The sequence below is a fragment of the Nocardia sp. NPDC127606 genome (genome assembly GCF_042671725.1).
Classification (GTDB): Bacteria; Actinomycetota; Actinomycetes; order Mycobacteriales; family Mycobacteriaceae; genus Nocardia.
In genome coordinates this window covers 170,102-227,772 of record NZ_JBHXWQ010000009.1, presented here as the reverse complement: position 1 = coordinate 227,772, position 57,671 = coordinate 170,102, and the positions used below count along the sequence as shown (strand labels likewise).

Sequence of the window (57,671 nt, the reverse complement as noted above, 5' to 3'; positions counted from 1 at the left end):
CGCGCTTCCGCTGCAAATTTCGCCTTCGGTTTGGAATTGCTCTACTCGTTCGGGTTCTCCCTGGTTTTCGTCGCGATGGTGCTGGAAGGGCTTCGGACCGCGCGGATGCTCGACCGGACGCGGACCGCCACCCTGCGTCAAGCCGAGGTGACCGCAGCGGCGGAAACCCGTGCGGCACAACGCCGTATCCACGACACTGTCATCCACGACTGGGCCATCGCGACGCTACTGGCCGCCGTCCAGCTGCCAGCAAGCGAACGGACACGCGGCGAGGCGCGGTCCACCTTGGCGAAAATGGAGGCGATGCCGCTGGTTTCGTCCGCGGCGCCCATCACCGACGGGGCGATGGTCGAGTCGCTTCGATCGGCAATCGCGGAGGTGGCGCCAGCCATCGAGGTCGAGGCGGTGACGACCGCCGAGCACAGCGAACTGGATGCTGACGCTGTGTATGCCGCAGTTACCGGCGCCGCGGAGGCGGTGCGCAACAGTGTGCGCCACAGCCATACGGGTGTTCGGTGTTCGGTTCATGCTGTCGTCGGAGCGTGCGAATTCCGGGTGACCGTTAGCGATGACGGACCAGGGTTCGACCCATCCGCGACACCCGCGGGCAGGTTCGGCATCCGGGGAACTATCCGACAGCTCGAACATATCGATGGTGGCACCGTCGCGGTGGAGTCGGCGCCGGGCGAAGGTACCCGAGTACAGCTGGCGTGGCGAAGGCCCGTTGCAGCAGACGGTCCAGACATTCGGCAGTTCCTCGGAATACGGACGAGGTCAGCGATTCTGCTCGCAGCAACGTATTTGGTCGGAATCGTCGCGCTCGCAGTGATGAGCACACATGGCGCGCTGGGGATTGCTGCCGTGACCGCGCTGCTGAGCTATTCCGCGATGGCTGCGTGGTTCGTGATGGCGCCGCACGATCCGGTGTCGCGGTGGGTGGGTCTCGGTGCGGCATTCGGTCCGGTGGGAACGGCTGTCGCTGTGTGGGGGTCAGCGGCGCTGCACTCGCCCGAGCAGCTGTGGCCTGCCTCGGCGACCGCTGCGATCTACGCGCTGCTGACCCTGCGTGGCCGCCCCGCGATGGCCTGGTGCGGGCAGATCGGAGTCGTGGCAGTCTGCACGGTCTGGGCCGCGAACGAAGGATTCGACGCGGCGCCGTTGGTGCTGAGCCGTCTCGCTGACTTCGCCCCTCTGGTAGGTGCCACCGCGTTCGCTCGGCTTGTTCGACCGCGGCTGCAGAACATCGTCGAACTGCGCGAGGAGTCCGTGCAGTTGGCGCGCCGCGAATCTGTCGCGCGCGCCGCCATCGCCGAACGCCGGCAACGGCGTCGCGCGTTCGATCTGATCGCCCGGCCGATCCTGACCGAAATCGCGCACAGTGACTCCTTGACCGACCGGGCGCGGCGGGCAAGTGTCCTGCTCGAAGCCCGGCTACGAGACGAGTTGCGTGGCGGGATCTTGTCGACACCTGTTCTCGCGCAAGCGATTCACCTCGCTCGTGAGCGCGGCGTGGAAGTCCTGCTCTACGACGACCACGGTGCCGACGATTGCCCAATCGACACTCGAACGGAACTGTTCGCTGCTGTCACCGCGGAACTCGCCGCCGCCGGGACCGGGCAGTTTATCGTCCGAATCGGGCCGCCCGGTCGCGACCTCCTGGCCACCGTCGTTGCTCGAACCCCGGAAGGAACGCGGCGACGTTCTATTGCCAGAACAGCATCCGTAACTAGGGCAGCCACTGGATCAGCGTAACGCTGTCGCCGGTGACGAAGAATCGCTCGATCTCGATCGGGCCGCCGCCTGCCGCCGGGATCACGAAAACCCTCGTAGTGCCATCACGGTGGGCACCGAACGCGATTCGGCTCTTGTCAGGACTCGCGACCGGTGTGCCGATGTCCTGGTCGCTCGCGCGGGGAGTCAGCGGTGTGTCGGCGCAATCGAGCATGTGCGCGCGTTGCGGAGGGGTTGTTGTGCATCGGTAGATCGGGTTGCCGCGTGGGGCCTCTGCCTTCTGCGAGATGAAGGTGTCACCGCTGAGCCAGTCATCGACCAGTTCGCCGCCGGAACCGATCGTGTCGCGCTCGGCGTAGAGGTGTTGTCCGCCTGAACGAGCGACGCTGACGGTCCCAGTTGGGGACACGTAGAGCTTCGGGTTGTCGCGAAGTATGCCTGTGGGGGTAAATGTTTCGGTGCGAACGAACTCGGCGTTCTTTGCTCCCGCTGGTACCCGCATGACCGCCTTGGCGACAAGGTCGAGGTAGTAGAAGGCACCAGTCGCGTCGAATGTCGGAGAAGTGTCCTGGGGCTTGTTCGCGAAGCTGTTGGTGCTGGCGTTGTGTGCGCTGATGTCGATGAAGGTGTTGGCGGCGTCGATCCAGCCCACATGGCTTTCGGTGCCAACGGTTTTCGTTGCGGCCATGCGCTGCAGGTCGGGTGAGAAGCCGTTTCGTGCGCGGATGGCCTTGTTCGTGTCGATCGACGGTGCGACGCCAGTCGGGTGCACGAACTCCCGCACCACTGTTGTCGAGCCGGTTGCCGGGTCGAGGGCGCGCAGCGTGGTGGAAGGTCGCGACGCGGAGTCGCCTTGTTTGGTGCGGAGATACAGAATTCCTGAAGGGCGAGCATTGCCTTCGTCGGATTTCGCGACCGTCGATGAAAGGTACGATGGCGGGCGGCTTGTGCTGTTGTTCGGCGGATTGTCGGTGCCGCCGCAGGCAGTGAGAATCGTGAGCGCTAGGGCCGAACCGAAGATTGCGGTGCGCGAAGGTGCCGACGGGGTCATGTTCAGGGTCCTCAGGGTCGCTGCTGGTTCACAATGTGGCCCCGGTTGCCGTGGGGAGGCGGATAGGACGCGGGGGCTGATCCGATGGTCGATCTGGCTACCATCGCGACGCTGGCCAGATCGATGAGGGCGGTGACCCACGCCAGTGCGCCGTAGGAGCCATAGACGAAACTGACCCCGGTGCTGAAGACCGCGACGACTGTCGCCGCGACGACGCCGCATTTCGTCGAAATCGACGAGGTGTATGCCGGCCTGGTCGCCGTCGAGGGACGCAGGACCGTCACAGTCAATGTCACCAGGGTCAGGAGCCAGGCGACGCTGAGGAAACCGTGTAGAACCAGCGCCGAGTTGCCCAGTGCGCCTCCACCGCCGAACCAGGCACCCAGCAGAAACGGCAAACCTGCCTGAATGATGGCCGTGACCGTCCCTACCGTGACAGCCGCGACCGCGACGAACTTGGCCCCTCCGCGGACTTTCGGACTGCGGACTTCGGCGGCCCGCACAGGCTGTCGGCGTCGTGCGGCGTCGCTGAGGTTTTCGGGTGTAGTAATCATGGCCGCCTTGTGTATGGCCACGATGTCGTGGCGATCAACCAATAGGAAGATTCTCGAATGCGCGGCCCACCTCCGGACAGATTCAGTTTCTAGTGTCAGGTGGCGCGGGCGCCTCGAGCGCGGCTGCCTCGAGCGTCCGGGTGACGCTAGAAATTGACTCTTTCACCGCCTGGTCGACGCGGCACATACTCGTCGAGTCCGAGCTCGGGTCTCCGGCTCATCGACTGAAAGAGGTTGTCATGATGGGTGTTTGGCAGTTCCTTCGAGATGTTGTCTGTCCTCGGTGCAATGGCTCGGGCGGGCACAGCGATCTGGGCAACTGGGTGAACTGCGGCGCGTGCAACGGCCAAGGATCGAAGTAGCCCAGTGGTGTTGGTGGCGAGTCCGAGCCATGCTCGGACTCGCCACCAATTCCGGAGTAACAGGCTGTCGGAACGTTCGCGTCACAGCCGCTGAACAGAAGGTGCTCGGATGAGCGAAGATTACGAATCCTCGACGGTCGATGCGGACGGCATCCGCGACCTGGCTGCCCGAACTGCCGCATCGATCGCGGGCATACATGCCGGCGATCGGACGCGCGGTTGGGTGCTGGGGATGGTCGTCGACGAAGGCGCTAGGGATACTCGAAATGGCGACTGGAGTTGGGAGGCCGGCTCGATCTATGTGCTGCGTGCCGACGGAACGTTGGTGTGCGCAGACTTTCGAGCGTCTGGTCCGGCGGTACCGTTGGTTGTCGATGTGGTGGCGTCGCTGGAGAATCCGCTGACACCTATGTTGGATTGGCACCTTTCCGCGATGGACCGGCCGAACTTCGCCGACTATGAGATTGTCGAACGCGATGCCTCCGGAGTCAGGTTCGAACTCGGCCGCAACTTCCAGGTGAGAGTTCAGCGGCGCGGAGATGCCCTGATCGAAGCCCTCATGCAGGTCTGCGGTGAACCTCGGTCGCTTGACAATGTCGAGTACCAGCGCAGATCCGCCGACGTGGCTCGACGCAAGCGATGGGATCGTCCCCTCAGCATTATCGGGCCGATGGTCCTCTTGCTTGTTCTGGCGATTCCGGTGTGGGCCCTCACCCCGGTGGTGGCGTACGTGATCGCGTTCGTGTTCCCCGGTGTTTACCCGACCTTCTTCTGGGCGGGCAGAAACCGTGAGGGCGACCTGTATCCACTGCTGGCGGTGCTGTTGCCAACCATGATCGTGTCTCTCGGCGTGCTCGGCCTTGTGTTCCCGTACCGGGATGGCGAGGAAGTGATTTCGCCCGCCGGGATTGCGGGATTCGCCGGTGGGTTTGTCCTACTTCTGTACCAAGCCTTCGCGCAAACTGGTGGCCAATTCAGCTGGTACTGGCCACCGATGTTCGCTGTGGTTGCTCACCTGGGACTGGGAATCGTGCGCAAGATCCGCGACACCTGAGTCTCGCCCGAATCAACGGTGGCGGTGCGGTATTCCCCGGCGTCGACGGTCATGCGAGCGTTGCCGCCGTGGCACCAGAACTTCCTCGGTTCTGCCAGTCTTTCACGGGCGCATCGAAACCACGCTTTCGGATACCTCAAACGACACGAAACCTGCGGTGGTGGAGGTAATATCTCCCGTCGCTACAAGAACGGCGACAACGCCCTCGGCCAACCAGTCCTGTTCCGCTACAGCGACTACGCGATCACCGTCCTCGCCTGGGCCGTCCTCACCATCGGCGACCACGGCGACACCGTCACGATGTCCTCGCTGATCAAGGTCGAACGAGTAAAGCAGCTCGGCGAGTACGGCCGCTCGATGAGTCCGCCTGACGATGGGTTGGTCAGGTGAGCGGGGCATGTCGTCGTCACCGGTCGGGCTGCACGCCCGCCTCTTCAGCAGGTCGGCGTATCGGCAATGCTCGCGAGTTTGTCGATGTGTTTCTGCATCGAGGGGATCCACTGCACGAGTGTCGTCAGGTCAGCGGTGGCGACGTGGACTTCCAGCCGTAGCGGATTCGTTGATCGGTCGGATGTCAGCGGCGGCAGGTCGGTGGGTACCACCGTGTGGGGTACTACCCAGAGTTGCCAGGTTGGCCATCGGCGCCGTAGCCCCTCATCGAGGAAATGGTCAAAGGCGCTGGCCCTGCTGAACTTCGGGGCACGCCATCCGTGTGGGTGTGCGACGATGACGATCGTGCCTGTGCTCTATGTAGTGGGCTGTGCCGCCCCGCCCGTGCTGTCGATCACCACATTGGTCTCTGGCGCGATCGAGCGCGGCTGGGACACCTGCCTGGTCCTGACCGAAACCGCGCACACATGGCTGGCCGACCAACTTCCGGACCTGGCCGAGTTGACCGGACACCCGATCCGGGTCCGCTACAAGCTGCCCGGTGAACCCGATGTACTGCCACCGGCCGAGGCGATGATCGTCGCGCCGGCAACCTCGAACACGATCAACAAATGGGCTGCCGGGATCAGTGACACGCTGCCGCTCGGGTTGATCACCGAAGCGATCGGGCTGGGGTTACCGTTGATCGCGTTGCCGCACCTCAACGCCGCCCAAGCCGAACATCCCGCCTTCGCTGTCAGCGTGGAGACTCTGCGCGGGGCGGGCGTGCAGGTGCTGCTCGGGACCGACGGACACACCCCGCACAGCCCCGGCACTGGCACAGGCGCTGGATTCGCGTGGGAGCGCGCGCTCGACCGGCTACCGCCTGTTGCGGCAAGACACCCGGTCAGCGAGTAGAGCCTCGACTCGAGGTAGACGTGGACAAGGTTCGCGCGAGGCCAACGCGAGATCAGCGAGAGCGTCGGTGATTTCGCGCTGGATGGGGTGGTCGGGGTTGACGCCGTGGGCGAGCAGAACAGCACGCAATTCAGGGGTCATACCTGGTTGGACGTACTCGGACGCCATCCCGCTCCCGGCATTTCGGACCGGTTTCGGCTTGTCCGCCGCGTCGTCGGGGTGTGCCGCTGCCCGGTTCGCCACGAACTCCCTGTCCCCGGTGTGGACAGGTTCGGCCTCGGATCGCGCGGCCGTTTTCACCGCGGCGACCGCGACGTACCTCCGGGGCGAGGTGCTCAGCTGTCGGTGGTGATGATCCAACCTGGCTGGTACGCAGGGAGTTTGGCTCGCAACATCTCGGGGTCGAACTCTTCCTTCCCCGTGCCCTTGGTCAGCATCTCGGCGTAGGCCGGATCGTCGGTGAAGAACGTCCATTTCGTGGTGGAGCCGTCCTGGGCGTGGTCGTAGACGAACAAGGCGCCGTAGAGGCCGTCGTCGGGATCGCCGAGTCGGCGAAGTTCGGCGCGGATCCGTTCTTCGATCAGGTTCGCGTTGAGGACGGCGTAGCCGATGATCGTCATACCCACAGTCATGGGCAGCAGGTTATGACGTCTATCGCTACTGCGACGGGTTCGTCATCGTCGATCAGCAATTTCTGGCAAACCCAACCTCAGCCGAGCAGCCTGTATAGCCGGACCAGCTCGGTCGCGGTCGTTTTGGCGTTGTCGCAGCCTCCACCGGTGGTGTTGACCCGAATCAACTCGATGTCGATGTCGGGTCCGGTGATCCGTTCCAGCTTGGATCGTCGTTGAGCATCGACGCCGAGGATCAGTTCGCAGCTGGCGGAATACTTGCCGGTCCCCGCCGCGTCGAGCCGAGCAAGACGGGTGTCGATGTGTGCGTGAGTCGATCCGGAACGTGGGGGGCGTGTCCCGAGGAGCGGGATCGATGCTGTGGCGATGTCGACCGCTTCAGGGCATAGGTCCGCGGGTGGCGCGAGCGGGGGCGGTGAATACCCGGATCGCGACGGTTTGCTGATCATCGAATCGGAGATGGGCGCTGCAGAACTCGCCACCGGAGTCGGCGACCCGGATCGTCGTCCCGCCGACCTCGACTGGTGTGCCGAATCCGGTCTGGCCGATCATTCCCATGTCGAATTCGACCTTGGCGATGCGTTTGGGACCGACTTCGCCACCGAAATCGGCTGTGCAGGAGTCGAACTCGCCGGCCGCGCCGATGTATGCAGGCCGCGTGATCTGCTCCAGAGCGGCCGGGTCGAGGAAGCCGCAGGAGTCGAGGGTGCGCAGGCTGTCGAGGTAGGCGAGCTTGGCCACGACCTTCGGATCGAGGGAGTCCGCAATCGGCGGTGCGGTGGCGGGCTGCGGCTCGCTCGAGGAGTGAGTTGTGCAGCCGAGCAGGCCGACCACCATCAGTATTGCCATCGCGGCTGCGCGGCCGGACCTCATCATTTTCCCCCTTGGATGTGTGCCGCTGCCCGCCGCGCGGATGGCACAGGATCAGTCTAGAGCTGATCTTGATTCTGGTTGCTCCGGACGACTTCGTGGGATCGGGCGCCAGTGGCGACCGTGTTCGGCCAGCGCGGTGGTGATCGCGGCAATGGTCAACTGCCCGACTTGCATCATGTTGGTCAGGTCCCAGGTCGCGAGGCGGCCAAGATTGCGGGGATCGGTTACGTGACTGATCGGGATGATCAGCACCGACGAGCCGAAGGTGATTGGCGAGATTCGCTTCAAACAGCTGCGCCAACCCTTCGACCGATGACGTCGCCAAATAGACTGCGCCCCATGCCATACGTGCTCAACTGCGATAGCAGGAGTTCCCGCCCGCTGTCTCGATTCTTGGAGTCCCTTCTCAGCACCAGCGTGCTGACAGTGCGGTTCGGTACAATCAGCTCACTCGAGGAGCTTGGCAACTTCGAGCGCGATGTCCCACAGCTTCTCGCCGAGATGCGGCCAGAGCCCCTGACTCTAACTTCGCAAATACGAAACTCGACACGTCTCGGAGAGTGGAGACCCGTGTCCAACGCAGGATACGAGGCGGTCACTCACCACTATGTTGGTGTCCGGTTGGACGGCGAGCACCGGCTCGTCCAGTACTGGCCTGACGCATCGCCGGACCTGCTCCCCGTTGATGCCGACGTGGTTGCCGCTTCGAAGGAGTGGGCGCAACTCGACAAGGTTGAGCGTCATGAGCTGCAGTTGGCCCGTGACACCTGGCACCTCGGGAGCCCGGATGAAGCCATGGCTGCCTGGGGCCTCTACACCTATGTCGAGCTGAGCGAAGAGGAAGAGGCAGCAGTCGCCAGGGGCGAACTCGATATCCGAGCGGTCTTCGACGCTCGGGTCACCTATGCCCGGTCCGTCGTGGAAGCCATCACGACCCAGACGAACCGATACTTCGATGTCGAACTCCCTCAGTTGCTCAAAGAGCGGATCGCATATAAACGCAGGCTCCTGACCAACCGAGCCGCGGTAAGCGCTACTCTGACCTTCGACGACGAGTGGACGTTAGCCGCACCAACTCTGGAATCTATCCCGACCACATCTGAGCAGCCGACGGCCGATGCTGTAGCCGGACCGGGGCCCGGTGAAGCCACCGTCGAGCATCGGGATCGACTCGACCCGAAGTCCTTCGCCGATGTGCAGCAAGTGATCCGGCTGTGGGCAAACGGGATCGAGCGTTACCCGGTGACCTTCTACCCCCTGGGCGAGGATCGCCTGAGCGATCATCTTGCAGTGACGCTCAACGCTTCCCTGGCGAACTCAAAACGAGAGGTCTACAGCCGCCGCGGCAAATCCGATATCTTCATTCAGGCGGACGTCCTCGCCGAGGGAAGCGGCCCGGAGAAGATCTTCATCTGCGAAGCCAAGATCGCCAGCGACGACACGGTCGTCACCGAAGCAGTCGATCCGCAGCTCTTCAGCTACCTCAATACCCACGACACGGCAGCAGTCTTGCTCCTCTACTTCAAGCAGAAGGAATTCGATGGCCCTCGTGAGCGACGCCTGGCCGCCCTGCGCCGCGTAGAAGGCTATGTGGACGAAGCTATCGGCCCGAGTGGATGGCCCGTCTTCGAATACCAGGTAGGCGAACGGCATGTCAGGCTGTGTATTGCGAGCGTCCACATCCCGCGTGTGAGCTGAACTGCTTTTTGGGGACTGCTGCACGATCTGGTGTCAGCGTCACCTGCCCGTGCAGCAGTCCCTCCGCCCCCACGCTACGCCGGAACGTAAGACCCACAAACGTTTTCACCCTCCACGCAGGGCGGCGAAGCCGTCCTGCGTCCTTTCCCGTGATCTCGAGCGCGGAATCGGTCATCGTCTGCTTCTTCTCCGCTTTCGCCAACGTCGCTATCAACCGAGCGATCTCGGCCTGCTCCGCGGTCAGGCGGCCGACCTCTCTCCGGGTGCTTGCCCTGTAATACATCGGCATCGCGTCGCTTACGCCATTCGGTGATCAGCGACGAGTACAGACCCTGCTTTCGTAGATACGCCGCCTCCGCCGAGCTGACCGGTCGCGGCTTCGTAGGCGGCCAGATGCGTCAGTTTCTCGGCCGATGTGAACGCGCCGGCGCCTGCTTGCAGCGGGGTCGTTGCTACCCATCTCAACATTCTCGCCATGCACCCGACAGGCCGTCGTGCTGGTGGTGGTCATCGTGATCGTCGATCCATCTCTTGCCCTGCAAGGCTGGTTGCTGTGAACCACCGGCTTCAACTCAGGCTTACACGAAGGGCAACCGGCACGACCGACGCCACCGGAACGGAGGTCGTCTGAACCTCGCCGATGCACAGGATTTGACAGTATCTTCGACCGACCCCTTCACCGGGCACCGATACTTCGGCGGCCCCACCAGAAAAGAGCCCGCTTCACAGTATTACGCGACACCCCCAGTCGGACAACAGAGTGGCTGATCAAGTGTGCACGCGCTTCCGTCCTGGATACGTCAGTCGAACTCGTCGGGATCCGAGTCGTACATTTCAAGAAGCGCGCTCGGGGTGGTGGTCGAGACAGTGAGGACATACGGGGTGATGGATAGCCCCGTATTTCGCCTTATTTCGGCGGCCTGCGCTTGCAGCGTCGCCAAAAGTTGCGGGGCCGACCCGTGAGCTTTTGTCTTGTTTCGAGAGACATTGTCTTTGGCCGTGGTCCATTGATCGAGGGGATACCATGCAACCAGATAGACGCCCGAGCTCGAATTTGTCATTCGAAGGTACGGGAGTAGCTGACCTTGCTGTGCGGTGAGAACGTCTTTGTGCCAGATTCCTTTTATCTCGATGGGGACCGTCATCGTGGCGGCAATCTCGGACGACTGATGCGAGATGGCACCGACCAGTATGTCGGGGCGTAGTCCCGAGTCACCTGGGCCAGTAGGTTGGACGACGACTTCTCTGTTGACCACGACTGGCCGGTCGGCGAGTCGTAGTTTAAGTTCGTGTGTGATGTAGACGCCGAACGACCCTTCTGGTTTCGGTCGGAACAAACTGATCCGTTCACCATTTTCATCCCGATCCCGTTCGCGGTCCCATAGCAGGAAGCCGTGGGTGTGAATGTCTTTTTCGATGTCGATGAGGATTTCGGTCACAACGGCTGCGAGTTGCGCTGAGGAGCCGATGATGCGACGGCGGTGATCAGCCAGTAAGTCTTGAATGTTCGAAGTCGACAGGTTGACAGTCGCCTTTCTCTGCACCATCGCTCTCGCGTTGACGAGCGCGGCATGTAGTTCGAGCGAGTTCGGGTCACTTTCGAGCAGGTCGCGAAGCCCGTAGACGACGGCCGCTGTGCCGCGTCGCGTTGCTTCGGCGAGGACCGCTCTGCGCATACTGTGCACTTCCTGAACCGGAGTCACCTCCGAGAAACCGAGGTGGTGAACCTCGGTGGTCGGTGAATGAACTCGCGCAAGCCACCGATAGCAGGAAACGATGTCCGAGTCGCAGAGGTCTCGCATCAGGGCGTCCGCAACCTGGTGCTCAGTACATGCGTAGGCGAGGTCGCGCGCAAAATCAGCCGACTCTACGATGGCGGCGTGAACGAGCGACCATTGACGCTGCGTATCCGTGGCCAGAAGCAACGCGGCTGACGTAATCGCGATCTCCTCCGCACGCCCAGTGTCGGATTCTCGCGCATCCGAGAAAACACTGCGTACATGTTGAACAGCTCGTTCATCGTGCAACTTCAACGACGGTCGTAGCAGCACTGACCAAATGCTCAGTACGGCAGAGAGATCACCGGCTTGCCCCACCACGCCGCCATCACCCTCGGAGTTTGGTCCTGCGGCGAACGAGTCAGAGTGTTCTTCACTCGGGCAGACCCAGTCCAAAAGTGAACATGCAAGGGTGACCATGTGAGAGTGTACCTGGCGGGGAAGTAGAGGCACGGTCTGCACGAAGAGCCAAGGCGAGGTCGCATTGGTCAGGTTTGTTCGCACCCATTCGTTGACGCATTCGGCTACGGAACTCAACGCGTGCTGGGTCACGAAGCCGACGAGTTCGGTGTACAGATCGGGGTTCTGGTCACTGAGTCCTGGACGGCCGGCCAAGATGGCGGCTGTCCACGACGCCCACACCGTCGGGGGCACTGAGCGCAGGCCGGCCGTTCCTTCGGTGCGGTAGAGGAACGCGAGGCCTATCACACCGGCCTCAGCACGCCGATCGGTCTTTTCCAATCCCAACCATGTCTCGCGGTGGTCGTGTGCCGACTGGAGGTACGAGATCGTCGCGGTTCGAAAGCACGAGGAGAACTCCGCCGCCGCCCAGATGGACACGCCGGGGCTACTGGATACATCCAAGGATCGTGCATCCTCGAATCGTCCGGTGGACGGATTGACCCACAATCGGTACACCAGCGTCCAGAACGCATCGCAATCCCCACTGGCCGCTGCCACGAGTCGCTGACGCTGGACGGAAACGAACTCCTCGGCCCCGTCCCAGGAGAACCTTGCAGCTGTCTGTCTACGCATTGTCCTGGCGTAGTCGTCATCGATCGGCATCCCGTCGAAAACCCATCGAAAGTGTTCGCGCTCCGGCGAGTCCGGTCGATTCTCCAGTTGGGCGAAGGTGTCCGGGTTGTACGGATCGGCAATGATCGAGACAATCAGGGCATACGCCTGCACCAACACAGGATCGACAGACTCCCGGAAAGTATCGATCTGAGACAGGCACCACGCGGAATCGCTGTCATCGAGTAGACGTTGACGCTCACGCCGTTCGGCTTCGACGGGTGTTCGAATTGGACTCTGCGCGAAGACCTGCTCTTGGCACCACTCCGACACCACAAGGTGTGCGCAGTAACGGTCGAACGGTAGCTCGGCGGCCGTGAGGAGAAGCACCAACTCGTGCGCCAGTCTCCGACGCAGGTCGGCGGTTGCGGACAGCTCTACTCCGTTCCGGTCAACGAGTTCCAGCCGAGCGGGCATAGGAATCCTGAACGATGCACGCATCAGCGGAGCGATCATCTCGGCGACCGCCTCAAGCAGCTCATACACTCTGCCCGAGGCGAACACTCGATCGAGGACGGGTGCGATGAACTCCCGGAGTCCCCACTCATCTTCGGCGGAGATACCGAGCAGCGGAACCCTCCGGACAGGATCAGGATCAGTGCTGTCGAGGGCCTGTGGTCCGTCCGGGGCGGCGACAAATGCTCGAACTGCAGTGTTGGCGTGAACGATAAATCGGTCGAGATCTACGTCACGCACCTCGCGGGCAAACCGCTCGGCTTCGCCGCGGTAGACACCGATGCCCATGGGTTGACGACGCACTCGGATGTGCAGGACAGCCTCGTCGAAGCTGAGGTGCTCAGGCCACAACAACGACAACAAAGTGCCCACCAGTTCACTGTCGCCCGAGAGATCATCGAACTCGTCGTCGTCTGAGAGCGCGTGTGCAGATAACTGCGTAACTACCAAGTGCCGAAGCAGTCCTCGTAAACGGCGAACAGCGCCGTCGGGCGAGCAATTCATTGCCGCGCGCGCTGCGCGTTGGCGCACCGAGACCGGCCACCCTGGCGACTCGACCAAGCGGAGCAGTGCAGACATCGCACCTTCGACGCGCGAGTCAAGGGCAATCCGCACGGCCACCCGGACACGAGCCAGGTCAGCCCACTCGTACTCAGTGTCTTCCGCTGCAGACCCGAGAGTGTCCGACAGCCGCGCCGCGAGAGCCGGATGGTTCAGATCCCAACGTGCTCGCGGCCACTCGGCACCGCCAGCCAGTTCAATTCGCTCAGCTCGATTCAGCAGTCCATCCACCAACACTGACCTGATCTCGGAGTCAGGAATCCACATCGAATATCCGGCCAAGGACTGAGGGTCGGCCGCCGCGAGCCATTCGGCTTGCCGAGGTGCCAGGCCTGATATCCAGGCTGCGGTCTCACGCAGATGTTCAGGGATCTGAGCCGTCGGCTCATCGGGAGCACTGACCAAGAACACACCGGAAAGTTGCCGCTCTAGGGCTGGGGACCCGAGTGATCGGAACCGCGCGATGAGGTATTTGGCGGCAAGGAACGCAGCGACAGAAGAATGAGTGAACTCCGTGCTCTCAGACCCGGGTGCGAACATATTGGTTGCCAGCGTTTCACGGACTTTGACCGGTGTGACGTCGAATTCTCCGAGCCCTGCGGCCTCACGCCCAGAAGCGAGTCGGCCAGGAGTGATCTCTTCGCTGTTCGCCCACGCACTACTGCCGAGTCGGAGTGTCCGCCGTCCCGACAGCAGCAGATACGCAGCAATCCGCGACGCGATGGCCATCCGCTCCTCGAGGCTAGACTCCGACAATTCGATTCCGGTCTCGTGAGGGAAGCTGAGGAGACGACGTGCGTTCCGGTCGAAGATGCTCAGCGCAGGGCCGCCTCCTTCGGTACCAGCCCGCCAGTCGCTGACCAACATTCGCAGCGTCAGCGGAGAAGTGACCAGCGCGCCCGCGCCGCTCCGACACATCGCTTCGAGGAAGACATCAGGATCCGAGACATCCTGCGCAGCAACCGCAACTGCTTGATCCCTGGTCAACGGAGCAAGTTCCGCGACAGTACACGAACCGAACGATCGCTCAAGGATCACGGTCAACGACTTCGGATACTCCGCGGCACGACATGCGATGAGCACATTGAGACTACGAGTGTCCTTGCCCTCAAGCGCCGCCCCGAAGTGCCGGACGAATTGGTCCAGGTCGGGATGCTCATCGAGCTGATCGATCACCAAAGTGAGAGGTCCGGGCACGACTTGATTGTCGGTGGCCGCTACTTCAGCCAGATCGGGCAACGCCGAAACATACTGTCCCACCTCAGAAGCAAATGCTTCGCTGTCGATGAGCCCCGGCGCTGATGCCCAAACGGTGCCGGGGAACCCGGGGTGGTCTGGAGACGTGCCGCGGTCCTCGACCATGTGCCGCAAGGTGGTGGTCTTGCCGATGCCCGGACCTCCCAACACAACGAGCGCTCGCCCCTGGGTAGCTTCGCCAGGGCTAAGCAACTCCAGATGGGCTCGGGACCGCCCCAAATCCAAGAATCCGTTGACATCCAGGACGAATGCCGCATCCCGATCGGGCTGCCCAGAGAGCACACGCACCCAACGGCCAGAACGAAAGCTCAACTCAACCCCTGATTCTCAGTGCGAACTCACACCGTCCAGATGCGCAGGTTCGACAGCTCCAGCTGGCGAGTCTTCACCAGACCGCCATTCTCTACACACTTCGCCCCCAGTCGAGCCGACACTCAGGCCCCATTCGACCTCGCCGATCGCCAGGTCCCGTGGACAACGGTACTCACTGAGCGCGGCGCGCTGCACCGGTGTATTCGGTTTGTCGTCGCGGACCTGGCCATCACCCTCCACGCCCCGCACAAATTCTTGGATTCCAGCAGTCGCCGCAACGGCTGGACTTCGAAGCGTTCATTGAAGCAGCCAGCCGCTCGGCTGGTGTGCCCCAGCCGAGAGATCGTCTGGAACACCCGGATCGAGCTGGCGAACGCAATCTTCGACTACCTCAAGGTCTTCCACAACCGGCAGCGGCGTCACAACAGCCTTGGCATGCTGACCCGATAGAGTACGAGAACACAACCATCGTGGCATGAAGTCCAGCAACGCGACTCCGAGGAACCGGGGGAAGATCAAGGCGAGCACCAAACTCTGGGTGATTCACCGCAACGTGATCCCTGGGCAGGCGGGCCTGAGCCCTCACGCAATCCGCGGGCAATCCCGGGCGATGTGCCTGCCGCTTGAGCGGGGGAAGCGCCTGGCGGCATCGAGGGCTCGCGGCGTCACGGAAGGCAGCGGAGCGCAATAGAGGCGCCCCACAGAAACCCCACAGTTTTGACCGGAATCAATGGGAATTGATACGATTCGTTGAGAAGGGTCGTTTCTCGGAAACCCTTGGTACTGAGTGCTATTGGGCACTGATGGGTATGGTCTGGACAACTGGAACCCGCGCCAGGTGGTCGCAGGTTCAAATCCTGTCAGCCCGACAGTAGAAAACCCTCTCTGACCTTGGTCGGAGAGGGTTTTCCTGTTAGCCCACCACTCGGAGAGCGGGACCAGAACAGGTTGCTGCTGGGGCATTGGCTCGGCCGCACCACCTATGGAGCTGTCGTGGCCGTGCGCGCGGTGAGTCCACAGCTCCCGCACAATCGGATTCCAGCGCAACCAACACCGAGCTGACTAGTCCTAGCCGAACCGCATCAACGTTCACCGGCAGGGGGAGTCGGTGAACGTTCCGAGTTGGTGTAAGCCCGTCACTTCGCGAAGTGGTTGCTGAATTTCGCTATATAGAGTCAAGGCGGCGCGTGCGCGCCGCCGCCGCGCTTCGACGCACACCCCAGGCTGGTTAGGCGCCGCCTGGGCACGTCGGCGACGCTGTGCGCCGAAAGCAGGCGATCGGAACTCTGATCAGCTCGCCACAGTATCGACCCCGAGCAGTGGACGAGGCCGACGATGACCAGGCCGCAGATTGCTGAACGGAATTCCCGAGCCCGATTCGGCCGGCATTGCCCCGATCGACGGCCACCAGCTCACCGACTCTCATACGGTGCTGCTGCACGAGCTTCGCTCGATTGCACTCATATGGTCCTGCCTGCCGAACCCGCGTAGACGGTCAACCATCCGTCACCAGTCCACCCGGAACCCGCAGCATGGGGCCCGCTCACCAAGCCGCTCACCAGGTGCGACGAATTGCTGAACGGAATCCGCGGTAGCAGGTGACGGGCGTAGGTGTGGGTGCGGTGCTTCCATCGGGTCACCTCCGGTGGGGTGGCGGGGTCGGTGCAACCGCGGGGATGTCGCAGATCGTGGCGTGGGTGATGGCCGAGGGCCTTCCGTGTCGGCAGAATCTGCCGATGGCGTACCAGACCACACCCACCCCGGCAAGGACCAAGCGTTGTCACCACCCGAGGGGGTCACCCGCGGCGGCGTCATTTCAGCGGGGTGTCATCTCACCTTTGGGTTGGTCCGCCGGGTGACCTCCTCGGGCGGTGAGCCCTTGCCGGGGTGGGTGCGGCCTGGTCCGGGGCGAGCTCAGATCCCACCGACACGGAAGGCCCCCGACCACGAACATCACCCCGCCACGATCTGCGGCATCCGCGATTGCGCCGACCCCGCCACCCACCTCGCCGAGTCCGCACCGTCAGCTACGCCTACTGCCCCACCCACTACCGCACCTTCCTCACCACCGAACGTTCGCTTGCCGCCCTCGACTGCTGACCGTGAGGGGGCTTCGGCCCCTCTTCTGTGCCCTGCTGGGTGGCAGACGAATAGCGACCTATCGGCCGCTGACCAGGTGTGGGCTGGATTGCTGAACGGAATCTAGCGGTAGGTCCATACGCTTGGCCTTGTGTACAAGGTGATTCGAGTCCGCGAAAACAGGTCGTCGATGCCTGGCCCGGTAGAACTAGGCGCAGCGTCGGCGGTGATGAATGAGATGGCCTCGGCGGGGTGGAGCCTGCACTCGGTTGCCGTGCACGAGGAATCGAGAATCACCGATCTCTACCTGACATTCGTGATGTAAGGGGTATCGCGACCGGTGGCCGCGTGGCCCGTTGCCCAGGGGGTGCGGGCGAACCGTGGCGGCCCACCGGCGGCACTCGTCTATGACGGCGGCCAGGTATCGGCCTATCGGTTCCTTACCCTCGCGATCAGAGGTCACCCGCCACCAGCCGTGATACCGGTTCGCCCACATGCCATTTGCGAGGACGATCGGCCCAACCATATCGACGAGCTCGGAATTGCTTCCTGGCCCGTCTCGCTACACGGCTCTGCTCTTCTTCCGGGCAACCATGACGGAGTTCGTCGTATTCGATTACGCCGATCGCTATGGCGAGGCCGTCACGAAGATCGCGCAATGGCGTGCCGAAGGTAAGCTCGAAGCACGAGAGCATGTGGTTGAAGGCGGTCTCGCTCGGTTCGGTGAAACACTGAACATGCTGTTAACGGGTGCTAACAATGGCAAATTGGTACTAGCGATGTGAACGTGCTCAGCACAAGATCGGCAGTGCGCGCTGTACCACCCCGAGTCTCGGTGAGACCTTAGAAGAACTTGCGCAGGATCCGCAGCGTCCGCTCGCTGTACGGAGGATAGATCAGCCGCAGATCCGGGTGAAAGGTCCTGCGCAACAACGATTTCCGGTGACTGAGTGCTTCGAACCCCCATCGGCCATGGTAGGAGCCCATGCCACTGGCGCCGACACCGCCGAACGGCAGTTGCGGCACCAGACAGTGCATGGCAACGTGGTTGATCACCGCACCACCGGACGGGATCTCGTCCACCAGGCGTTTTCCCACCGCCGCCGATTTCGTGAAATAGTATCCGGCAAGCGGTTTCGGCCGGGAGTTGACGAACGAGATCGCATCGTCGAGGCTGTCGTACGACAGCACCGGCAGGATAGGTCCGAAGATCTCTTCCTGCATAACCGCATCATCGGGATGTGGGTCGACGATGACGGTCGGTTCGATCGACAACGAAGCCTTGGTGACCCGTCCTCCTAGCGCGATCGTGCCGCGCGTCTGAGCAAGATACATCGCCAGTCGAGCGAATTGGCGCTCGTTGACGATCCGGCGGCCGTCTGAGCCCCTTCCCCGCTCGAACTCCTCGATCGCCTCGATAATCTTGTCCACCAGCCGATCCCGGACACGATGGTCGGCCAGCACGTAGTCCGGCGCGATGCAGGTCTGCCCCGAGTTCACGCACTTGATCCAGGCGATCCGGCGGGCCGCGATATCCAGGTCGGCGTCGGCGGTCACGATCACCGGGCTTTTACCGCCGAGCTCCAGGGTCACCGGAGTCAAAGTCGGCGCGGCCGCGGCCATGATCTTTCTTCCGACTTCGGTGCCACCCGTGAACAGAACATGGTCGAAGCCCTGCGCCAGCAGCTCCTGAGTGCTCGCGGCGTCGCCCTCGACCACAACGACCGCCTCGGAGTCCAGGTATTCCGGAACCAGCCGAGCCAACAGCGTAGACGTGGCCGGCGCCAGCTCGGACGGCTTGATCACCGCGCAGTTCCCGGCGGCCAGCGCGGCCACCAGCGGCGAAAGAGTCAGGTACACCGGGTAATTCCACGGGCCGATGACCAGAACGACGCCGAGCGGTTCATACTGCACCCATGCCGAACCCGGATATTGCGGCAGCGGCAGCGGCTGCCGCCGTCGGCGCATCCACCGGTGAAGGTGTTTCAGGGCGAACGCGGCCTCACTCCTGGTGGACGATATATCACCTAACCAAGCTTCGGCCCGGCTGCGTCCAAGATCGCTGGCGAGCGCGGCTATGATCTGATCCTCCTGCTCATCCAGCAACCGGATCAGGTTGCGCAGCTGCTCCTCACGCCAAGCGCGGTCTCGGGTCCGGCCCGAGGCGAACTCGCGCCGAACCTGTGCCATCACGTCGGGGATGTCAGGCAAATTCGAGACCGCCGGCGTGGTGGTCATAGACATTTCGTTACCTCTGCGAAGTTCTGTCGCGCCTTCGGCGACGGAATCAGGGCGGTCTTCTGAATGTTTCGGCTCAGCTGTCATAGTCGACCGCGACCGTCGGGGTGGTGGGATGGGATTGGCAGGTCAGTACGTAGCCGGCGTCGACCTCGGCTGTGGTGAGTGCGAGATTCTGCTCCATCGATACCGCTCCGGTTGTGATTCTGGCTTTGCAAGTGCCACACGCGCCGCCGAGACAGGCATAGGGCGCATCGATGTTGCTTTTCAGCGCGGATTCGAGGACGGTCTCACCGGCGGCGAGTTCTATGGTGTGATCAATGCCGGAGAGAGTGATAGTCACGTCGGACTTGTGGAAGGTATCGACGTTGGTGGACCGGTTCGTACCGCGGAACAGTTCGAGGTGTATCCGCTCGGTCGGCACTTCTTCAGCTGCGAGGTCGTCGCGCATGGTGGTGACGAGATCGTTTGGGCCGCACAGGTACCACCGGTCGATCGCGGTGAGGTCGCCGGCGAGCAGCTGTTGAACCATCGCCAGGTCGATCCGGCCACGAAGAGCGGCGGGGTGGTGTGCCTCGTCCGAGCGGATGTGGAATATGCGTAGCCGGTCTGCATATCGAGATTCGAGCTCGTCGAGTTCGGTGGCGAACATGGTCGACTCTGCGGTTCTGTTGCCGTAGAAGAGGATGAAGCGGCTCTCGGTCTCGATCTCCATCGTTGTGCGGATGATCGACAGGATGGGTGTGATGCCGCTTCCTGCCGCTACCGCGAAATAGTCACGCTGGGCGAGTGGGTCAAGGGGGGCGCCGAAGCTACCCGTAGGCGTCATCAGCTCCAGTACGTCACCGGCCCGCAGCGTTTCGAGCGCGAAGGTCGAGAACATCCCGCCCGCGATGTGCCGTACTCCGATCGCCAGTTCTCCCGACGTGGCCGAGGTGCAGATCGAGTAGTTTCGCCGCACCTCCTGCCCATCGATACGGTGCCGAATGGTCAGGTGTTGGCCCGCCTGGAATCGGAACTGGTCGCTGAGGTGTTCGGGAACGTCGAATGTAACTTTGACGCTGCCCGGAGTCAGAGGCTCGACGCCTTTGACGGGGATCGGGTGGGTGCTGGCATGGCGTGCCGCGGAGGAACGCGGCATTCGGACCGGGAGCAGCGCAGCTAGTTTGCCGTTGAGGCGTTTCCACTCGCGGTACTGAGTGGCGTCGAGCTGCTGCCCGAATACGGTGCTTATCGCCGAGTTGCGTTCGAGATACGCTTCCTCGTTGCGTTGCCAGGCAGCAACATAGCGGTAGAAGGGGATGGAGGGGTGCAAGTGGTGGACCAGATGGTAGTTCTGCGACAAAAGCAGGGGAGTCAGGATCCATTCCGAGCCGACGCGGTTGCGGGTCGCGCGATAGCGGTTCTCGCGTTGCGTGTCTTCCAGATCGTGGTGAGGCAGCCAGTCGAACCACCACGCGAGCACGAACATCCCCACCCGTCCGGGAATCAGGCAGATCACCGCGAGCGTCCACAGATTTCCGATGAAGGCGGCCGACACGATCACCGTCAGAGAAAAGGTCATCAACGCCGCCGTTTCCAGGACCTCGGCACGTGGGCGCCGGCGCACGTTGCGCACCAAGAAACCGATATATGGCAGGTCCATTGCAGGGAAGCGGACGGGCAGCTGCCACCAGGGTGCGGAGCTGACCCAGTGATCGGGATCGTGCTCACCGTCATTGGTATTGCGGTGATGCTCGATATGGATGAACGCGAACGACTTGAACGAGATCAGCGGCGAGACGAAGAACATTGCCACGCGCCCGAAAGCGACGTTGACCCAGCGATAGGAGCTGATCGAGTAATGCGACGCGTCGTGCAACACGGTGAACAGGACGAATACCGCTGCGGAGCTCGCGGCGATGGTGGCGATCGCAGGCAGAGCGCCGGTGAGCGCGGCCCAGGTCGAGGCGCCGAAGACCGCAAGCGCACCTGTGAAGATGCCGACGACTGGCCAGGACAGAGTAGGAACCTGTTCGCCGGGATCAGGCAAGGCGTGCTGCGAGGCGGCTGCGTGAGGTTGGGGGTATCGAGTCGTAGTCGCCATCGGACTCCTTCTGCGCGCTTCAGGATGAGATGCCTCACAGCGTATGAATGATCGGCATCGGTCAACAAGGACCTCCCAGCCCTTTTGAGTGTGCTGACAGCACATCCCGTCACGCTCAGGAATCAGTCAAGGCGGCTATTGCTCGCGCAATACCGAGGCCCCCAGCACGTCGCAGACACGTAGCGCGGCGTGCAGTTCGACGATCTTGACAGTCGCGGGCCGACCCATGCGCTCTTCGGCACGACGCACCCGTTGCAGGACCGTGTTCCGGTGGATTCCCAAGGTGCGCGCTGCGGTCGCCAGACTCCCTTGCGCGTCGAGCACAGCCAGGAGTGCGCCGCGCTCGCCGCGCTCTTTCGCGTCGTCCCGTGCGAGAGCGCCGAGCTGGGCGGCGACGAAGGCTCGCGCCCCATCCAGGTCGCGCGAAATGGCATCCACCAACGCGACATCGCTGAACTGAGTTATCGACGGTGCTACGCGACCGGACAGTTCGATGACCCGGCGAGTACGCAGAGCCTCCAGGTGTGAGGTACGGAATCCGGCAGCCCCCGGATATGGGGAGCCCACTGCGATGTGAACGCTGTTGCTTTCGCTGGGAAACTCCGTCGCCACGCCCATGAGCGAAGTCCGCACCGCCCCGGTGACAGATGCCCATCCCCACACCGCGAGTGGACCGTCCGCGACGACGAGAGAGTGACCCGCCCCAAGAAATCTTCCAACCTGCCCGGCGATCCTCTCGAGATCCACGCCGCGGTCGTCGCCCCAGCACACGAAGCCGATCTGCCGACCGGTGAGCCGGTGGCCGAGCACACGTTCGGCCCGAGCGATGTCGACACGTTCCCCGGCCAGCAGGGCCCGCACAACATCGGCGCGCTCGGCTCTCGCCTGGTTCTGACGTCGGTCGAGCTCAGCCACGTACTCGGCCGCCACGAGACTGGAGATACGGTCGATATATCGAAACCCGAACCGCTCGAGATCGATGAACGTCCGCAACGCGACAGCGGGGTCGCCGACCGAGTCGGTCAGCGATTCGGAGAGCTTTTCGGTGAAGTACTCATGTCCCAACCGGTAGAACCGCAGCATGATATCCACGCTGTGCCCCCGTGATGCCATTGCTCGCGCGTGTTCGAGCGCGGTTACCGGCGCTTCCACAGCCGCTACATCGATCCCATGACGAACCATCGAAAGTGCCGCTTCGAGATTCGACGAGCACGATCCCAACGTCAGGCCGCGAAGCTCGGCATCCGCACCGGCCTCGGGAATTCGCTCGACCAAGTACTTCAGCATGTCATCTGCCAGGCTGGATACATTCGCCAGCAGAGACGCAGCCATGCCCTTTCCGGCCTCCGCACCGCGAGCGGGCTCCAGCGCCTCCATATCTGTCACCCTAGCCTCGACCGATTTGCTTCGGCCGGCTGTTCACGATCGACGTAGCGACGGAAGCTGTTCGTGGTGGGGCGCGAGGATCTGCACTCTCGGTCATCGGTCCAGCAAACAGCCCGAAGCCGACTGATAACCGTGACCATGGACAGCGCCGCGCCGTGAACGAGGGCGTCAGCGTTGCCGCTGACGACGGCCTTCGGTTTGTTGGTCTGCTCGCATACTTTGATATGCGCACCGTCGACTACATGACGGGGCGATCCTGATACCGAGCGCAAGATGGGAGAACCTATGACTGTCGAGTTCCCGCATCTCGACCTGTCCGCTGACGAGGTACTGACCACGACCCGGTCGGTGCGCAAACGTCTCGACCTGGATCGGCCGGTGCCGCTGGAGGTGGTCACCGACGCATTGGAAGTGGCGCTCCAGGCGCCGTCGGGCAGTAACCTGCAGGGCTGGCATTGGATCGTGCTGACCGATCCCGAGCCCAAGAAGATCGTGGCGGAGTACTACCGCAAGTCCTACACCGCCTACGCTGCGGCGGGTGCGGCCGTGCGGCAGGCGAAGCCGCCGAAGGACGCCGATACCGCGGAGAAGGTGGCTTCGAGTGCGACCTATCTGGCGGAGGTGATGGAGCAGGTACCGGTGCTGGTGATCGGTGCGATCCACGTTCCGGGTGGGCAGATGCCGGAGGGGAACCAGGCCGGTCTGTGGGGTTCGTTGCTCCCCGCCGCCTGGAGCTTCGCGCTCGCACTGCGTGAGCGCGGCCTCGGGTCTGCGTGGACCTCACTGCATCTGGAGTACGAACGAGAGGTCGCCGAGGCGCTGGGAGTTCCCCCGAGTATTCGGCAGGGCGTGCTCTTGCCTGTTGCCTACACGAAGGGCACCGACTTCAAGCTCGCCAAACGCGCCCCGCTCGACACCGTGCTGCACGTCAACAAATGGTAATGCTGAGCCGATTCGCCCGCAGCTTCATCTACGCCGGCGGTCGAGAAGCTCTACTCGGCAGCGGCGGGTAGATAGGTCTGTCTTTCTGGACTGCGCAATACGTTCACTCTTGCGGTCTCGGTCCGCTGATCTGACAATGTTCGGCTGTGTGCTCGATGGTGTTGCCGAACCCTTCGAATCGATCTCCGCCGAGAGCATGCCTTCAGGTTGATCGCAGAGTCCGGTGACCGAAGCCGACGCTGAGGATTGGAGAGAGATCGTCACCGTACCGGGCCGCAGTCAGCTACTTCGGTGGCGTTGACCTCGACGCTGTTGACTCGACGACCCTGGTTGGTTCGGAGGAGCCGGGGTATGCCGGAAACGACAGTTCATCCTTGCGACGAGAGGTCAAACTATGCCCGAGCACGGTAACGGAGTTCGCGAAGGCGTCGAAGGCGTCGCCGAAGACGTCAAAGGCAAGGCCAAAGAGGCCGCCGGCGCGCTTACCAGCGACGACAACCTCAAAGAAGAGGGTCGGGCCCAGCAGGACAAGGCCGAGTCCCAGCGCGAGGCTGCCAGCAAGGAAGCCGCTGCGGAAAAAGCACGCGCTGAAGCCGACATCGATGAGGCGCGCCAAGCAGCGCATCAGCGCGACCGCTGATTTGGGCTGCTGACACGGTGGGAGGGGCTCGGACGAATTCGTCCGAGCCCCTCCCACTCTTGTATGCGTGTCCTGCCGAGAGTAGCGACGGGGGCCTTCATCCTCCCGAATGGTCTACGCTAGCAGCCTTATTCGGCGTCAGAATGTCAGAGCCGCGCCGGTCATGGGTGTGGCGAGTCTGGGGGTCGGTGCCTGGAGTCGTGGCTGCGGCGGTCGCGGTAGGCGCAGTGGCGGGGTGTCCGACATGTTGGTCCATCGAGTATGGAATCGCCAGAGCGCCAACTCAATTCGGCCGCCCGTGTGCTGTGCTACTCGAGGATTTACAGCACGTAGGCGCCGAGAGCGATCAGAGGTTGCTGGCCGCTGCACAGACGTAGCTCGCGGTCGTGCGTGCGCACGAGGCCATTGCGGGTGTGGATGTGGACGTGGAGAGGGTGTCTGCGGCGGCGTTGCGAAATCGGGAGGTCGCGTCAACCGGGGCTGGTCCGGGTGGCCGAAAAAGAGTTAGAAGGCGACATCGACAGTGGGTGGGTCGAAGTGGTCCGCAGCGTTCAGAACCTCCGTCGACGCGCCGGTAGTACCCGGCCCGGTCGCGTCACCCGAACCGCAGGGAACCACCGCAGGGCTGCTCGCCGTTGGCGGATGGCCGGGACTGGGGTCGCTGACGGGGGTCTCCGCAGGTGGGGACGTCGGTATCACGGTGAACATCACCCGGCTTCGTGCCGACCAAGCTTCTGCTCTACGCAGACGCAGCCTCGTAGGCGGCGATAAATTCGGTCGAGATCCGTCCGCGGGTCGACACTGTGTGACCGTTCTTGGCCCATGCACGAAGGTCAGCAAGATCGTTGCGCCGAATCGGTGCGCTCGCAGGAGTTTTCGCGGCGAGCCGGCCGATGGATGTCTTGGCGCGGCCGATTCGGCGGGCGTAAGGGAGCCACTGGTCGAACGAGTCGCGCAACTTGGTGGCGTTGGTATCGGACAGGTCGATTTCGTAGGCGACCCCGTCGATTCCGAAGGTGACGGTCTCGTCGGCCTCGGAGGTGCCGTCGAAGTCATCAACAAGTCTGACAATGACTTTGCGTGCCATAGGGATCCATTTTCGTTCGAGTGCAGAGGGCGTCTACCGATCGTCGTAGCCAGCACGGAGCATCCCACTCGGGGCATACTGGACTCCCATCCCAAGAGACGGCTCGGGGGCAACGCAGTTACCGGTGCCCCCGAGTACGATGACCGTCCCTCGTTCCGAGTCGGTCACATACACATTCTGTGTGCGTGGATCAACGGCAATGCCTTGCGGCTTGCCGCCGACATCAACCGTTGCGACGACCGTGTTCGACGTGGTGTCGATCATCGAGATGGTGTGGTCTTCGCGATTCGCGACGTATACCGTGTTCGCCGCGGTATCGAGTGCAAGGTGTGCCGCGTCGCGACCGACCTTCACGGTGGCTGTCAGTGTCCGGGAACGGATGTCGATCGCGTGGACGCTACCGGTCTCGCGGTTGGCCACGTAGGCAATGTGTCGGTGGGTGTCGATGACGATTCCGTGCGGTCGGGTCAGTGCGTCACGGCGTCGGCGGAGCGGTCACCGAAGGGATGTCGCCAGGTGCGGCGTGCGCTCGCACTACGCGGTGTCTTCGCGAGCACGGTCCCCTTCTCCTTCGGTTCGGTCGAAGGACGGAAGGTCCGCCCGCTCGTGCCGGTGCGACGGGCGAGCCGAAGATCGGCCTTGGTCTGACGCAGGCGCTGCGACGAACGGTGCGCGCCGGCGGTGAGCAGGACCAGGCCGAGCATCCCGAGGGCTCCGAGCACGACTGCCCACAGGAACAACGTGCCCGACGTTGCGGTGATGTGGTAGCCGAGCAGGCTGAAGTCGTCGCTGAGCGTGTGGGCGGGTCCGCTGTTGCTCAGCACGCCCGCCGTGCCGATCACCACCGCGGCGATGAGTAGGACCAGGCCGAGGAAAACAATCATGACAGTCTCCGAATCCGGTTGCACCGGTATACGTGTGGTGCCGCCCGCCCGCCGGCCGCGTGCGAGTCGAGCCGATGAGCGGACCGACGATCGTGATGCCACGGTGCACAGCGACCCGGCGTCACCGCCCTTCACTCCGTGGAATACCCCGATCCGAGCGGGCGACGCAGCTGCCGGGGCGCGATCCTCGAGATGTCACCGCTGGCGATCGCAAGGCCGGTCCCCGAAAGCCTCCCGCGGGTCCGCGATTCGGGGTGGTACCGGCAGGGTGGGGTCGGCGAACCGCCACAGCACGAGTACCGCGAAGAGCCCGTTCGGCTCGAGCCCCTCGCTGGCCGCCCCGCCAGATCTTTCCGTGGTGGACTTCCCGACCAGGCAGCACCGGGCCAGTAAGCCCGCCCTGAACCAGCTGATGCTCAACTTGAGTAGGTCCGAAACTGGAACGCGTGTCAGGTGGTTGCAGGGTTCAAATCCAGTTAGCCCGACAGGCCTGCCCTCGACATGCCCTCGATGATCTTCCGCGAGATCACCCTCGACACGACGCTGGGACACGTCTGCGACACCGACCTCCTGCCGCGCTGCACATCTTGGCGGCACACCCGCTACTCGGAACCGAGTTCGCCGAAACCTCGGTAGGAATCGCGTATCTGGGCGCAGCACTCAATCGGATCGCCGCCCGGGAGCTGGGAGGAAAGATCCTTATCAACCCCGGCGCCTAACCGGTCAGGACAGGAAAGGCTCTACTCCGGGTTCAAGCCCGGCGAAAGACTGAGCATCCCAATGACGGTGGCGAGCAGCCTCGTCCAGCACCACGCATCGACCCGTCGAAGGTCAGCGCTGCGGTTGAACTCGTTGACTACTGCCCCAGCCTAACGAGCGGCTGTCTGGCGGAATTTCCAAGCGTCTCCGACTATGTCGAGGATGTCAGGTTTAGTTGGTGCCCAGGATCTCGTAGGCGTCGCGGTCGTCGAGTCGGACGGAGTTGTGCTCTGGCAGGCCGTGGGGGGTCAGTGGGACGCGAGGTTCTTGAAGTCGTAGCCCAGTGACGTTGTTACGGTGCGGTAGTCGCGCAGGGTCAGCGTCATCAAATCCACGGTGGGGAAGCGCTTTTCGGCGGTCGTGCGCAATTGGGATATGGGTGCTGTCGGTGTCTCACCAGAGGAGACATAGAGCAGGTCGAGGTCACTGATGAGCTGGCGTTGGTCGTGGTGATAGCGAATCCAGCTCGGTTCGCCGCGGGCCATTGATCCACCCAGGATGAGCCAGTCGGTGTCGGGCACGTGTTCGCCGAGGGTGAGCAGGTCGTCGGCCAGGCGGGTTGCGACCGTCGTCAGGTCCGCTGTGTCGGGGAGACGCCTGGTGATCGTGGCGGCCAGGGATGCTGTGGTGCCGGTGGGCTGGGAAGCTGTCGTGGTCATTGGTCAGCGCTCCGCGGGGCTGATCGACAACGGAGCGGTACTGGCGGCGACGGGAGTTTCTTCGTGGTCTTTCTTGGCTGTCAGGTGTGGGCACAGCGATCCGCAGATCGTGCACGGTGCACGTTTTCAGATGGACACGGTGAGTTATCCAGGGCGGATGAGCCGCATCGACCGCTGACGAGGGTCCCCTTCGCGGGTCCTGGTGTACGGTTCACGACTTCGGTGTCGAGGCGGGTGATGGTTGCCTGGCGTTGGTCCGGTTCCCAGCTGGCTGAGCTGAACGCGACCTGACCTGTTGTCTCCGCCCAGGGGGATCGATTCGACTCCACCGTGTTCGCGTAGTCGGTTTGTGGTCTGGGGGCTGCCCGAGCTCGGTGGCAGGTTTGTCGAACTGGTCTCACCGTGGTCGCCGCCTTCGCTGATGGCAAGCGAGTCCGATGCGAGGGTCCGTACGCGTGTTGTGGCAGCTGGTGGTCGACCTGGACATTTCTCGCCCTGTTGGCATAGCCACTTGACGGATCTGTACAAACCCGGCATCTGTGGATTATATTAGGCTAGCCTCACCGAACATCGGGACGGCACTATACTTCCATCCCGAGCTTGTCCGGAGAGGCCGCCCGTGTACGTCTGCCACTGTTTCGCGGTGACCGAGGAGGACGTCCGCCGACACATCGCCGACGGCGCGTGCACACCTCGAAGGATCGCCTCGGCGTGCAAAGCGGGCACTGATTGCGGATCGTGCGTGCGCCGTATCCAAGCGCTGCTCGCCCGCACCGCCTTGCATCGCGAGTACGAATCCGGTGCCGAGAACCTCGACGAGGTTGCCTAGGTGCTGGGCTGCTCGATCAGTTGCGCGATATAGAGCGGTTCGCCGAGCTTCTCGACCAGCTCCAATTGCGTATCCAGGTAGTCGATGTGGTGCTCCTCATCGGCGAGGATCGCCTCGAAGATATTGGCGGAGGTGATATCTCCCTTGGTGCGCATCACCTCTATCCCGCGCCGCAGCCGGTCGATGGCCTCCGCTTCGACCTCTCGGTCGGCCTGGAACATCTCGGTCACGGTCTGCCCCACACGAACATGGAACAGCCGCTGATAGTTGGGCAGGCCGTCCAGGAACAGGATCCGGTCGGTCAGGAGCTCCGCGTGCTTCATCTCGTCGATGGACTCGGAGCGGGTGTACTTGGCGAGCTTGGTCCAGCCGAAATTTTCTTGCATCTTCGCGTGCAGGAAGTACTGGTTGATCGCGGTCAACTCCGCGGTCAACTGCTCGTTCAAAAACTCGATCACTTCAGGATCGCCTTGCATGGGCCGAACTCCTTCCGGAAACGAATCGGGGCGATGCGCATCATTGCAGCGCGGCCCCGGCGCAGTCCAGTAAGTCCACACTTGGTTGCGGCCGCGCGTTCTCCCCGACACACGCTGTAATCACGCGATTCGCAAGCCCTTTCGATGCTGATCGACCAACCGAGATCTCGAGATCCGAAGTGGGCGTGCGAGTCCAGACCGGTAAGGGCAAATCGATCTTCTACAAGTACGCGTTGCGAAAACTATTGCCTCGCAATCGGAGCCGAGACACCGCCTCATTCACTCATTGGACGACGAACTAACGGGTTCGGTCCGCTCACGGAGTGGACCTAGGGCCGGAATTCCGTTCCGCGACCGAGGGGCGGAGCCTGACCGAGCGGGTCCGGTATCGCGGCATGCTGTGGGACTACGGGCCCGTATGGCAGGTGAGCGAAGTCGGAGGCGGTGGATGCGTGGTTCGGATTCCAGGCCGTTCGCGATCTGCCCGGGCTGCCATCGGAGATCCTCATGGTGCCGCTGGGCGGTCACACTGTGGGCCACGCGGGGGTCGCGATCGACACCGGCGACGGCTGGTTGCTTCACGCCGGTGACGCCTTCTACCACGGCACCACCATCGATGCGGAGAACCCACGCACGCCGTTGTTCAGGCAGGCATACAGCGGATTCAACACCGCCGCGCGGGGTCCGTATCGCGAGAACCAGATCCGGCTCCACGAACTCCTGCGCGACCGAGCGGACGCTGTCACGATCGTGAACTCCCACGATCGTGCGCTGTTCCCCGCGGCGGCCTGAGCAGTCCGCTCCGTCGCGACCGGGTCACCCTGGCTGGAAGCTACATAGCGTGTTCGTCGCGCTGTTCACCGCGTACTCGCGCGGGTCCGGCGGTCGTGTCGCGCGGGCGTCCTTTCGTTCCCGGCCGCCGCGATCTCCCCGAGAGAGAGATTCAGTGGTGCGCAGCAGGTGTAGCGCGTGCTCGAGCCGGACTCGCTGCACGAGTTGCATCGGACTGAGGCCGACGGCCCGATCGGTGCGCCGCGCCAACGTCCGGGGGCTGACGCGGCACCGCTGTGCCAGCGAGGCCAGCGTGTGGGGTCGGTCCAGGTGGGTCCGTACGAAGGATTCGAGCGCCGCGACGGTCTCGTCGCGGGCGGCCAGATGCGACGGAATGAGAAACGGGGCCTGCGAGCTGCGTTCGTCGATGACGAGCCGACTGGCCAGCTCGTCGGTCAGCGCGGCGCCGCCGAGGAACCGCAGCAACGCCAGCATCAGGTCGATGTGCGCGAACGCGCTGCCCGCTGTCCAGATCGGCCCGTCGCGCACCACCATTTACTCGATCACCACGCGGGTTGGGCGCGATCCGCGCGAGTTCGCTTCCGAGCCGCCATGTTGTGACGCAGCGGCGTTCGTCGAGCAGGCCGCAGGCGCCGAGGACGAACACGGCTGTACAGGATGCGGCGACCGTCGTGCCGTGCTCCTGGGCGACCACCTCGGTATCGGGGGAGACGAAACGCAGATCGAACGTGGGTGTGCCGAGGATCCGGTTCGCGGCGGACACCACGTCGACCGTCGTGCCCACCGCGCTGGCGCTGGCACCGTCCAGAACGAGTGCGTCGATCCCGATCATGTGGCGAATGGGCTGCTCAGCGATCGTGGGATCGAGGTGTTTGGGCTGCCCGGGGGGGGCGGCGCCGGACGGTTCCGCTGGCCAGGCTTACTGGGCGACCCTGCACAACGGCGGTGGGGTCTGTGTAGGTGAGGTTGTCACCGGCAGGAGCGTCCGGTGCAGGTGGTCAGTTCACCGAGGCGGTGGTCGAGGTCGGTGACGATGTCGGCGTGGGCCACGCGGCCTTGGGGGGTTTTGATGAGGTTGGTGAGTTGGTAGGGGTCGGCCTGTAGGTCGTAGAGTTCGTATTCGCGCTGGTCGAGGGGGCGTTCTCGCTCGTACCAGCGTACGTAGAGGTACCGCCGGTTGCGCACGGCGCTCCAGGACGGCATGTCGAGTGCGTATATGACGGGGGTGTCGGTGCCGGGGATTTGTTCCTGGGCGATTCCGTTGCGGCCGTCGTCGCCGTTGCCACCGTATTCGGCGGCGAAATCGGTGCGCCAGCCGATGGTGTCGCCGGACAGTACGGGGATCAGGGACCGGCCGTCGACCTGGTCAGGGATGGGGATGTCCGCCCAGTCGTAGAGGGTGGGTGCGAGGTCGATCGACAGGGCCATGGCGTCGCTGCGTCCGGGGCGGATGCCGGGGCCGCTGATCGCGAGGGGCACTCGCATGGATTCTTCGTAGGGGGCCATTTTCTGGGTGAGGCGATGGGCACCGAGGCTGTAGCCGTTGTCGGAGGTGAAGATCAGGTAGGTGTTGTCGAGTTCGCCGGTTCGTTCGAGGGTTTCGACGATTCCGGCGACCATTTCGTCGAGTGATTTGAGAGCGCCGAGGCGGTTGGTGTAGTCGATGTCGTTGGTCGCGGCGATGGTCGCGGCCCTCGCGTCGGCGGTGTCGATCAGCCATGAGGGTTTGTCGGACACGTCGGGTTCTTGATAGTTCGGTGACCGCGGGGCGAGGGTGGGCTGGGTGCTGGGCAGGTGGCGGGGTGCGGGCGGGATCGGGAAGTGGGGGGAGGTGGAGGCGGCGTACCAGAAGAAAGGCTGCCCGGAGGCGGCGGCGTCTGTGAGGAACCGCTCGGACTTGGCGCGGATCACGTCGGTTTGGTAATCAGCCGGTGCCACACCGTATTTCACGCGGGTCCCGTTTTCGTTGAGGGTGTAGTTGTAGCCGGAGTACAGGAAGTTGTCGACTCCGGCGTTCCAGTCGTCCCAGCCGGGCGGGATGTGGCCGGGGTCGTGTTCGAGGCCGTTGAGATACTTCCCGGCCATGCCGGTGCGGTATCCGGCATCGTGCAGGGTGGTGGCGATGGTGTGGGATTCGTTGCCGCCCGCGCGGAAGGTGTCGAAGCCACCGACCTCGCCGGCGTTGGTGAGGACACCGGTGTTGTGCCCGTATTCGCCGGTCAGGATGGAAGCGCGGGCCGCACAGCAGATCGGCATCGGCGCAAAGCCGTCGGTGAACTCCACACCGCGGTCACGGATCAGTGCTGCGGTGCGCGGCATCGCCTGCCACACCGGGGTGGTGACCGCGTCCAGGTCGTCGGCCAGGATCATCACCACGTTCGGCCGCCGGTCTCCGGCCACCGGCGAGGCCGACGCCGTGGAGACGCACCCGGTCACCGTGAGCAGGACCGCGGCCGGCGCGGTCAGGAAATGACGCGACAATCGACGTGCGCGCATTGAGTTTCTCCTCGAGAGGGTCAACGGGGTGTTGGTTTTCGTCGCGTCCGGCGCGGTGTTTCTTCATCGAGATTTAGCCGCTGCGAGGATCTGTTCGCGGGACGGTGGAGTACTACAGCTGGTTTCGCCCGACTACTCCGAGCCGATGAAGCGAGCAGTTGAGGTTCCCCCCGCTAATCCGGAGAGCAGATTATCTGGTTCCAGCAGGAACCCGGTAGCCGAACTCGCCGGAACGCAGCGCTTCCACCGTGCCCACCACGCGCGTCCCGCTCGTCGTCGCCGCGAACCGGCCCGAATCGTCCCCGCCGGAGTGGTGGTGCAACGGCGCACACGACCGAGCCCGAGACGAGCGCTGTCCGCCGCCCGAAAAGGAGTGGAGCCGGGCCACCACTGTGCGGTTGGATGACTACCTGCGGCGGCCGCCGCGCGGCCCGCGAACTTGGATGACTGAGGAGTGGACGATGCCGATCGCCACACTGCGAGGCGTGACTCTGGACTGCGCCGATCCCCGGGCTCTGGCCCGGTTTTACCAAGAGCTGACAGGCATGCAGCTCGGTTATGACGCTGACGAGTTCGTCGCCCTGACCGATGGTTCGGGTTGCGACCTGGGCTTCCAGCAGGTCGACGGATACCGAGCACCGCTGTGGCCCGGTCAGGACGTGCCGCAGCAGTTGCACCTGGACCTCGAGGTCGAGGACCTCGAGGCGGCGGAGAAATTGGCGCTGGGGTTCGGCGCGGTCAGGCCGGACCACCAGCCGGGCGGCGACCGGTGGCGGGTGCTGCTGGATCCGGCCGGTCACCCGTTCTGCCTGGTTGTCGGCTGATAGCAGGAGGATCTTGCCACCGCACCCCGCAGCGGTGACGCGTCGATCTGGGAATCGTCTTTCTGCCCGCGTGAAGACCCGCGCCTACCCGAACCGTGCCATGCCCGAATGGGGTGCGTGGCTGCCATCATCAGGCATGCGGCAACAGACGGGGACCGGCTCGCTTGATCCATCGGGAGACAATCTCTGTATGAACTCGATGCACCCCGGGGAGCGCGCCGATGCGGTCGGCGAGGTAGCCGTGGAGTGCGTCGGCAGTGGTGACCTCGACGATGGCGACGATGTTGCTCGTCCCGGTGGTCGTGGCGGCGAATGCGACCTCGGTGTGTGATCTGAGCGAAGCGGTGACGGTGCGGAGTGCGGCCGGTTGTACGTCCAGCCAGCAGATCACGTCTGTGTGCCGTCCGTAGAGCTTGGGGTCGACCTCGACCTCGAACATCAGCACACTGCGGGCTGTCAGGTCACCGATCCGGCGCCGTACCGTCGATTCGGGAATGCCCGAGGCGCTGGCGAGGCGGGCGGTACTCGTGCGGCCGTCGGTGGCCAACAGCCGCAGGAGCTGCTCGTCCTCACTTGACGGCGGTGCCGGAGTGCTGTCCCCCGCGATGGCCGGTTTCAGGGCTTCCTGCTCGGTAGCGGTCAGCGCTTGCAGCCGACCGGGCCACCCGCCCACACCTGCGATGGGGGTGAGCAGTCTTTGGGCAGTCATGGTTCCGACACCTGTCCCGCGCCGCAACTGCTCGAGTGCGCTGCCGCCGTCACCGGTAGCGGTAGGAACGCGAAGGATACAGCTGAACTCGCCGCTGCCCACCAGGAAAGCTACCCAGGAGGTGTCCCAGCGGGCGGCGAGCACGCGCGCGACGGCCTCCGCAGACGCGGGCGCGGTCGAAATGCGCAGCAGCCAATCCTGCTGCGCTTGCTGGTGATAGCCGGTGACACCGACGACGCGCAGTGCCAGCTGAGACCGCAGCCGATGATAGCGGCGCGAGACCGCCCGTTCGGACATGCCGAGCACCGCCGCGATCCGCGCGAATGACGCCCGGCCGTCGAGTTGCAGGGCGTGTAGCACTCGCCGGTCGTCGGTGTCGAGCATGACATGATCCACCATTATCGGGCAGCATAGCGTCGGAATCCGCCAAATGCCGACTGCCTGAGCGACTGTTGGTTGTCCATGTTTCAGAGTTGGGACACCGATATTCCTAGTCATCAGGAGGATTCCGTGCTCACTGTTCTGCCTATCCGCTATGTCGCCGACGTAGCCGCTTCCCGCCGCTTCTATGAGGGACTCGGCCTCACCTACCGTGCGGATGTCAGTGTCGCGGTGTGGGCGCACCTGGACGCCTCGGCCGGCGCGGTCGGCGTCCATGACGCCGCCGTATCCAAGGGGCGCTCACCTGGCACGGTCGAGCTCGGATTCTCCACCGACGAGCGGCTCGAGGACGTATCCGCTCGCCTCACCGACGACGGATACGAGCACACCCTTGTCGGCGAGGACTTCGGCCGTAGTATCCGCGTCACTGACCCCGACGGGGTCGTGATCCAGATCCAGGAGATCGATCCGGAAACAATGCGCCGCTCCCAGTCACGGCTGTGAGAGGAACTGAAATCGAATCCTTCGCGATCGCCTGCCGAGGCCACCGCCTAGATGTCGCAGCGAGCCGGGTCTGGGCGGCCGAGACGACGCCGTGACGGTTCTTGTGGGCTTGCTCGTAGGCGAGGGTCGCTCGGATGTCGGCCGAGTCGGTCGGGTCCTTGACTTCGGCCACGGACTGGCCGACATCGAGTTCGTCGTAATCATTTATGGGCAGCTCGTCGGGCTCGAGGACGCCGGTGGTGGTGCGGATCGAACGAAATGGCATCGGCGGCGGTGTCGGCGCCTTCGCGGCGGGTGACGTGCTCGGCGGTTTCAAAGGCGGCGTCGCGGGATGCGGTGAGGGTTTTGACAGCGACATTGCCTGCACGCGCGCCTTGGGCGAACAGTCCGCCGAGTGCGGGTGGAGTGGCACGGACGGTGTCCATTGCCCGGTCCAGGCCACGTGTCGACCAGGAGACCGGTAGGTTGACCGACTTCACCGCCGTCCCGGCAGCCGCCTGTAGCGGACTGCGGCGCAGCGCCCTCGGCCCGCCGAGGGCGTCCATTGTTCCCGGTGCAGGGTTCATTCGGACATTTTCGGCGCCAAATAGTTTTCGTGTGAACGCAATGAGTTCCTGCGTGACGCTGAGCCCTGCGGCGGGGGTGGCTGTCGGGCTGGTTCAGCACCACTTCTCGAGACCGAGGACGGCCTGCGCACCGCGGTGGCGCAGCTGGTCGTCGACTATTGCGCGCTGGCATACGCCGCCGACGGCGACAAGTCGGCGCTCCCCGTGGCCGTCAACTGATCGAGAGCGATCGAGACTCGCCGGAACAGTCGCTGTGCGTATTCCTCACTGGTGTCGCTTTTTCGGCGCCCTGACCCAGCGCATATGGACAAACGATATCCAAGTCGGTCCGTCGCAACCCCCCGAAATCAGGGGGTCTCGATCCATGTCTAAATACCGGTGTTTCACACTAGGCTCGCTCGCATGCTCGTGAAACGCTTTGCTGCCCTTGCCATCGCGGTCGCCGCGTTCGGCGCCGCCTCCACCGGACTCGCCATCGCCGTGCCCGAAACGCCGACGCAGCCCACCATCAGCCACACCGCCGCAGCCGAACCGGTCGTCCTACAGACCGGCTCGGCCGTCATCGATCTACTCGCGTACATCGCTGCGGGCTGCATCGGCAGCTGGAGCCCGGCCCCGCCCGCACACTGCGTCTGACATCGACCAGGCGGGCCCGTCGGACGATCCGCGGGCCCGCTCCACTGAACGCACGCTCATGCCGATGAGCGTGCGTTCGTCGGCGACTACAGCAAGGGGGCCTGCGCTTACGTGTAGATGTTGCGTCCATATTCCCCGGGCGGCAGCGTGCGGTCGTTCGGCGCGCAGTCTGTCGTGACGCCGCTGGAACTTATCGACGGCGTCACCGAGACTGCAGCCCAGTTCGGCCCCTGGTGCCTGGGAGAGCCAGCCGAATTTTCTCGGCAAGGATGAGTTCGTCTACCGAGGTCTCGTCGACCACGTGAGCAGTCTGCCGGTGCGGCGCTGGGCTGAACCACCTCGTAGCCGTTGGCGATTAGTCCTCGTCTTCCTGGACGAGCATCCGCATGTAGCGGTCGAGGAACTCGCCGTCGGCGACGGAGCCGGTGCAGTCGAGCCAGTAGTCGGCGATGACCGACGGGACGAGCCGGTCGACGGCGATGTTCGCCCCCCGGAGCCGGTCGAGGCGCGCGGCTCGAGGGCGCACCGCGCTGATCCGGTGTTCGGTGTGCTCGGCGACCTGGTCGGTCGCGCTCGCGTGGCCAAGAACAAGAAGCTGATCGCCAACGGTGCCCGGACGGCGACTATCGGTCGGATGCTGGAAGCTGTGGGCAGCGCCCCACAGAAACCCCACAGATTTGACCGGAATCATTGGGATTTCATGCGAAACGTTGAGAAGTCGTTTCACGAAAAAGCCTGTTGCTGAGTACTATTGGGTCTTGATGGGCACGGTCCGGACAACTGGAACCCTTGCTCAGGTGGTCACAGGTTCAAATCCTGTCAGCTCGACAGTGAAAACCCCCTCTGACCTCGGTCGGAGGGGGTTTTCTCGTACCCGGAGATTTGACGGTTTTTTCCCTGCCCACCACAGAAACCCCTCATTTTTGAATCTGATCGGTTGTCCACAAGGACGGATGCTCCTCGTGTGTCCCAGTCCTTCGGGCTACAGCCGGGTCGGCATATCTCAACGGCGCCTCGGTGAGCCTCGCCACCTCGCCCTCGCCGATCAGGGGGAGGACCTGTAGTAGGCGCAGTCCGGTGGCCAGCCGCGAGCGGGTGAATTTCCTTCGTGTGCGCAGCAAGTGCTCCCGCGAATTCGACGATGCTTGCCCGAGTGGAGGTCAACGTGGCTCCGCCGGGGATGAATTGGTATGCATCGGCCGCGTAGGCGCGGGTGACCGCGAAGCCGAAGTTGCGTTCGACCCAGGTCAGACGGTGTGCTTGATCCTGTGAGTCGAGATCTGTTGAGTTGCTACCCAGGGTAATTGGCACTCGGCACCCGTAGGTGGTCGTGTCGGCCTCGGGTGATCGGGCGGTGCAGAATAGCGTGAACGGTGTCGCAATCCGGTAGCACAGCACTGGTTTCGGCGTGGCCGGTTAGGACCCCATTCAGGTGCAAGATTTCCCGCTCTGCCGGGAGCGAGCACGGCTACCTGCCACCCGGCGGAAGGTCCGCCTTTCGGAATCGATTGGCCACAAGAGAATTCATCCAGAACGGCCATCGTCTTCGTGGCGTGGCCGAGATAAGTGGTGTGGTGTCACCGATTACAGCGAACCCGGACCAATAGTAGGGGTGGGCCCAACGTTCCACGCGAGCGACTTGGGTTGCGGCCCGCGCGAGAGCGACGTCGACGCGCTCCGCGTTGCGCAGATGTAAGTGCAGTCGGAGCATCAACGCGGCCGTCGACTCGTCGTCCACCGGCCACAGACTGACCACCAGTGCGCGCACGCCCGCTCGCAGTAGCGCGGACGCCAACCCGAGGGCGTTGTCCCCGGGCAGGTAGGAGTCGCGTCCGGTTCGGCACGCGGACAAGACGACCAACTCTACGGCCATGTTCTCGTCCAATAGCTCGTGCGCGCGCAGGTTCCCATCGGCGAGGCACACACCGGACTCGAGCGGATTATCCCGCACATAGAAGGCGTGGCATGCCATGTGTACCAGCTTCGCGCAGGCGAATGCCCGTGCTGCGGTGGCCAGGTCGGCGGCTGGCCCGGTCCGCGCGCGAACCCGCCAGATCCGCGCCACCTCTTCGGCCTCAGCGCGAGCGTGTTGCAGCGATCCGTCCGGATCGCCGAAGACGCGGCACCCGATCCGTTTCGCCGGCACCCGTGAAATCCGCTCCACCGCGACGGATAATGTCGGAACTATACTGATTGCAAGTCCACTGCCGAAGCCTACGAACGAACCCCGTGCCAGCAGAGCGGGCCACGGCAGTATCGGCAGGGCGCTGGTGGACGACACCACCAGCCGGTGTATCCCGGAGAGGTGTTCGGCAGCGGCGGAGATGGGCAGCTGGAGCCGTGTGTCCCAGGTCTGGTGGCGCGGCGTGCACGGGTTGTGCGCCCCGAGTTCGGTGCGGATTCGGTCCTCGATATCCAGAGCGACTCCGCGACCGAACCCGGTCCAAACAACCGACGGAACCCCGTCACCACCCCGGAATACGAACGCGGCGACCTCGACGTCGCCGTCCACGTTGCCGGGTTCGGGCGAGGCTCGATGAACGAGAGACCATGCCAGCACCCCCGTTTCGGCGTCGGAGTCCGTCGCGGCGTCGTGGATCTCGGACCACGACGCCGCCCGACCACGACGGAATGCTACGTGACGGCGTCCGTACTCACCCCATGCCTCGATCCGGTGCCATACCTCGTCGAGTTCGAGACGACTGCTGCGCCATGCGGAATTCTTGGCACGCCGCCACATCTGTGGATGGTCGAGCGTCGGTCCGTTACTGGTCCGGATCGCCAACCCAGCGCCGAGGATCGAACCGGTGGGTGCCGCTTCGGTTCGGATCTCCCGAACCTCCCGCATATCCCACTCATCGAGGATGTGCTGTTCCCGCTTCCACAGTTCGGCCGGAATCTCGCGTGCTCTGTCCACCGGAAGCCGACGCAGCGCGGCGCCGAGAAATCCGGCCTTCGCCGATTCCGATATCACAAGTGCGTCGGCGATACGCCCGGCCGACACCAGGGCGCCGACCTCACGGCAGATGAGTTCTTGGCGGCGCTGTTCGATCTGCAGGCGCTGCGACACAGGCAAATCGCGCATGTAGTCTTCGAGATTCATTCGGGCCCGCCCATAGAGATCCGCGGCGTCGAGAGCGTTGCTGACCGGGTCGACGGCTGCCACGCGGGCGTGGTCCAGGCATACGATGGCGGCGCGGTGGAGCAGAACATCAGCGAGACCGCTCAGCACATCGGGCAGCACCCGGGTATCGATATCGATCACCTCGCGCCACACCTGTTCTGCCTGTGCCAAGTCTTCGTCGGTCGGTGCGAGTCGATATCGGTCGACCAGCGACCGGGCCAGGTTCGCCGAGAGCCTAGACCAGGTGTCAGTGCCAGAGGCAACCAATCGCCTTGCTTCCGTGCCGTAGTCGACGGCGAAGTTCACCTCAGTCAGCGGCGTGTGCGAGCGACACGCCCGCGCGGCATGCGTGCTCGCCAATGCGTCCAACGCCGCGGCGAGCCGCGCCTTGGCGGATTCGATCCGCGATCCGGAGCCCTCAATATCGCCCAGTGCGTCACGCGCGAGACTCACGGCCTCCTTGAGAATCTGTTCGGACTCGTCCAACTCCACGCCGTGGCGCAATGCTGCACCGAGCGACGTCAATACGTGCGGGCGATCCGGCGATCCGGGAGGTGTCAACTCGACTGCGGAGCGAAAACCTTCGATCTCCTGGACAACGTCCTCATGGTCGCGGTAGCGGCTGTATCGGATGCGGTGAACAGCTGCGATCGCCAGTCTGCCGCGCAGATCCAACAGTTCGCCACCCGTGGCTTTGCGCGATATCCCTTTGGCCATTTCCACGGCTTCCTCGAGTGGCAGCGGGTCGTTCATCACCTCCGCCTGCACGCACATGACCTCGACGAGGTCGCACTCGAGGTCCAGCCGCGCCCGGGTCCCCGCAGCGGCGAGGCCGAGCGCTCGCTCGACACTATTTCTCGCGGCGAGCAGATGGTCGACAATGCCGGTCCTCTCAAAACCGACGCGGTACACATACGCGAGATTGCGCACCAAATCCGACGAGCCGGGACGACTCAGGTCAGCGGTGTCGATCGACTCCCGTGCGAATTCAATCGCATCGGCGAGATCGGCGGGTGCGCCGCCCGCCTCGTAGCGGTATCGCTTCGCCTCTGCGAGCTGTCCGAGGCGACGGCTGCGCCTGGTGCGGTCGGTGGTCAGGGCGACCGCCGTCTCGAACAAGTCGACGGCTGCGTCGAGGGCGCCCAGGTCAGCGGTGCTGCGGAATCGAAGCACCTGCTGGCAGCCCGCTCGCGCCGCCGTGGCATCGGCAGAGTCCGGGGTCATGACGGGCGTGGATCAACCGACGAGCGCATCGTGGATCAGCTTCGCGACGTCACGGTCATCGAGATATCCGGTGATGCCGTGCCGATTGGTGGTGTGGTTGTTCACGTCGGTTCTGTTCTCGATCGTCGGTTCCTCCGGGTTGAGCGGGAAGTGTTGCGGTGTCAGTGGATACAGCGCCACCACGTCGCGGTCGTCCATCGCGTTGTGCCACCGGCCGACGCATTCCGGACACCGCGTTGTCGCGAAGTTCTTGATCGTCTTGCGGATCTCGGTCACGGCGAGCGGCGACCCCAGGGTCACGAAGAGGGGAACGTTCCAATCCCGCAGGTGTCCCTCCGCCCGAAGCATCTTGTAGCCGATGATGGTGCCGAGCGAATGCGCCACGACGACCGATTCGGTTCCCGGTTTCATCGCCTGAGCGATTCCGGTCTCGATCGCCTCGCGGATCGCCGCGTTCCGAAGATATTGATACACATCGAGAGTGAACAGCGCGATGCTCGCCCCGCTTCCCTGCGGCACGTTGCGGTCGACCGCCCGCAGGATCGCTTGCGTCCATTCCCAGTTGAGCGGGCCCTTCTCGACGACATCCTGACCCGTGACCGCCGCCAACTGGTCGCGTGTAATGTTGTTCTGGACCCGGATCTCCTCCAATACTGCTCTGATGAAGCGCTGCTCGTCGTCATTGGTGTCCTGGCCACGGACGACGACAGCTGCGGCCTCCTGATCGGATCTGCCGGAAACCAGGTCGTTGAGGGTGTCACCGTAGTACGGGAACCGAACATCTGCCTCGTCGATCGGCAGACTCAGATTGCTCTTCGCCAGGCCCGTTGCGAGGGCGTTGAGCCATTCTGCCTTCAGCGCCACAGAATTCTTGTGTTCCTGGGCGCGTCCGTGGATCAGAACCAATTGTCGAGTCATTTCAGCTCCCCGGTTGAGAGTGCGTTGTGAAGTTTCCGCACCCCGCCCGGCCGATACAGCGACCACACGGAGTCCACGAGATCATTGTCGAGGCCGTCGAGGTCTGGATGGAGTCGAAATCGGTGTGCTCGTAGCAATGGCCAGCCCTGGGCGAACATCGGGACGGCAGGCAAAGTATTCGTAGCTTCCGCCGATCCGTCCACCAGATTGCGGCCGAGTAGCTCGAGGTCGAACAAGTGGACCTTCAGGTCCTGAGCCAGAAATGACGACATCTCGCGGATGTGGTCGATGTCCTGGAGATCGTAGTACGCGTACGCGGCGTAAAGCGCCAGCGCTGGATCGATTCCCTTCCCCCACTGCATACGTCTGGCCACGGTGGGCGCGTCCGCCGGGTCGAGTTGGTAGCGACCTTGCTGTGATGAGGCCGCGGCCACCGCCCGCAGCGCGCGGAGTTCCGTCATCCGGTCCGCGTACACCTGCCAACGCCATGAGTTGGCCGACGGCTCGTACGCGACGTCGACAAGCTCGCCGTTGTCGACGGTCAACGCCGCGATGAATCCGGCAATGGCGGGAATGACTGTGCCACTACCGTTCTCGAACCGCACCAGGATGCTGCATCCGCCGCTCCGCAGACCTTCCACCCGCACGAGGTCGCCTTGCGTCGATCGCGAAGCCTGCACAGTCGGAGCGAAAACGCCTTGGATCCGGGCGCCTCGGATCTTTATGCCGCAGCCGGTCTCGAAATGGTCAGGACCGAATCGCGGTGCGACGGCGTCGAGCGTGACCGAGAATCCGGCACTGACGGCGGGTGATCGACGAGAACGCGCCACCGTATCGTCCCAATCGACCGGGGTTACCTCAAGCGCGGCACGTGTCAAGTCCACCACGGTCTCGCGGAAGGTCGGTGGCGCCCGGCGAATCCGCCCGGTCGCTTCGAGCGGACTCGGATCGTCGCGGGCCACCTGTGGCACGCCGTCGATCCGGGCCAGCCAGGCGTTCTCGGAGGTGATGATGGCATCCGGATTCTGGTTCACCATCCGCTCGAGCCCCAGCGCTCGGACACGCTGCGGAATCTCCGCCTCGAGAAAGCGCTTCAGAGCCCGAACTTTGAGATAGCGCGCATCATCGCCGTTCCCGCTGAGCCGCTCGAGGATGTCCGAACGGGATCCGTGCAAGGCGTCGATGAGCGCCCGGGTATACACAGCGGTGTAGTTCCGCGCGGTCTTCGTCGGATCACGCAACTCCGTGGCGGCACTGCCCCGCAGACAGGCGAAGAACTGGTCTACCGGGTTGGACAGCACTGCCGCACCCTCATTCGGAAAGATGCTGTCCCCGCGAACCGCTTGCGCCTGAATGCCCTCTGCCGCAACTCGACATGCGTCCGAGATGACGACCACGTGGGGGATCCCACAGAAGCGCGCAAGTTCGACGCTGATGGTGACGTCGACGGCCGCGTTCGATCTCCTCGGCGCTTCCGAAAGAAGCCAGTGCTCGTTTCGATTTATATTCACGCCGTGACCTGCGTAGTACACGATTAGCTGGTCGACCCCCGGCCCCCCGATAATTTCGTCGATCGCAGTGAAGATCTCGTCCGGCGTCACTGTCCGATTGTTTGCATCCGTGATGAGCTTCGCGGTGACGTTGTCCTTCATGCCCTGCCCGAGCGCCCAAGCGTGCATGCTCGCGGCGCCGGATGCCGCGTCACTGAGTTCATGCAGATTCCCTGTTCGGTCCACACCGATGAATACGCCTGCACGGATCACGGCCATACTCCACTCGCCACGATGAGATCTGGATGGATCGGCACTGCGAATAACGGTAGCGCCCTCGAATATCGTCCACGTAGCGATTCGGCACCTATCGCGAACTGAACTTTTGCTAACGATTGCCGGACGGCGGAAGGTTCGCCTGCGGCCATGGACGACGACCCCAATCGGTTCCACCATTCCCGCCGTCGACTCCAGTGAAGCCCGCCGGACCGACGAGTCCGAGTCAAGACAACTCGGTTCCGGACACGGTTTCCGACGCTGCGCAGAGTTCGCGGAATGCGGGTCCTTTGAGACGAGGTTCAACACCGGCAACCGGTGGCAGTCGGTGCGGGTGCCCAAGGTTCATCTAGTTGAGAAGAACCTGTATTGCGCTGCTGATCGGCTGGTAGAGAGAGATCGTTTATGCGGCAGATCTTGCCACTGGTTTGGCCGACGGACAGTTGATTGCCGAGTGTGAGTCATGGACGTGACCGGTGAAAACAGGTAGCCGACTACTCGTGCGTTTGATTGATTTCGTCATCAGAATTCTATTCGAGCCTCGCACTGGTAGGGAAGTGGTCAGAATGGTGAATCTACGGATCGATCAGGCGTTGAATACGGTCGCCCAGACGGTTGAGGATCAGGGTGGAAATAGCAGCGTACTGGCGCTCTCATCGACAGCAGTCGGTATCGGAACCTCGTCACCAGCAGAGCTACTACAGGTTGCCGGGAACGTGCGGCTCGAGCGGAACGGCAGCCCGAAGTTGTCGATTCGGTCGCGGGGAAGCGGTTCCCAGCACTACAGCCTGCGCGCGACGAACGATGCCGATGCGGCCGGAGGTGCCCGCTTCGCGATCAGGAATGAGGGCCAAGATCGAGACGACCTCGTACTCGACAGCGCCGGCAACATCCAGATCCCGGGGAACGTGCGGCTCGAGCGGAACGGCAGCCCGAAGTTGTCGATTCGGTCGCGGGGAAACGGTACCCAGCACTACAGCCTGCGCGCGACGAACGATGCCGATGCGGCCGGAGGCGCCCGCTTCGCGATCAGGAACGAAAACCAAGATCGAGACGACCTCATGCTCGACAGCGCCGGCAACATCCAGATCTCAGGCGACATCCAGATCGCCGGGGACGTGCGGCTCAGCAGGAGACTCTTCGGCGGGCTGGCGCAGATCTTCCAACTCAGCGTGTCCCAGGCCTTGACCTTCGGGACCACTGTAATGAGAGTTGGGGCGAAGCTCGCGCCGGGGCGAATCGATATCATCGACAGAAATGACCGGCAGGCAATCACTCTTTCGAGCAGCAGCGACGGCGGCGCGGCCCTGACCGTAGGAGCGATCGAAAGCGAGGGCAACATCACCGTCGTTGACGGCACGGGGGAGAAGGTACTCACCTTTGATGGCGGCAGCGCCACCCTCGCCGTCGGCCCCACCGTGCCCGGCCTGGGGGCGAGGGACGGCGACATTGTTGTCAATGATCGCGATGGGGTTCGGCGTATTCACCTCGACGGAAACAGCGGTGACATAAGCCTGATGGGGGCCGATCTGGCAGAGGACTTCGAAACCGCAACCCCGGTCGAGCCCGGTTCGGTGCTGGTTTCCGTCGGGCCAGACGAGGTTGCCCCGGCCACTGAGGCGCTCGACCGGCGGGTTATCGGCGTGGCCTCCGGCGCAGGAGGCTGGCGGGCCGGGCTTCGGCTCGGCGCTCGCCCGGGCGAGCGCCGCGTGCCGGTGGCACTCGTGGGTCGGGTGTATTGCCAGGCGGACGCCGGACACGGTGCCATCGCGGCCGGCGATCTGCTCACTACCTCGCCAACCGTCGGTCATGCGATGCGTGTCGATGACCCCGCCGCGGCGGTCGGGGCAATCCTCGGCAAAGCCCTGGCGCCCCTCTTGGGCGGAACCGGGCTGATCCCTGTGCTGTTGACACATCAGTAGGCGCAAGATGGCTACCCTCAGCGTGCGCGATATCGCAACTACTTGCCTCGGCAAGTCCGGTGACATATCCATAGATACTGACGTGTATGGATACATTTTCCGTTTCACCGATGGGTCGGTCTTCGGTCCGCTCGGGCCCACCGACTCGTTTCCCGGTTCCGGCCAACCGACCACCCGGTCGCTGAGGCGCCACCTCGAGACGATCTCTGGCGAAGCGATCGATCTCTTCGTGTTCCTAGTCGGTCACGAGAACGACTTTTCAGGTTTCGTGACCGAGAGCAACGTTACCGAGATGCAGTACGCCCTCCAGGTTGCCCGCGACGTGTACGCCCAAGTCGACCTGGGCATCCGCCAGATCAAATGGCTGCGCATCCCAGCCAGCCAGGCTACAAACGCTTACCTCAATCCCGCGGATGGTGCGGAGGCAGACAATCTCACCGACGACTTTTCGGGTCCAGACGGAGGTATCGATGTGTTCGTCGTGCAGTCGATCGGGAACGCGGGAGGCTTTTCAGCGGTGGGCGGGCCGTGCGACAAAAATGCCGCTAATACGATGTCCGGCGCTGTTCTCGAAGTCTCCAACTCACGCCGTTGGACAGGTATCGTCCTAGCCCACGAAGTCGGCCACTACCTCGGCCTTCCTACCGGGACAGTAACAACCAACCTGATGGGCGTCGACATCAATCCTCCCGATGGGATCGACGAAATCGGCATCAACAGCACCGACCTCACCAACGACCAGGGAACAACTATGCGCTCGCATTGCTCGGTCGATCCGCCCTGCTAGGAGAGATGATGGGAACGAACAACAACGGGCCTGGTCAGCCACGCCTTACACCGAGAATGCGCGATCTCATCACTCCCGGCCGCAACTCGCGACCGTCGGTCGGACATCTCTCGCCCACAGATGTCGAGATGCTCGTCGCGGTCGCTACACGCAGCCGCTCATTCGACGAGCCGGTAAGCCGATATCGCGCCATTCAAGCGCTCGCGGCCGGTGCGCGCCCCGAGGTGTCGGTGCCGATCCTCGGCCGAATCGTCGGCGAATCCGGAGCATCGAACACCGAACGTGTCACCGCAGCACGCGAACTCGGCCTCATCGCCACACCCGAAGCAGAGGATGCGCTTGTTCTCCAGATCCGTGATCAGGATCCTCTGGTGGAGCAGGCAGTACTCGCAGGGCTCGGCATGTTCGCCAGCCGATCCGTGCTGGGGGTGCTCGATCTCATCGAACCCGCGGCCCGGGCCGGACAGCAGCAGTTGACGCTCACCCGGGCGCTAATCGCCCACCGCTACGGACTCGATGGGCCGTTCATGCCCGAAGTCGAAGGCGTCCGGCGTCAGCCCGGTGAGATTGACCGAACCGTCACGCCCACGCTCCATGTCAAGACCGCCGGAGAGACCGCGAAGGATCGCGACCTGCTGAGTGGGTCGAACTACGGAATCCAGTTCGACGACCAGAGCTACGCACTCACATGCGGACGTGCGGAATGGACCGTATTCGTCAACCGCGAGATCGGCAGTTCGATGGCGACGTTCGGCCGTCTCTTCGAGCGCGCGTGGATCGTCGCCATCATGGGGCGGTGGAACCCTCAGCGCACCGCCAAATCGCGCGCATCACCGCAGTACCTCATTCTCACCCGACCCCGACCGTCCGGGGGCGGTGTGCGCATCAACGTGGTGCGCACTGACGGCGAACTGGTGTACACCGGAACTGTCGAGCAGGCCGATTCCACGCTTGCGTTCGTCATCACCGACGCCGAGCGACCAGCCGCCACGCCGACCTTCCTTGCTGGAAGCGTCAGAGCCAAGGGCGTCGAACTCGACGTCGGGGCCGTCTCTGCTACCCGTATCGGCACCCGCACAGCTGAATCAATCTGAGCCGGCTGTCTGTGGATGTGGTTCGGCCTGGAGCACAATCCGCGTGAGAGGGCCGTTGTACTGTGCGTGGACGAGAAATCGCCGATGGACCGTTCACAACCGGTGTTGCCGATGGTGCTTGGCATCCCATGTGCGCGACAGCCGGCGTTCACCTCGCGGATGGCGCCGAGCCCGTTCGGTTCGGTGTCGCCGGGCCGGACCACGGCGGCAGACACGATGCCGGGCACCAGCGCCAGCGCCGCATGGTCGGTGTAGGCGTCGAACACCACTTCGATCGGGGCGTCGATGCTGCGTTGCACTTTCACGACGGTCATGGACAGAAATCCCTTCGGTTCACCACGGTCCGGCTAGGACCGGGATGGGTTGGGCGGGGACGCGCATGGTGGTGTCGGCGTGCACAACCCTCGTTGCCGCTGGTGTCGAGCATGCTCATGGGAAGGATCCAGTCGAAGCTGTTGCCGGTGTCGGCCTCGGACGGGAGCGCGTCCTCGGCGACTGCGGCGGGAACTGCCTGTTCACGGGCGTGCCCCGATCCGAGAAATGACTCGCTTGAACCCTACGCGCAGGCATCGTGGTCAGACATGCCGAGCGGTTGGCTACCCGCCAGTACTCGCGTTTGGGAACCGAGGCTCTGCTACCGTGATTCTCCTGTTTGCCCAAAGTGTCTGGTAGCCAAGATGATTGAGATCAGTGATGAGGGTGGATGTCGTACGAGAGTGCACCGTTTTGGCGCCGACTGGCGGCGCGCCTTGTCGACCTCGCCGTCTGCCTGGCACTAACTTTCATCCTTTGCATTCCGACGGCACTCCTTGACATCGTGGCGGTTGCAGCACTTGGCCGCGAACAAAGGACGCCGTACTGACGGTCAGTGCCTGGGCCTGCTATTTTGCTGCCTACATCGGACTCGAAGTCTTCATGCTGCTACGCCGCGACGGCCAGACGATCGGCAAGGGTCTGCTCGGTATTCGCGTTGTCCCCGCTGACCCGTGGGCGCGTCCACGCCTCGAGCCTCACAGCGCGGCAATTCGGATGCTGATCATTTTCGCGCCATTTTTCTTCATGTCCGTCTCCGGTGGCAACCCAGACTCCGCCATCCTGAACATCCTGGCGATCGCGGCCTTGCTCTCCTTCCTCGTCAGCATCGTGTTGGCAGCAGTTCCGGCCAATGGGCGTCGCGCAATCCACGACCTCGTCAACGGAACTCGCGTCGTCCGCGCACCTAAACGCCGGGTCGAGTTGAAGAAGGACCTGATCATGGCACTCCCCGGCCGCATCGACTACAGCAATCATCGCAACGTCGATGCTTACGGCCCGCGCAGCTGAACAGTGCAGAACAAGCGTGGGCCACACTGACGCTCGGCCGTGCTCCCCGTGTGGGCGGGGATGAGCCCTCGGGTCGTGCCAGACGGCGGCGGTGACCCGCGGGGATCCCGGATCATCGGGTGAGGACGTACCCGTCGTCTGGTCGGTGGTCACGGGAACGGCGCAAGTCGGCGACGGCGAATGTGCGTTGTACCCAGCGGTCCGTGCCGTCGTAGCGAGGTCGGAAGGCGGTGCGGCCGTGGACGGTGACCCGATTGTCGATGATGGCCAGGTCGCCCGGGGTGAGCACCGTGGTGCGGGCGACAGAATCGCAAGCTCGGCCGAATTCGGTCAGCGCTGCCTCGGCGCGCGGCGTCAGCGCGGTGGTCGCGATCGTGGCCATCCTGATGTCGGGATCGTCGACCGCACCCGATAACAGTGGTTGCGGTGGGCGCACGGCGTTGTCGGTGGGGAACGACGGTGGCGGCGCGGTGATGAATTCTGGTGCGAACAGCGTTTCCCGGGCCGCTCGGCTGAGCAAGGGCAGCGCTTGACGCAGACAAGCGGTCCGCAGACCCGCGATCCGGTCGTGGTCGCCGCGGAGGCACAGCAGCAGCACGTAGTCGGGTTCGTGCAGGTGGAAGGCGTTCTCGTTGTGGAAGGTCAGCAACACCGAACCGGCGTTTCCGGAGAAGGATTCCCTGCCCCGCACGGGTACGACGTCTTGGACGAGTGCGCCGGACTTTTCAGCCAGATACGCGGTCGGGTCGCCGAGCCCGCAGGCGATCATGGTGAGGACGGCAGCGGAGACGACTGCCGCACGCTGCACGGAATCCGCTGTCGAAGGAGTGTCGGGCAGTCTCATCTCGTCGACCGGCAGGCCGTGGATGATCAACGATCCGCGCAGTCCGGAGTGTCGCCGGAACTGCCGAACGCCGCGCCGCAGCGACAGCGGTAGCGCATCCCAGGAGTCCCGGGCGCGCGCGACCCAGGTTGGGTCGTCCACCCGGTCCTGCTCGCCCCCGCACAGTGCCTGAGCGAGGTGGTCGATCTCCGTGGTCTCCGTCGGGGGCAACTCCAGGTCTGCGATATCGACGGTCTCCGCGATTTCATGCATCGACGCTCTCCGTTCGGTAGCAGGGCAACTGTTCGTCCGCTCAGCCATTCCGCAGGGCTGACACGGCGTTGGCGATGTAGTGATCGCCGAACCGGATCAGCGGTGCGTACTGGGCGGCCCGCCGATGGCGCATCAGCCGGAGCTCGCCGACGGCGTTGTCCGGGCCGGTGGGCAACTGCGCGATGGAACGGCGAAGGCGCACCATCGAATAGGCGAGCGTGACGTGACGTTCGCTGTCGACGAGGTCGGCTTCGAGCAGGGCATCACGGGCGGCGGCGAGCTCGGGATCGCGGGCGGCGAGCGCATCGTAGGAATCCGGAACCACGGTGAGTAGATCCTTCATCGCGCTGCGGAAAGTCTTGTAGCCGCGATGCTGTCGGCCACTCAACGGGGTCGACACCTCCGGGGGCTGCATGCTGGGGCGAACCGCGGCCATGTAGTAGTCCACCGGGATCGTGCTGGCGTGGATCATCGCCGCTGGGAAGCCACGCACATACGTGGTCGCGTGTTCGAGCCGCTCCAGTGCGGCGTCGGCCGCGCCGTGGCGGAGATGGCGGGCGGCATCGGTCACCGCGACCGCCGCGCAGATATTGAACAGGACGTGGACCTGGTGCCCGACGAGCCACCGCGCCGTCCACTCGCTCTCCAACGAAATGTTCTCAGCCACAGCGGGAACGGGGAACTGCTCGGTCGCCTCGTCGGTCTCCGTGGCGCCGGTCAGGTCGAGCACAGCCTGCCGCATCCCCGCGACTTCCACCGCCAAGTCCGCACCCGACAGCGGGGCCCTGCACAGGTCCGCCACACCGCGATGGATGACCAGAACACCGTGCAGCGCCGCCTGTTGATCGGACAACTCCACCTCACGGACCCGGAAGAACGACTGGCTCACCGACTCCGCGGGCAGATCCTCACCAACGATCGGCGGGGCCTGCGAGGTCAGAGCCTCGACCAGCTCGCCGACAGCGGCGACCCCCTGCCGCAACGCTGCGGTGCGCTCGACTGGACCGGAGTGGGTCGGTACCTGTGCCAGCACGGCCGCGGCCCGCGTCGCCGCGGACCGGACCACAGCGCTCAGGCACGCGACGGTTCCCCCGTCGGGCACCGTCCGGAACACAGCTACTGGCGGGCGCTGGACGGCAACCGGGGTATCCATCTGTCGAGAATATCCGCGGTCGTACCCCTTCGGTCAGCATTCGAAGAACTGAATCATGTTGACTCTGAGTAGCTTTCGAGCTCGCACGGCTGCGGCTCTGCGAACGATGTTGTCGCGGTGTTCATTCACCCCGCGCGCGACCACAGTGCGTCCGTCGTCTCGTGCAGCGCCGACGGGGACAGTTGAATTTGCCTGCACAGCAATAGGTGAAGGCGGCATGGCCGAAATCACGCCCGAAGAAACCGACCTCCGGCGCTAGTGTGCTTCAGTCGAACAGGCGCAGAGCCTCCACCGGGCAGCTGTCGACCGCCAGCCGCACGTCGTCGAGTTCGGCTTCGGCAACCTGGTCCGTCAGCACCGTCACGTTGCCTTCGTCGTCGACCCGGAATATGTCGGGCAGCAATGCTTCGCACATGCCGTGGCCCTCGCAACGGGTGCGGTCGGCGGCGATCTTCATGCGGACACCGAGGCGCCGAGGTGTTCGAGTCGGATGGGTAGGCCATCGAGGGGGACCGGGCCGGTCGCCCAGCCCATCGGCGGCGTGTAGTCGGCGGGCACGGTCCAGCGGTAGTGCAACAGCATGCGGTGCATGATCGCCTTGACTGTCATGCCGCCGAAATAGAGTCCGATGCATTTGTGTGCGCCACCACCGAAAGGGGCCCAGGTATAGCGGTGGGCCTTGTCCTCGTGCCGTTCGGCCGTGAACCGTTCGGGATCGAACACGTCGGGGTCGTTCCACCAGCGGGCCTGACGCATGGCCGAGTACGAGCCGATCATCACCAAGGTGTCAGCGGGGACGAACTGACCCTGAATCGCGGTATCCCGCACGGTTTCGCGGATCTGCTGCCCGACAGGGGAGTACATCCGCAGAATCTCTTTGAAGACCAGATCCAGGGTCGGCAGCCGGTCCAGATCGGCATAGTCGAGTGACTCCTTGCCCAGCGCCTGCGATTCGGCGCGCAGCCGGTCCTGCCATTCGGGATGCAACCCGAGCTGGTACCCCATCATCGACACCGCGATCGTGCTGGTGTCGTGCGCGCCGAGCAGGACGAAGATCAGATGGTCGACGATATCCTGGTCGGTGAATGTATGGCCCTCGTCGGATGCGGTGCGGCACAACACGCTGAACAGATCCTCGCCATTTCCCGCGCGTTTGGCAGGCAGCTCGCGACGACAGTGGTCTTCCAGCACTGCGCGCCCGCGCAGTCCGCGTGCCCACAGACCGCCGGGCAGATTCGTGCGCACCAGCGCCTGGCCGCCACGCACCGCATCGATGAACGCCCGCTCCAGCCCGGCGGCCTCCGACCCGAGATTCGCCCCCATGAACACTTCCGAGGACAAGCCGAGCAGCAGGCGTTTGGCCGCCGGATAGAGCTGGAAATCGCGATTCGGTGTCCAGTCGCGCATACCGCGCTCGATGGCCGGGCTGGTGATATCGAGATAGCCGACCAAACGCGGCCGGGTGAAGGCCTGCTGCAGAATCCGACGGTGGTAGCGGTGTTCCTCGAAGTCGCGCAGCAGGATGCCGCCGTGGAAGAACGGGCCGATGAAGAAGGTGTAGCCGCGCTGCGCGGAAAACACCTTGTCGCGGTCGGCGAGTACCTCTTCGGTGGCCTCCGGTCCGGAGACCATGACAACGCGTCGCCCGACCAGTCCGGCCCAGTGCACCGGCCCATACTTGTCGAAACGGCGGCGGGCGAAATCGAGACTGTCGCTCATCGCGGGTATTGCGTGCCCGATGAGCGGGACACCGTAATCGCCCATGATCGGACGTAATCCGCTGCCGGGCAGCGGGTCTGCCAGCGTGCGGGTCTGCGAAGGATATCGCTCGGCAAGAGCGGATACGGCGGATTTGGCCCGTCGGCCCAGGGTCGACATCATGTTCGTTGTCCTCTCGCACCGTTGCGATGTGGTGTGACTTGGAACATACAGGAATCAGTCGTTTCCGTAAACGATTGATTCCTGTTTCTGATGCGGCATACTGAGGGCTGTGACACGGGCAGCGACCGGCATCTATCGCGGCACCTCGGCCGAACAGCGACGCGACGAACGCCGCCAGCGGCTGATGGACGCTGCCCTCGACATCATCGGCACCCAGGGCTGGGCTGCGACCACCGTGCGCGGAGTCTGCGAACAGGCCAAGGTCGGTCCGCGGTTCTTCTACGAGAGCTTCGACGACCTCGACGCACTCGCCGCCGCCGTCCACGACGAGATCATCGAAACCGCGATCCGCAGCTCACTGGACGCACTCACCGCCGCACCGGATGACATCGCAGCCAAAACGCGGGCAGCCGTCACCGCCATCCTCAAATCCGTCGTCGACGACCCCCGCCGCGCCCGAATTGCTTTCGCCGAGGCGCACGGCAGCGAAATCCTGATGCGCCGCCGCGCCGCCGCCATGCGCACTATCGCCGACGTCGTCGCCGAACAGGAACGCGCACTGCTGGACCCGCCGGCAGGCAGTGAAACCCTGGTCCGTGCGGTCTCTCTGATGATCACCGGCGGCGCCGCCGAATTGGTCCTGGCCTGGCTCGACGGAGGTATGGACATCAGCCGCGACGAACTGATCAACCTGTGCGTCGAATTCGTGCTGACCTTTGCCGACAACCTGACCACGATGGCCGCCCGATTGGCGCATTGAACGCGCGCACCGGACGGTGGAACCTTCGGCGGCTAGGTTCTGTCTCCCAACCGAGTTTCCGGTTCTCCTCCGATAGGCCGTCGGGTCGGGCGTCATGTTCGCCGTGGCGACGACTGTCGGTGATCGATGACCCGCGGAAATTTGGTCAGCCGTAGTGCTGGGGTGGCTGTGATCTCGCGCGGATGGACGGCGGTCCGGACTAGGTCCGTTGCAGTGTGACGTCCCTTTCTGCGGGTGGCCGCATGACCAAGGCAGCGTCACGCGAAGCAGTTACTTACGTCGTTCGCTCTTGCTGTCTGGAGTTTGTGCCCAGCTCGAGCGGGTATGCGAGGGCGGTGGACGCGAACGAGCTCGGGAGAGCCGGTGCGGCTGGTGACCGGGTCTCGGTGTTGTTGATCGCGGATCCGGGCAAGCCGGCCGATGTCGCGGAACGCCTCGCGGAGTGCCTGCCGGGACGTCTGCAAGGCCGCGACAGGCTCGATCGCCGGTGGTCGACGTATGTGCGCCTCGAGCCCTACCTTCTCGCCGAGGGAACGGATTTCGCCGAGGTGATCGACGCGGTCGATGCGGCTGCGGAATCCGAAGACCTCGTCGTGTACCTCACCGATCTGCCGCGCCGTGAGGACACGCTTCCGGTGGTGGCCGATGTCAGTGCCGACCACCGATTCGCGCTCATCTCCGTGCCTGGGGTGGGTGGCTTCCGGATCGAGCGACGCGTCCGCACTGTCACCGAACTCGCGATCTCTCACATGCTCGGTGACCCGGAACTCGCGCCGCCCGGGGCGGCGCGACGGTTTCCGTCTGCGCCGATCGCGAGTGGCATCCGGTACTTCACACCCCCGGGACTGCGGCGATTGCGCCTGGTGTCGGGGATGGTGCGGGCCAACCGGCCGTGGCGACTGGTCACTGGACTCTCGAAGGTACTCGTCGGTGCGTTCGCCACCGGAGCGATCGCACTGGCCACCGACACGATTTGGATGTTCGCCGACACGATGGGCCCATGGCGGATGAGCGCAGCAACGGTCCTATCGGTCGTGGCGATGATTCTGTGGCTGATCCTCGACCACGAACTCTGGGAGCGACCGCAGTCGGCGGCCGAACGCGATCGATCAGTGTTGTACAACCTGGCGACCGTGATCACTCTGGGCGTCGGCGTCGGCGTCCTGCATGTGGCACTGTTCTGCCTGCTGCTGTTCACCGCGGGCCTGGCTCTTTCACCAGAACTTCTGTCCTCCGTTCTGGGTCACAGGGTGAACCTCTCCGATTACCTCACCCTTGCTTGGCTGCTGGCGTCTATCGCGACCATCGGTGGAGCGCTCGGGTCCGGTCTCGAGGACGACACTGCGGTCAAGGAGGCAACGTACGGGGCCCGCCAGCGCCGGCGCATCGACGAACAACGCAGTGGCTCGGACCGGGCGTGATGCCGGGGGTGCGGCACGCGTGTCCATCCTGTCAGCTTCGAGGAACCGCTCCGAGGGGCTCTGCACCCAGTGACTCGCCCTCGAAGGACTGAGTAGTTCTCTACCTGGGTTCCAGGAAGGGGGTCCGCCGCGACAGTTCGGCCCGTAACTGCTGGAATCGGAACAGTCCTGGCCGGCCGACGACGGCTTCGTAGCGGTCGACGACCTCGTCCACGAAGACGGGGATGTCGGCGGCGGGAATGCGGGCTGTCCAGTCCGCGAACCCGACCGTGCACCACCGGGCGAAGGCCTCGCGTGAGCCGAAGTCCCATTCCCGGTCGGTCACGGAGTGCGCGGTGACCTCGAGGTCGGCACTCGCCGCGATCGCGGGCAGCGCGCCGGGGTCGATATGCACGTAGGGGCGCACGAACCCGGCGAACGCTGTCGACCAGCGCACATCGGCGGTGACCGCCATCGCGACGTTCTCGATGCTCGGGCGAGGTCCGCCGCAGACATACTGCACGAGCACCCGTCCGCTGGGTTCGAGTGCCGCTGCGATGTGCCGGTAGGCCGTCTCCTGGTCGAGCACCCAGTGCAGTGCGTTGAACGAGACAACGAGGTCGAAGTCGCGGGGGAAGGTCATCGTCGTGACATCGCCGACTCCGAAGTCGATATTCGTGAGCTGGTCGTCGGCCGTACGGGCAGCCTCGATCATCCGCGGCGACGGGTCGATGCCGAGCACGGAACCAGCGGGCAACCGCGCCGCGATCAGGCGTGTCACATAGCCGTCGCCACAACCCACGTCGAGGACGTGCTCGGCACCCGCGAGCGAGACGGACTCCACAGCGTCCGTCGCCATCGCGCGCTGGAGTCCACTGATGTGGGCGTAGCCCGCGCCGTCCCAGTCGGCCATCTACGACCCGCCCTGCGACGGAACATCCTTCTTGACCGGCGGGGCGTCGTCCGGGGCGAGGTACGCGCCGATCTTGCGGAACAGCGCGTCACCGCCATTCGAGTAGCCGCCCGACGCGCTGAACGCTTGGGGCTGGTAGGTGACAGCAACCGCGATCGCGATCTTCCCCGACGGCAGGTAGGCGTTGACCGCGGCACCGCCGTAGAACAGTGGGTTCTGGTAGGACCAGTCGCCGGTGAGCCACAGACCGAGACCATAGGTCTGGAAATCGTCGAGCGGCCGGCAGTTGACGCAACCGGGGACTGCTGTCGTCTTTCCTCGTAGGTCCGTCGTCGTCATCGCCCGGTACGACTCCCCGGACAGCAATTCGCCGCTGCCGATGGCGACGGCACTTCGTTCCAGGTCGTAGATGTCGCTCGTCTGAACAGCACCATGGCTGAGCGTCCACGAGGGATTCCAGTAGGTCGATTCCTCGTAGAACGGAACGTCGGGCGCCAATTCGAAGAACTCGCGGCGTTCCGAGGTGAAGGAGTGCAGGACCGGCTCGGGGATGTAGGGCGTGAGGTTCGGCTCGGTGTTCTTGAGGTCGAGCGGGCCGAGAACCTTCTCCTGCAGGGCATCCGCGAGCGACTTACCCGTGACCTTCCCCAGCACCAGGCCGAGGAGTACATAGTTGGTGTGCGCGTAGGCCCAGTTGGTTCCGGGCTCGAACCACAGGGGGTCGTCGATCGCGAGAGCGAGTTGTTCCTGGGTGGTCCACGCCTTGTACGGATCCGCGTAAGCGATCTCCGCGAATTTCGTGTTACCGAGCACGAAATCGTGAAAGCCCGAGGTCATCTGGGCCAGTTGGCGCAGATTCACCCGGTCCGCATTGGGAATGGCGGGCAGGTATTTCGAGAGCTTGTCGTCGAGGCTCAGTTTCCGCTCGTCGGCCAGGATCAACAGCAAGGTCGACACGTAGGAGATCGCGACGGCACCGTTGCGGAAATGCATCGCGGTGGTGGCTGGCACACCCGTCATGGACTCGCCCCTGGCTGCGGTGACGATCTCTTTCCCGTCGACCGTCACGCGCACGATCACCGACTTCAGGTGCGCCTGCGCCATGTAGTCGTCGACGATCTTCATGATGGCCTCGGCCCGCACCGGGTCTTCGCTCGTGAACGTCGAGGGCGCGCTCGAGGTCGATCGGGAATCCTGCGCAGTCTCGTTCGATGAACAGGCCGCCGCCAGCAGACCCACTGTGCAGACGAACACCAGAACGTTCCGAGAAACGGACATTGGTCACCTTCCTGGTTACCGTCTCCGAAATGTGGATCGACCGAATAGTCGATTCTATGCCCCGGTGACCCCGAAATTCGGACGAGTGACTGGGGTGTTCGGGCGGGTCGAGCCGCGGCACGTGGCCCAGATATCGGTCACCCGGGCGAGCGGATCGCTTTGCGCAGACTCGTCAGCGCCTGTGTCTGCGCATGCATGCGGCTGGCCGACCCACGGTTGACGTGGTCGACGGCGGCATACAGCAGCGCCCACATCATGTTCAGGATCCACGAGGCGTCGAGCGCTGCGTCGATAGAGCTGTCGTCGCGCCCCCGTTCTACCGCCGCGATCGCGACGTCGTCGGACAGGCACGACGTGGTCTCGTCGTACACCCCTGACGTGAAGAACATGACAGTGAGGACATCGCTGAGTTCGAAGTACTCCTGACACAGCCGCAGGACCGCGTCGAGCCCTGTCCCGTCAGCTAGGCGCGCACGCTTCGAAGCGTCGGCCACGGCCTGCTCGGTGAGCCGCCCGACGGCAGTGATCAGGTCGGATCGTTCGGGAAAGTAGCGGTGCAGCGTCGTCCGCCCGACGCGCGCCTTCTCGGCGACCTCCGTCAGCGACGCGTTGGGTGATTTCGCGAACGTCGCCACTGCCGCATCGAGAATCGCGCGACGGGTGCGTTCGCGGGCACCGGTCTGTTCGACATCCACGGGTGCAGCATAAACGAGTTCCACCCTGGATATTCGCTTTACTAAAATGGAACAATGCTGTTCCATTGATGGGGTGACGACGATCGCGCCTCCCACCCAAACCGCTCCGCCGATGACCATGTCGAACCTGCGTGTCCTGATCGGCTATGCCCGACCGCACACACGCACCCTGCTGATCGGTCTCGTGCTCGCCCTCGGCAGTTCCGCGACGGTGATGGCGACGCCGATGGTGACCAAGTCGATCCTCGACGCACTCGGCACGGGCGCGTCGATCATGGGCCCGACCGGTGCTCTGTTGGTGCTGCTCGTCATCGGCGCCGCACTCGGGTGGGGTTACTGGATCCTGCTCGGGACCGTCGCCGAGAACATCGTCTTCGACGCACGCACGACGCTCGTTCGACGACTGCTCGGCGCGACGGTTCCGTCGGTGCAGGCGCGTCCGACCGGTGAGTTGGTCACGCGCGTCACGGCAGACACCTTGCTGCTGAAGGAGGCCGCGTCGTCAGCGGTGATCGGCATCATCAACGCCACCTTCCTGACGGTGGGCACCGTGATCCTCATGGGTGTGCTCGACATGATGCTCCTCGGCGTCACCGTGCTGGCCATCGTCGTCGTCGGCATGCTGTTCGGAACGCTCATGCCACGAATTGCCAAGGCGGACGCGCAAACTCAGGAATCGCTCGG

Annotated in this window: 49 protein-coding genes and 2 pseudogenes (2 of these 51 running past the window's edge); 22 read left to right on the top strand and 29 right to left on the bottom strand. The window is 63.9% G+C overall.

Features of this window, described 5'->3' with window-relative positions:
- Nucleotides 1-1,752, top strand: the 3' portion of a protein-coding gene (locus tag ACFVJ5_RS30695; protein WP_379225489.1) for a sensor histidine kinase. It extends 444 nt beyond the left edge of the window; the window shows 1,752 of its 2,196 coding nt (coding positions 445-2,196); the start codon falls outside the window, past its left edge; it ends in the stop codon at nt 1,750-1,752.
- On the opposite strand, the gene ACFVJ5_RS30690 is transcribed toward ACFVJ5_RS30695, so the two are convergent.
- On the bottom strand, nt 1,727-2,782 hold the full coding sequence (locus ACFVJ5_RS30690) for a hypothetical protein (RefSeq protein ID WP_379225488.1): 1,056 nt from the start codon (nt 2,780-2,782) through the stop codon (nt 1,727-1,729). The genes ACFVJ5_RS30695 and ACFVJ5_RS30690 overlap by 26 nt on opposite strands.
- Nucleotides 2,783-2,793: 11 nt before the next feature.
- Nucleotides 2,794-3,336: a hypothetical protein gene (locus ACFVJ5_RS30685; RefSeq protein WP_379225486.1), complete on the bottom strand. Its 543-nt coding sequence runs from the start codon at nt 3,334-3,336 to the stop codon at nt 2,794-2,796.
- Nucleotides 3,337-3,807: 471 nt separating this feature from the next.
- Here ACFVJ5_RS30685 and ACFVJ5_RS30680 point away from each other — a divergent pair, with 471 nt between their 5' ends.
- From ACFVJ5_RS30680 to ACFVJ5_RS30670, 3 genes are all read left to right on the top strand, one after another.
- Nucleotides 3,808-4,752, top strand: a complete 945-nt coding sequence (locus ACFVJ5_RS30680) for a hypothetical protein (RefSeq protein WP_379225484.1) — start codon at nt 3,808-3,810, stop codon at nt 4,750-4,752.
- Nucleotides 4,753-4,776: 24 nt separating this feature from the next.
- Nucleotides 4,777-5,142, top strand: coding sequence for a hypothetical protein (locus ACFVJ5_RS30675; protein WP_379225482.1), 366 nt, complete (start codon nt 4,777-4,779; stop codon nt 5,140-5,142).
- A gap of 336 nt (nt 5,143-5,478) precedes the next feature.
- Nucleotides 5,479-6,039, top strand: a complete 561-nt coding sequence (locus ACFVJ5_RS30670; protein WP_379225480.1) for a flavoprotein — start codon at nt 5,479-5,481, stop codon at nt 6,037-6,039.
- 335 nt (nt 6,040-6,374) lie between these two features.
- Here ACFVJ5_RS30670 and ACFVJ5_RS30665 read toward each other — a convergent pair whose 3' ends face one another.
- From ACFVJ5_RS30665 to ACFVJ5_RS30655, 3 genes are all read right to left on the bottom strand, one after another.
- Entirely contained in the window at nt 6,375-6,671 is a 297-nt protein-coding gene (locus tag ACFVJ5_RS30665; RefSeq protein WP_379225478.1) for a hypothetical protein, read from the bottom strand.
- A 378-nt stretch (nt 6,672-7,049) separates the two neighbouring features.
- Nucleotides 7,050-7,520 carry a hypothetical protein gene (locus tag ACFVJ5_RS30660; protein ID WP_379225476.1) on the bottom strand — a complete coding sequence of 157 codons (471 nt, stop codon included), beginning with the start codon at nt 7,518-7,520 and terminating at the stop codon, nt 7,050-7,052.
- A gap of 75 nt (nt 7,521-7,595) precedes the next feature.
- A complete protein-coding gene (locus ACFVJ5_RS30655; RefSeq protein WP_379225474.1) occupies nt 7,596-7,832 on the bottom strand; it encodes a hypothetical protein in 237 nt (78 codons plus the stop codon).
- A 282-nt stretch (nt 7,833-8,114) separates the two neighbouring features.
- On the opposite strand from ACFVJ5_RS30655, the gene ACFVJ5_RS30650 reads away from it, so the two are divergent.
- Entirely contained in the window at nt 8,115-9,242 is a 1,128-nt protein-coding gene (locus ACFVJ5_RS30650; RefSeq protein ID WP_379225473.1) for a hypothetical protein, read from the top strand.
- Nucleotides 9,243-10,042: 800 nt separating this feature from the next.
- Here the strand turns inward: ACFVJ5_RS30650 and ACFVJ5_RS30645 are convergent.
- Complete coding sequence (locus ACFVJ5_RS30645) at nt 10,043-14,473, bottom strand: hypothetical protein (RefSeq protein WP_379225471.1); 4,431 nt, start codon at nt 14,471-14,473, stop codon at nt 10,043-10,045.
- Nucleotides 14,474-15,028: 555 nt separating this feature from the next.
- Between ACFVJ5_RS30645 and ACFVJ5_RS30640 the strand changes: the two are divergent.
- The 3 genes and pseudogenes from ACFVJ5_RS30640 to ACFVJ5_RS30630 form a co-directional block, all read left to right on the top strand.
- A pseudogene (locus ACFVJ5_RS30640) lies at nt 15,029-15,130 on the top strand (IS3 family transposase); the annotation flags it as partial.
- 1,780 nt (nt 15,131-16,910) lie between these two features.
- Nucleotides 16,911-17,084, top strand: coding sequence for a DUF4177 domain-containing protein (locus tag ACFVJ5_RS30635; RefSeq protein ID WP_379225469.1), 174 nt, complete (start codon nt 16,911-16,913; stop codon nt 17,082-17,084).
- 268 nt (nt 17,085-17,352) lie between these two features.
- Nucleotides 17,353-17,544 (top strand): hypothetical protein, encoded by a 192-nt coding sequence (locus tag ACFVJ5_RS30630; protein WP_379225467.1) that lies wholly within the window; start codon nt 17,353-17,355, stop codon nt 17,542-17,544.
- A 58-nt stretch (nt 17,545-17,602) separates the two neighbouring features.
- Here the strand turns inward: ACFVJ5_RS30630 and ACFVJ5_RS30625 are convergent, their stop codons facing one another.
- The 3 genes from ACFVJ5_RS30625 to ACFVJ5_RS30615 form a co-directional block, all read right to left on the bottom strand.
- Nucleotides 17,603-18,997: an aldehyde dehydrogenase family protein gene (locus ACFVJ5_RS30625; protein WP_379225465.1), complete on the bottom strand. Its 1,395-nt coding sequence runs from the start codon at nt 18,995-18,997 to the stop codon at nt 17,603-17,605.
- A gap of 76 nt (nt 18,998-19,073) precedes the next feature.
- Complete coding sequence (locus tag ACFVJ5_RS30620) at nt 19,074-21,083, bottom strand: fatty acid desaturase (RefSeq protein WP_379225463.1); 2,010 nt, start codon at nt 21,081-21,083, stop codon at nt 19,074-19,076.
- Nucleotides 21,084-21,218: 135 nt separating this feature from the next.
- Nucleotides 21,219-22,460, bottom strand: coding sequence for a PucR family transcriptional regulator (locus ACFVJ5_RS30615; protein WP_379225461.1), 1,242 nt, complete (start codon nt 22,458-22,460; stop codon nt 21,219-21,221).
- 294 nt (nt 22,461-22,754) lie between these two features.
- On the opposite strand from ACFVJ5_RS30615, the gene ACFVJ5_RS30610 reads away from it, so the two are divergent.
- Both ACFVJ5_RS30610 and ACFVJ5_RS30605 read left to right on the top strand, forming a co-directional pair.
- Nucleotides 22,755-23,411 (top strand): nitroreductase family protein, encoded by a 657-nt coding sequence (locus tag ACFVJ5_RS30610; RefSeq protein WP_056817616.1) that lies wholly within the window; start codon nt 22,755-22,757, stop codon nt 23,409-23,411.
- Between the two features lie 394 nt (nt 23,412-23,805).
- Nucleotides 23,806-24,051, top strand: coding sequence for a CsbD family protein (locus ACFVJ5_RS30605; RefSeq protein ID WP_379225459.1), 246 nt, complete (start codon nt 23,806-23,808; stop codon nt 24,049-24,051).
- A gap of 739 nt (nt 24,052-24,790) precedes the next feature.
- On the opposite strand, the gene ACFVJ5_RS30600 is transcribed toward ACFVJ5_RS30605, so the two are convergent.
- The 4 genes from ACFVJ5_RS30600 to ACFVJ5_RS30585 form a co-directional block, all read right to left on the bottom strand.
- Nucleotides 24,791-25,138, bottom strand: coding sequence for an Lsr2 family protein (locus ACFVJ5_RS30600; RefSeq protein WP_379225457.1), 348 nt, complete (start codon nt 25,136-25,138; stop codon nt 24,791-24,793).
- Between the two features lie 33 nt (nt 25,139-25,171).
- Nucleotides 25,172-25,558, bottom strand: a complete 387-nt coding sequence (locus tag ACFVJ5_RS30595; RefSeq protein WP_379225456.1) for a YncE family protein — start codon at nt 25,556-25,558, stop codon at nt 25,172-25,174.
- A gap of 47 nt (nt 25,559-25,605) precedes the next feature.
- Nucleotides 25,606-26,022, bottom strand: coding sequence for a hypothetical protein (locus tag ACFVJ5_RS30590; RefSeq protein WP_379225454.1), 417 nt, complete (start codon nt 26,020-26,022; stop codon nt 25,606-25,608).
- A gap of 1,007 nt (nt 26,023-27,029) precedes the next feature.
- A complete protein-coding gene (locus tag ACFVJ5_RS30585) occupies nt 27,030-27,440 on the bottom strand; it encodes a hypothetical protein (protein ID WP_379225452.1) in 411 nt (136 codons plus the stop codon).
- Nucleotides 27,441-28,059: 619 nt separating this feature from the next.
- Between ACFVJ5_RS30585 and ACFVJ5_RS30580 the strand changes: the two genes are divergently transcribed.
- On the top strand, nt 28,060-28,269 hold the full coding sequence (locus tag ACFVJ5_RS30580) for a bacterioferritin-associated ferredoxin (protein ID WP_378707547.1): 210 nt from the start codon (nt 28,060-28,062) through the stop codon (nt 28,267-28,269).
- Here ACFVJ5_RS30580 and bfr read toward each other — a convergent pair.
- On the bottom strand, nt 28,266-28,745 hold the full coding sequence (gene bfr / locus ACFVJ5_RS30575) for a bacterioferritin (protein ID WP_378708295.1): 480 nt from the start codon (nt 28,743-28,745) through the stop codon (nt 28,266-28,268). The genes ACFVJ5_RS30580 and bfr overlap by 4 nt on opposite strands.
- A 444-nt stretch (nt 28,746-29,189) precedes the next feature.
- On the opposite strand from bfr, the gene ACFVJ5_RS30570 reads away from it, so the two are divergent.
- Entirely contained in the window at nt 29,190-29,537 is a 348-nt protein-coding gene (locus ACFVJ5_RS30570) for a hypothetical protein (RefSeq protein ID WP_379225450.1), read from the top strand.
- 24 nt (nt 29,538-29,561) lie between these two features.
- Here the strand turns inward: ACFVJ5_RS30570 and ACFVJ5_RS30565 are convergent, their stop codons facing one another.
- Together ACFVJ5_RS30565 and ACFVJ5_RS30560 are read right to left on the bottom strand one after the other, a co-directional pair.
- A complete protein-coding gene (locus ACFVJ5_RS30565) occupies nt 29,562-30,071 on the bottom strand; it encodes a helix-turn-helix domain-containing protein (RefSeq protein ID WP_379225448.1) in 510 nt (169 codons plus the stop codon).
- 435 nt (nt 30,072-30,506) lie between these two features.
- The gene (locus ACFVJ5_RS30560; protein ID WP_379225446.1) at nt 30,507-32,033 is read right to left on the bottom strand and encodes a sulfatase-like hydrolase/transferase; all 1,527 of its coding nucleotides are present in this window, start codon (nt 32,031-32,033) and stop codon (nt 30,507-30,509) included.
- Between the two features lie 461 nt (nt 32,034-32,494).
- Between ACFVJ5_RS30560 and ACFVJ5_RS30555 the strand changes: the two genes are divergently transcribed.
- Nucleotides 32,495-32,857 (top strand): VOC family protein, encoded by a 363-nt coding sequence (locus ACFVJ5_RS30555; RefSeq protein WP_379225444.1) that lies wholly within the window; start codon nt 32,495-32,497, stop codon nt 32,855-32,857.
- 130 nt (nt 32,858-32,987) lie between these two features.
- Here ACFVJ5_RS30555 and ACFVJ5_RS30550 read toward each other — a convergent pair whose 3' ends face one another.
- Nucleotides 32,988-33,965, bottom strand: a complete 978-nt coding sequence (locus tag ACFVJ5_RS30550) for an Lrp/AsnC family transcriptional regulator (protein WP_379225443.1) — start codon at nt 33,963-33,965, stop codon at nt 32,988-32,990.
- A 111-nt stretch (nt 33,966-34,076) separates the two neighbouring features.
- On the opposite strand from ACFVJ5_RS30550, the gene ACFVJ5_RS30545 reads away from it, so the two are divergent.
- Nucleotides 34,077-34,451 (top strand): VOC family protein, encoded by a 375-nt coding sequence (locus ACFVJ5_RS30545; protein WP_379225441.1) that lies wholly within the window; start codon nt 34,077-34,079, stop codon nt 34,449-34,451.
- Between the two features lie 46 nt (nt 34,452-34,497).
- Here the strand turns inward: ACFVJ5_RS30545 and ACFVJ5_RS30540 are convergent.
- Nucleotides 34,498-34,993, bottom strand: a pseudogene (locus ACFVJ5_RS30540) (ferritin-like domain-containing protein); the annotation flags it as partial.
- Between the two features lie 426 nt (nt 34,994-35,419).
- On the opposite strand from ACFVJ5_RS30540, the gene ACFVJ5_RS30535 reads away from it, so the two are divergent.
- Nucleotides 35,420-35,653 carry a hypothetical protein gene (locus ACFVJ5_RS30535; RefSeq protein ID WP_157125090.1) on the top strand — a complete coding sequence of 78 codons (234 nt, stop codon included), beginning with the start codon at nt 35,420-35,422 and terminating at the stop codon, nt 35,651-35,653.
- 355 nt (nt 35,654-36,008) lie between these two features.
- Here ACFVJ5_RS30535 and ACFVJ5_RS30530 read toward each other — a convergent pair whose 3' ends face one another.
- From ACFVJ5_RS30530 to ACFVJ5_RS30515, 4 genes are all read right to left on the bottom strand, one after another.
- Nucleotides 36,009-36,380: a hypothetical protein gene (locus tag ACFVJ5_RS30530; protein ID WP_379225439.1), complete on the bottom strand. Its 372-nt coding sequence runs from the start codon at nt 36,378-36,380 to the stop codon at nt 36,009-36,011.
- 741 nt (nt 36,381-37,121) lie between these two features.
- Nucleotides 37,122-40,001, bottom strand: coding sequence for a CHAT domain-containing protein (locus ACFVJ5_RS30525; RefSeq protein WP_379225437.1), 2,880 nt, complete (start codon nt 39,999-40,001; stop codon nt 37,122-37,124).
- A gap of 12 nt (nt 40,002-40,013) precedes the next feature.
- Complete coding sequence (locus ACFVJ5_RS30520) at nt 40,014-40,919, bottom strand: hypothetical protein (protein ID WP_379225435.1); 906 nt, start codon at nt 40,917-40,919, stop codon at nt 40,014-40,016.
- A complete protein-coding gene (locus ACFVJ5_RS30515; protein WP_379225433.1) occupies nt 40,916-42,688 on the bottom strand; it encodes a hypothetical protein in 1,773 nt (590 codons plus the stop codon). The genes ACFVJ5_RS30520 and ACFVJ5_RS30515 overlap by 4 nt, the downstream gene beginning before the upstream one ends.
- 563 nt (nt 42,689-43,251) lie before the next feature.
- Here ACFVJ5_RS30515 and ACFVJ5_RS30510 point away from each other — a divergent pair.
- The 4 genes from ACFVJ5_RS30510 to ACFVJ5_RS30495 all read left to right on the top strand — a co-directional run bounded on the left by ACFVJ5_RS30510 (nt 43,252) and on the right by ACFVJ5_RS30495 (nt 47,811).
- Nucleotides 43,252-44,607, top strand: coding sequence for a hypothetical protein (locus ACFVJ5_RS30510; protein WP_379225431.1), 1,356 nt, complete (start codon nt 43,252-43,254; stop codon nt 44,605-44,607).
- Between the two features lie 7 nt (nt 44,608-44,614).
- The gene (locus ACFVJ5_RS30505) at nt 44,615-45,394 is read left to right on the top strand and encodes a reprolysin-like metallopeptidase (RefSeq protein WP_379225429.1); all 780 of its coding nucleotides are present in this window, start codon (nt 44,615-44,617) and stop codon (nt 45,392-45,394) included.
- Nucleotides 45,395-45,522: 128 nt separating this feature from the next.
- Nucleotides 45,523-46,488 carry a HEAT repeat domain-containing protein gene (locus ACFVJ5_RS30500; RefSeq protein WP_379225427.1) on the top strand — a complete coding sequence of 322 codons (966 nt, stop codon included), beginning with the start codon at nt 45,523-45,525 and terminating at the stop codon, nt 46,486-46,488.
- Nucleotides 46,489-47,346: 858 nt separating this feature from the next.
- On the top strand, nt 47,347-47,811 hold the full coding sequence (locus ACFVJ5_RS30495) for an RDD family protein (RefSeq protein ID WP_379225649.1): 465 nt from the start codon (nt 47,347-47,349) through the stop codon (nt 47,809-47,811).
- Between the two features lie 112 nt (nt 47,812-47,923).
- Here the strand turns inward: ACFVJ5_RS30495 and ACFVJ5_RS30490 are convergent, their stop codons facing one another.
- From ACFVJ5_RS30490 to ACFVJ5_RS30475, 4 genes are all read right to left on the bottom strand, one after another.
- The gene (locus ACFVJ5_RS30490; protein WP_379225425.1) at nt 47,924-48,907 is read right to left on the bottom strand and encodes a TauD/TfdA family dioxygenase; all 984 of its coding nucleotides are present in this window, start codon (nt 48,905-48,907) and stop codon (nt 47,924-47,926) included.
- Nucleotides 48,908-48,947: 40 nt separating this feature from the next.
- A complete protein-coding gene (locus ACFVJ5_RS30485) occupies nt 48,948-50,060 on the bottom strand; it encodes a hypothetical protein (RefSeq protein WP_379225423.1) in 1,113 nt (370 codons plus the stop codon).
- Between the two features lie 265 nt (nt 50,061-50,325).
- The gene (locus tag ACFVJ5_RS30480) at nt 50,326-50,517 is read right to left on the bottom strand and encodes a ferredoxin (RefSeq protein ID WP_379225421.1); all 192 of its coding nucleotides are present in this window, start codon (nt 50,515-50,517) and stop codon (nt 50,326-50,328) included.
- On the bottom strand, nt 50,514-51,941 hold the full coding sequence (locus tag ACFVJ5_RS30475; RefSeq protein WP_379225419.1) for a cytochrome P450: 1,428 nt from the start codon (nt 51,939-51,941) through the stop codon (nt 50,514-50,516). The genes ACFVJ5_RS30480 and ACFVJ5_RS30475 overlap by 4 nt, the downstream gene beginning before the upstream one ends.
- A gap of 109 nt (nt 51,942-52,050) precedes the next feature.
- Between ACFVJ5_RS30475 and ACFVJ5_RS30470 the strand changes: the two genes are divergently transcribed.
- Nucleotides 52,051-52,701, top strand: coding sequence for a TetR/AcrR family transcriptional regulator (locus tag ACFVJ5_RS30470; protein ID WP_379225417.1), 651 nt, complete (start codon nt 52,051-52,053; stop codon nt 52,699-52,701).
- Nucleotides 52,702-53,036: 335 nt separating this feature from the next.
- The gene (locus ACFVJ5_RS30465; RefSeq protein ID WP_379225415.1) at nt 53,037-54,122 is read left to right on the top strand and encodes a hypothetical protein; all 1,086 of its coding nucleotides are present in this window, start codon (nt 53,037-53,039) and stop codon (nt 54,120-54,122) included.
- Nucleotides 54,123-54,222: 100 nt separating this feature from the next.
- Here ACFVJ5_RS30465 and ACFVJ5_RS30460 read toward each other — a convergent pair whose 3' ends face one another.
- The 3 genes from ACFVJ5_RS30460 to ACFVJ5_RS30450 all read right to left on the bottom strand — a co-directional run bounded on the left by ACFVJ5_RS30460 (nt 54,223) and on the right by ACFVJ5_RS30450 (nt 57,107).
- Nucleotides 54,223-55,014 (bottom strand): class I SAM-dependent methyltransferase, encoded by a 792-nt coding sequence (locus ACFVJ5_RS30460; protein WP_379225413.1) that lies wholly within the window; start codon nt 55,012-55,014, stop codon nt 54,223-54,225.
- A complete protein-coding gene (locus ACFVJ5_RS30455) occupies nt 55,015-56,292 on the bottom strand; it encodes a serine hydrolase domain-containing protein (RefSeq protein ID WP_379225411.1) in 1,278 nt (425 codons plus the stop codon).
- 137 nt (nt 56,293-56,429) lie between these two features.
- Nucleotides 56,430-57,107, bottom strand: a complete 678-nt coding sequence (locus tag ACFVJ5_RS30450) for a TetR/AcrR family transcriptional regulator (protein WP_379225409.1) — start codon at nt 57,105-57,107, stop codon at nt 56,430-56,432.
- Between ACFVJ5_RS30450 and ACFVJ5_RS30445 the strand changes: the two genes are divergently transcribed.
- Nucleotides 57,100-57,671, top strand: partial view of an ABC transporter ATP-binding protein gene (locus ACFVJ5_RS30445; protein ID WP_379225407.1) — the 5' end (the start) only. Its footprint extends 1,150 nt past the window's final position; the window shows 572 of its 1,722 coding nt (coding positions 1-572); it begins with the start codon at nt 57,100-57,102; its stop codon lies off the right edge, out of view. The genes ACFVJ5_RS30450 and ACFVJ5_RS30445 overlap by 8 nt on opposite strands.

Bases quoted from the DNA above. Each gene is read 5' to 3' on its own strand.
- ACFVJ5_RS30605 (WP_379225459.1), top strand. From the start codon at position 23,806: ATGCCCGAGCACGGTAACGGAGTTCGCGAAGGCGTCGAAGGCGTCGCC.
- ACFVJ5_RS30450 (WP_379225409.1), bottom strand. From the start codon at position 57,107: ATGGTCATCGGCGGAGCGGTTTGGGTGGGAGGCGCGATCGTCGTCACC.
- ACFVJ5_RS30525 (WP_379225437.1), bottom strand. From the start codon at position 40,001: ATGACCCCGGACTCTGCCGATGCCACGGCGGCGCGAGCGGGCTGCCAG.
- ACFVJ5_RS30565 (WP_379225448.1), bottom strand. From the start codon at position 30,071: ATGGTGGTGCGCGACGGGCCGATCTGGACAGCGGGCAGCGCGTTCGCG.
- ACFVJ5_RS30610 (WP_056817616.1), top strand. From the start codon at position 22,755: ATGACTGTCGAGTTCCCGCATCTCGACCTGTCCGCTGACGAGGTACTG.
- ACFVJ5_RS30515 (WP_379225433.1), bottom strand. From the start codon at position 42,688: ATGGCCGTGATCCGTGCAGGCGTATTCATCGGTGTGGACCGAACAGGG.
- ACFVJ5_RS30490 (WP_379225425.1), bottom strand. From the start codon at position 48,907: ATGCATGAAATCGCGGAGACCGTCGATATCGCAGACCTGGAGTTGCCC.
- ACFVJ5_RS30505 (WP_379225429.1), top strand. From the start codon at position 44,615: ATGGCTACCCTCAGCGTGCGCGATATCGCAACTACTTGCCTCGGCAAG.
- ACFVJ5_RS30630 (WP_379225467.1), top strand. From the start codon at position 17,353: ATGACGGAGTTCGTCGTATTCGATTACGCCGATCGCTATGGCGAGGCC.
- ACFVJ5_RS30690 (WP_379225488.1), bottom strand. From the start codon at position 2,782: ATGACCCCGTCGGCACCTTCGCGCACCGCAATCTTCGGTTCGGCCCTA.
- ACFVJ5_RS30665 (WP_379225478.1), bottom strand. From the start codon at position 6,671: ATGACTGTGGGTATGACGATCATCGGCTACGCCGTCCTCAACGCGAAC.
- ACFVJ5_RS30485 (WP_379225423.1), bottom strand. From the start codon at position 50,060: ATGGATACCCCGGTTGCCGTCCAGCGCCCGCCAGTAGCTGTGTTCCGG.
- ACFVJ5_RS30560 (WP_379225446.1), bottom strand. From the start codon at position 32,033: ATGCGCGCACGTCGATTGTCGCGTCATTTCCTGACCGCGCCGGCCGCG.
- ACFVJ5_RS30520 (WP_379225435.1), bottom strand. From the start codon at position 40,919: ATGACTCGACAATTGGTTCTGATCCACGGACGCGCCCAGGAACACAAG.
- ACFVJ5_RS30555 (WP_379225444.1), top strand. From the start codon at position 32,495: ATGCCGATCGCCACACTGCGAGGCGTGACTCTGGACTGCGCCGATCCC.
- ACFVJ5_RS30670 (WP_379225480.1), top strand. From the start codon at position 5,479: ATGACGATCGTGCCTGTGCTCTATGTAGTGGGCTGTGCCGCCCCGCCC.
- bfr (WP_378708295.1), bottom strand. From the start codon at position 28,745: ATGCAAGGCGATCCTGAAGTGATCGAGTTTTTGAACGAGCAGTTGACC.
- ACFVJ5_RS30685 (WP_379225486.1), bottom strand. From the start codon at position 3,336: ATGATTACTACACCCGAAAACCTCAGCGACGCCGCACGACGCCGACAG.
- ACFVJ5_RS30680 (WP_379225484.1), top strand. From the start codon at position 3,808: ATGAGCGAAGATTACGAATCCTCGACGGTCGATGCGGACGGCATCCGC.
- ACFVJ5_RS30455 (WP_379225411.1), bottom strand. From the start codon at position 56,292: ATGTCCGTTTCTCGGAACGTTCTGGTGTTCGTCTGCACAGTGGGTCTG.
- ACFVJ5_RS30480 (WP_379225421.1), bottom strand. From the start codon at position 50,517: ATGAAGATCGCCGCCGACCGCACCCGTTGCGAGGGCCACGGCATGTGC.
- ACFVJ5_RS30585 (WP_379225452.1), bottom strand. From the start codon at position 27,440: ATGACCACGACAGCTTCCCAGCCCACCGGCACCACAGCATCCCTGGCC.
- ACFVJ5_RS30660 (WP_379225476.1), bottom strand. From the start codon at position 7,520: ATGGCAATACTGATGGTGGTCGGCCTGCTCGGCTGCACAACTCACTCC.
- ACFVJ5_RS30500 (WP_379225427.1), top strand. From the start codon at position 45,523: ATGCTCGTCGCGGTCGCTACACGCAGCCGCTCATTCGACGAGCCGGTA.
- ACFVJ5_RS30600 (WP_379225457.1), bottom strand. From the start codon at position 25,138: ATGGCACGCAAAGTCATTGTCAGACTTGTTGATGACTTCGACGGCACC.
- ACFVJ5_RS30625 (WP_379225465.1), bottom strand. From the start codon at position 18,997: ATGACCACCACGCCGGCGGTCTCGAATTTGCCTGACATCCCCGACGTG.
- ACFVJ5_RS30620 (WP_379225463.1), bottom strand. From the start codon at position 21,083: ATGGCGACTACGACTCGATACCCCCAACCTCACGCAGCCGCCTCGCAG.
- ACFVJ5_RS30645 (WP_379225471.1), bottom strand. From the start codon at position 14,473: ATGGTCGAGGACCGCGGCACGTCTCCAGACCACCCCGGGTTCCCCGGC.
- ACFVJ5_RS30590 (WP_379225454.1), bottom strand. From the start codon at position 26,022: ATGATTGTTTTCCTCGGCCTGGTCCTACTCATCGCCGCGGTGGTGATC.
- ACFVJ5_RS30460 (WP_379225413.1), bottom strand. From the start codon at position 55,014: ATGGCCGACTGGGACGGCGCGGGCTACGCCCACATCAGTGGACTCCAG.
- ACFVJ5_RS30615 (WP_379225461.1), bottom strand. From the start codon at position 22,460: ATGGAGGCGCTGGAGCCCGCTCGCGGTGCGGAGGCCGGAAAGGGCATG.
- ACFVJ5_RS30475 (WP_379225419.1), bottom strand. From the start codon at position 51,941: ATGATGTCGACCCTGGGCCGACGGGCCAAATCCGCCGTATCCGCTCTT.
- ACFVJ5_RS30550 (WP_379225443.1), bottom strand. From the start codon at position 33,965: ATGGTGGATCATGTCATGCTCGACACCGACGACCGGCGAGTGCTACAC.
- ACFVJ5_RS30535 (WP_157125090.1), top strand. From the start codon at position 35,420: ATGCTCGTGAAACGCTTTGCTGCCCTTGCCATCGCGGTCGCCGCGTTC.
- ACFVJ5_RS30510 (WP_379225431.1), top strand. From the start codon at position 43,252: ATGGTGAATCTACGGATCGATCAGGCGTTGAATACGGTCGCCCAGACG.